This is a genomic window from Paraburkholderia sp. GAS199 (assembly GCF_050436585.1).
GTDB lineage: Bacteria > Pseudomonadota > Gammaproteobacteria > Burkholderiales > Burkholderiaceae > Paraburkholderia.
In genome coordinates this window covers 112,468-164,326 of sequence record NZ_JBNDMM010000013.1, presented here as the reverse complement: position 1 = coordinate 164,326, position 51,859 = coordinate 112,468, and the positions used below count along the sequence as shown (strand labels likewise).

General features: G+C 58.9%; 58 protein-coding genes and 4 tRNA genes (1 of these 62 cut by a window edge). 56 read left to right on the top strand and 6 right to left on the bottom strand.

The window, feature by feature from the left end; genetic code table 11:
* Nucleotides 1-223 precede the first annotated feature (223 nt).
* From P3T18_RS35310 to rplL, 11 genes are all read left to right on the top strand, one after another.
* Nucleotides 224-309, top strand: a tRNA-Tyr gene (locus P3T18_RS35310).
* Between the two features lie 40 nt (nt 310-349).
* A tRNA-Gly gene (locus P3T18_RS35305) sits at nt 350-423 on the top strand.
* Between the two features lie 16 nt (nt 424-439).
* Nucleotides 440-514 (top strand) — tRNA-Thr (locus tag P3T18_RS35300).
* 63 nt (nt 515-577) lie between these two features.
* Complete coding sequence (tuf, locus tag P3T18_RS35295; RefSeq protein WP_429304579.1) at nt 578-1,768, top strand: elongation factor Tu; 1,191 nt, start codon at nt 578-580, stop codon at nt 1,766-1,768.
* A 64-nt stretch (nt 1,769-1,832) separates the two neighbouring features.
* Nucleotides 1,833-1,908: transfer RNA gene (locus P3T18_RS35290), tRNA-Trp, on the top strand.
* Between the two features lie 36 nt (nt 1,909-1,944).
* Nucleotides 1,945-2,325: a preprotein translocase subunit SecE gene (gene secE, locus P3T18_RS35285; RefSeq protein WP_429304585.1), complete on the top strand. Its 381-nt coding sequence runs from the start codon at nt 1,945-1,947 to the stop codon at nt 2,323-2,325.
* A gap of 1 nt (nt 2,326) precedes the next feature.
* The gene (gene nusG / locus P3T18_RS35280; RefSeq protein WP_007180147.1) at nt 2,327-2,884 is read left to right on the top strand and encodes a transcription termination/antitermination protein NusG; all 558 of its coding nucleotides are present in this window, start codon (nt 2,327-2,329) and stop codon (nt 2,882-2,884) included.
* Nucleotides 2,885-3,046: 162 nt separating this feature from the next.
* Nucleotides 3,047-3,478, top strand: a complete 432-nt coding sequence (gene rplK, locus P3T18_RS35275) for a 50S ribosomal protein L11 (protein WP_012402205.1) — start codon at nt 3,047-3,049, stop codon at nt 3,476-3,478.
* On the top strand, nt 3,479-4,177 hold the full coding sequence (gene rplA, locus P3T18_RS35270) for a 50S ribosomal protein L1 (protein WP_011490061.1): 699 nt from the start codon (nt 3,479-3,481) through the stop codon (nt 4,175-4,177).
* A gap of 302 nt (nt 4,178-4,479) precedes the next feature.
* Nucleotides 4,480-4,983, top strand: coding sequence for a 50S ribosomal protein L10 (rplJ, locus tag P3T18_RS35265; protein WP_007180144.1), 504 nt, complete (start codon nt 4,480-4,482; stop codon nt 4,981-4,983).
* 63 nt (nt 4,984-5,046) lie between these two features.
* Nucleotides 5,047-5,421 carry a 50S ribosomal protein L7/L12 gene (gene rplL, locus P3T18_RS35260; protein ID WP_054043372.1) on the top strand — a complete coding sequence of 125 codons (375 nt, stop codon included), beginning with the start codon at nt 5,047-5,049 and terminating at the stop codon, nt 5,419-5,421.
* 33 nt (nt 5,422-5,454) lie between these two features.
* Here the strand turns inward: rplL and P3T18_RS35255 are convergent, their stop codons facing one another.
* On the bottom strand, nt 5,455-5,667 hold the full coding sequence (locus tag P3T18_RS35255; protein WP_429304584.1) for a hypothetical protein: 213 nt from the start codon (nt 5,665-5,667) through the stop codon (nt 5,455-5,457).
* A gap of 124 nt (nt 5,668-5,791) precedes the next feature.
* On the opposite strand from P3T18_RS35255, the gene rpoB reads away from it, so the two are divergent.
* From rpoB to dsbD, 38 genes are all read left to right on the top strand, one after another.
* Nucleotides 5,792-9,898, top strand: a complete 4,107-nt coding sequence (rpoB, locus tag P3T18_RS35250; RefSeq protein WP_429304583.1) for a DNA-directed RNA polymerase subunit beta — start codon at nt 5,792-5,794, stop codon at nt 9,896-9,898.
* 21 nt (nt 9,899-9,919) lie between these two features.
* Nucleotides 9,920-14,158 carry a DNA-directed RNA polymerase subunit beta' gene (gene rpoC / locus P3T18_RS35245; RefSeq protein ID WP_429304582.1) on the top strand — a complete coding sequence of 1,413 codons (4,239 nt, stop codon included), beginning with the start codon at nt 9,920-9,922 and terminating at the stop codon, nt 14,156-14,158.
* Nucleotides 14,159-14,360: 202 nt separating this feature from the next.
* On the top strand, nt 14,361-16,208 hold the full coding sequence (gene recQ / locus P3T18_RS35240; protein WP_429304581.1) for a DNA helicase RecQ: 1,848 nt from the start codon (nt 14,361-14,363) through the stop codon (nt 16,206-16,208).
* A 210-nt stretch (nt 16,209-16,418) separates the two neighbouring features.
* The gene (gene rpsL / locus P3T18_RS35235; protein WP_012434574.1) at nt 16,419-16,799 is read left to right on the top strand and encodes a 30S ribosomal protein S12; all 381 of its coding nucleotides are present in this window, start codon (nt 16,419-16,421) and stop codon (nt 16,797-16,799) included.
* Nucleotides 16,800-16,980: 181 nt separating this feature from the next.
* Entirely contained in the window at nt 16,981-17,451 is a 471-nt protein-coding gene (rpsG, locus tag P3T18_RS35230; RefSeq protein ID WP_006053291.1) for a 30S ribosomal protein S7, read from the top strand.
* A 134-nt stretch (nt 17,452-17,585) separates the two neighbouring features.
* The gene (fusA, locus tag P3T18_RS35225) at nt 17,586-19,688 is read left to right on the top strand and encodes an elongation factor G (protein ID WP_429304580.1); all 2,103 of its coding nucleotides are present in this window, start codon (nt 17,586-17,588) and stop codon (nt 19,686-19,688) included.
* A 48-nt stretch (nt 19,689-19,736) separates the two neighbouring features.
* Nucleotides 19,737-20,927 (top strand): elongation factor Tu, encoded by a 1,191-nt coding sequence (gene tuf, locus P3T18_RS35220; protein WP_429304579.1) that lies wholly within the window; start codon nt 19,737-19,739, stop codon nt 20,925-20,927.
* 126 nt (nt 20,928-21,053) lie between these two features.
* Entirely contained in the window at nt 21,054-21,365 is a 312-nt protein-coding gene (gene rpsJ / locus P3T18_RS35215; RefSeq protein ID WP_006998489.1) for a 30S ribosomal protein S10, read from the top strand.
* Between the two features lie 200 nt (nt 21,366-21,565).
* Nucleotides 21,566-22,225 carry a 50S ribosomal protein L3 gene (gene rplC, locus P3T18_RS35210; RefSeq protein ID WP_027800367.1) on the top strand — a complete coding sequence of 220 codons (660 nt, stop codon included), beginning with the start codon at nt 21,566-21,568 and terminating at the stop codon, nt 22,223-22,225.
* A complete protein-coding gene (gene rplD, locus P3T18_RS35205) occupies nt 22,225-22,845 on the top strand; it encodes a 50S ribosomal protein L4 (RefSeq protein ID WP_007180136.1) in 621 nt (206 codons plus the stop codon). The genes rplC and rplD overlap by 1 nt, the downstream gene beginning before the upstream one ends.
* Nucleotides 22,842-23,156 carry a 50S ribosomal protein L23 gene (gene rplW / locus P3T18_RS35200; protein WP_007180135.1) on the top strand — a complete coding sequence of 105 codons (315 nt, stop codon included), beginning with the start codon at nt 22,842-22,844 and terminating at the stop codon, nt 23,154-23,156. Before rplD ends, rplW begins: the two co-directional genes overlap by 4 nt.
* A gap of 2 nt (nt 23,157-23,158) precedes the next feature.
* On the top strand, nt 23,159-23,986 hold the full coding sequence (gene rplB, locus P3T18_RS35195) for a 50S ribosomal protein L2 (protein WP_429304578.1): 828 nt from the start codon (nt 23,159-23,161) through the stop codon (nt 23,984-23,986).
* Nucleotides 23,987-23,996: 10 nt separating this feature from the next.
* Entirely contained in the window at nt 23,997-24,272 is a 276-nt protein-coding gene (gene rpsS / locus P3T18_RS35190) for a 30S ribosomal protein S19 (RefSeq protein WP_035554748.1), read from the top strand.
* Between the two features lie 7 nt (nt 24,273-24,279).
* Nucleotides 24,280-24,612: a 50S ribosomal protein L22 gene (gene rplV / locus P3T18_RS35185; RefSeq protein ID WP_007180133.1), complete on the top strand. Its 333-nt coding sequence runs from the start codon at nt 24,280-24,282 to the stop codon at nt 24,610-24,612.
* An 11-nt stretch (nt 24,613-24,623) separates the two neighbouring features.
* Nucleotides 24,624-25,421 (top strand): 30S ribosomal protein S3, encoded by a 798-nt coding sequence (rpsC, locus tag P3T18_RS35180; RefSeq protein ID WP_429304577.1) that lies wholly within the window; start codon nt 24,624-24,626, stop codon nt 25,419-25,421.
* A 2-nt stretch (nt 25,422-25,423) separates the two neighbouring features.
* A complete protein-coding gene (rplP, locus tag P3T18_RS35175) occupies nt 25,424-25,840 on the top strand; it encodes a 50S ribosomal protein L16 (RefSeq protein ID WP_042329259.1) in 417 nt (138 codons plus the stop codon).
* A 10-nt stretch (nt 25,841-25,850) separates the two neighbouring features.
* On the top strand, nt 25,851-26,045 hold the full coding sequence (gene rpmC, locus P3T18_RS35170; RefSeq protein WP_007180130.1) for a 50S ribosomal protein L29: 195 nt from the start codon (nt 25,851-25,853) through the stop codon (nt 26,043-26,045).
* Nucleotides 26,042-26,314 carry a 30S ribosomal protein S17 gene (gene rpsQ / locus P3T18_RS35165; protein ID WP_007180129.1) on the top strand — a complete coding sequence of 91 codons (273 nt, stop codon included), beginning with the start codon at nt 26,042-26,044 and terminating at the stop codon, nt 26,312-26,314. Before rpmC ends, rpsQ begins: the two co-directional genes overlap by 4 nt.
* A 290-nt stretch (nt 26,315-26,604) precedes the next feature.
* A complete protein-coding gene (rplN, locus tag P3T18_RS35160) occupies nt 26,605-26,973 on the top strand; it encodes a 50S ribosomal protein L14 (protein WP_006052212.1) in 369 nt (122 codons plus the stop codon).
* 9 nt (nt 26,974-26,982) lie between these two features.
* Nucleotides 26,983-27,291 carry a 50S ribosomal protein L24 gene (rplX, locus tag P3T18_RS35155; RefSeq protein WP_006052213.1) on the top strand — a complete coding sequence of 103 codons (309 nt, stop codon included), beginning with the start codon at nt 26,983-26,985 and terminating at the stop codon, nt 27,289-27,291.
* A gap of 17 nt (nt 27,292-27,308) precedes the next feature.
* A complete protein-coding gene (gene rplE, locus P3T18_RS35150) occupies nt 27,309-27,848 on the top strand; it encodes a 50S ribosomal protein L5 (RefSeq protein ID WP_006052214.1) in 540 nt (179 codons plus the stop codon).
* Between the two features lie 7 nt (nt 27,849-27,855).
* Nucleotides 27,856-28,161 (top strand): 30S ribosomal protein S14, encoded by a 306-nt coding sequence (rpsN, locus tag P3T18_RS35145; protein ID WP_094778389.1) that lies wholly within the window; start codon nt 27,856-27,858, stop codon nt 28,159-28,161.
* 14 nt (nt 28,162-28,175) lie between these two features.
* The gene (rpsH, locus tag P3T18_RS35140; protein ID WP_006052216.1) at nt 28,176-28,571 is read left to right on the top strand and encodes a 30S ribosomal protein S8; all 396 of its coding nucleotides are present in this window, start codon (nt 28,176-28,178) and stop codon (nt 28,569-28,571) included.
* An 18-nt stretch (nt 28,572-28,589) separates the two neighbouring features.
* Nucleotides 28,590-29,120: a 50S ribosomal protein L6 gene (gene rplF / locus P3T18_RS35135; RefSeq protein WP_028199570.1), complete on the top strand. Its 531-nt coding sequence runs from the start codon at nt 28,590-28,592 to the stop codon at nt 29,118-29,120.
* Between the two features lie 12 nt (nt 29,121-29,132).
* On the top strand, nt 29,133-29,498 hold the full coding sequence (rplR, locus tag P3T18_RS35130; RefSeq protein WP_006052218.1) for a 50S ribosomal protein L18: 366 nt from the start codon (nt 29,133-29,135) through the stop codon (nt 29,496-29,498).
* Nucleotides 29,499-29,512: 14 nt separating this feature from the next.
* Nucleotides 29,513-30,031 carry a 30S ribosomal protein S5 gene (gene rpsE, locus P3T18_RS35125; protein WP_006052219.1) on the top strand — a complete coding sequence of 173 codons (519 nt, stop codon included), beginning with the start codon at nt 29,513-29,515 and terminating at the stop codon, nt 30,029-30,031.
* Between the two features lie 10 nt (nt 30,032-30,041).
* Nucleotides 30,042-30,224 (top strand): 50S ribosomal protein L30, encoded by a 183-nt coding sequence (gene rpmD / locus P3T18_RS35120; RefSeq protein ID WP_028199571.1) that lies wholly within the window; start codon nt 30,042-30,044, stop codon nt 30,222-30,224.
* 29 nt (nt 30,225-30,253) lie between these two features.
* On the top strand, nt 30,254-30,688 hold the full coding sequence (gene rplO / locus P3T18_RS35115) for a 50S ribosomal protein L15 (RefSeq protein WP_429304576.1): 435 nt from the start codon (nt 30,254-30,256) through the stop codon (nt 30,686-30,688).
* Nucleotides 30,689-30,734: 46 nt separating this feature from the next.
* The gene (secY, locus tag P3T18_RS35110; RefSeq protein ID WP_042329256.1) at nt 30,735-32,081 is read left to right on the top strand and encodes a preprotein translocase subunit SecY; all 1,347 of its coding nucleotides are present in this window, start codon (nt 30,735-30,737) and stop codon (nt 32,079-32,081) included.
* A gap of 8 nt (nt 32,082-32,089) precedes the next feature.
* Nucleotides 32,090-32,308, top strand: coding sequence for a translation initiation factor IF-1 (gene infA / locus P3T18_RS35105; RefSeq protein ID WP_004521905.1), 219 nt, complete (start codon nt 32,090-32,092; stop codon nt 32,306-32,308).
* A 20-nt stretch (nt 32,309-32,328) separates the two neighbouring features.
* On the top strand, nt 32,329-32,445 hold the full coding sequence (rpmJ, locus tag P3T18_RS35100; RefSeq protein WP_004199844.1) for a 50S ribosomal protein L36: 117 nt from the start codon (nt 32,329-32,331) through the stop codon (nt 32,443-32,445).
* A gap of 41 nt (nt 32,446-32,486) precedes the next feature.
* Nucleotides 32,487-32,852 carry a 30S ribosomal protein S13 gene (gene rpsM, locus P3T18_RS35095; RefSeq protein WP_006052223.1) on the top strand — a complete coding sequence of 122 codons (366 nt, stop codon included), beginning with the start codon at nt 32,487-32,489 and terminating at the stop codon, nt 32,850-32,852.
* Nucleotides 32,853-32,880: 28 nt separating this feature from the next.
* Complete coding sequence (gene rpsK / locus P3T18_RS35090; protein WP_006052224.1) at nt 32,881-33,285, top strand: 30S ribosomal protein S11; 405 nt, start codon at nt 32,881-32,883, stop codon at nt 33,283-33,285.
* A 156-nt stretch (nt 33,286-33,441) separates the two neighbouring features.
* Nucleotides 33,442-34,065, top strand: coding sequence for a 30S ribosomal protein S4 (gene rpsD / locus P3T18_RS35085; protein ID WP_429304575.1), 624 nt, complete (start codon nt 33,442-33,444; stop codon nt 34,063-34,065).
* A 124-nt stretch (nt 34,066-34,189) separates the two neighbouring features.
* Nucleotides 34,190-35,167, top strand: coding sequence for a DNA-directed RNA polymerase subunit alpha (locus tag P3T18_RS35080; protein WP_007730697.1), 978 nt, complete (start codon nt 34,190-34,192; stop codon nt 35,165-35,167).
* A gap of 170 nt (nt 35,168-35,337) precedes the next feature.
* Nucleotides 35,338-35,730, top strand: coding sequence for a 50S ribosomal protein L17 (rplQ, locus tag P3T18_RS35075; RefSeq protein ID WP_008923330.1), 393 nt, complete (start codon nt 35,338-35,340; stop codon nt 35,728-35,730).
* A gap of 212 nt (nt 35,731-35,942) precedes the next feature.
* On the top strand, nt 35,943-36,254 hold the full coding sequence (cutA, locus tag P3T18_RS35070; RefSeq protein WP_429304591.1) for a divalent-cation tolerance protein CutA: 312 nt from the start codon (nt 35,943-35,945) through the stop codon (nt 36,252-36,254).
* Complete coding sequence (gene dsbD / locus P3T18_RS35065) at nt 36,247-38,124, top strand: protein-disulfide reductase DsbD (RefSeq protein WP_429304574.1); 1,878 nt, start codon at nt 36,247-36,249, stop codon at nt 38,122-38,124. Before cutA ends, dsbD begins: the two co-directional genes overlap by 8 nt.
* Nucleotides 38,125-38,240: 116 nt before the next feature.
* Here the strand turns inward: dsbD and hemB are convergent, their stop codons facing one another.
* Entirely contained in the window at nt 38,241-39,239 is a 999-nt protein-coding gene (hemB, locus tag P3T18_RS35060; protein ID WP_429304590.1) for a porphobilinogen synthase, read from the bottom strand.
* Nucleotides 39,240-39,486: 247 nt separating this feature from the next.
* Nucleotides 39,487-40,140 (bottom strand): ribosome biogenesis GTP-binding protein YihA/YsxC, encoded by a 654-nt coding sequence (gene yihA, locus P3T18_RS35055; RefSeq protein ID WP_429304573.1) that lies wholly within the window; start codon nt 40,138-40,140, stop codon nt 39,487-39,489.
* A 217-nt stretch (nt 40,141-40,357) separates the two neighbouring features.
* On the opposite strand from yihA, the gene P3T18_RS35050 reads away from it, so the two are divergent.
* The 5 genes from P3T18_RS35050 to msrQ all read left to right on the top strand — a co-directional run bounded on the left by P3T18_RS35050 (nt 40,358) and on the right by msrQ (nt 46,540).
* The gene (locus P3T18_RS35050; protein ID WP_429304589.1) at nt 40,358-41,011 is read left to right on the top strand and encodes a c-type cytochrome; all 654 of its coding nucleotides are present in this window, start codon (nt 40,358-40,360) and stop codon (nt 41,009-41,011) included.
* Between the two features lie 199 nt (nt 41,012-41,210).
* Entirely contained in the window at nt 41,211-43,433 is a 2,223-nt protein-coding gene (locus tag P3T18_RS35045; protein ID WP_429304572.1) for a cytochrome c biogenesis protein ResB, read from the top strand.
* A 4-nt stretch (nt 43,434-43,437) separates the two neighbouring features.
* Nucleotides 43,438-44,643, top strand: coding sequence for a c-type cytochrome biogenesis protein CcsB (ccsB, locus tag P3T18_RS35040; RefSeq protein WP_429304571.1), 1,206 nt, complete (start codon nt 43,438-43,440; stop codon nt 44,641-44,643).
* 197 nt (nt 44,644-44,840) lie between these two features.
* A complete protein-coding gene (gene msrP, locus P3T18_RS35035; RefSeq protein WP_429304570.1) occupies nt 44,841-45,836 on the top strand; it encodes a protein-methionine-sulfoxide reductase catalytic subunit MsrP in 996 nt (331 codons plus the stop codon).
* A gap of 17 nt (nt 45,837-45,853) precedes the next feature.
* Nucleotides 45,854-46,540 carry a protein-methionine-sulfoxide reductase heme-binding subunit MsrQ gene (gene msrQ, locus P3T18_RS35030; RefSeq protein ID WP_429304569.1) on the top strand — a complete coding sequence of 229 codons (687 nt, stop codon included), beginning with the start codon at nt 45,854-45,856 and terminating at the stop codon, nt 46,538-46,540.
* An 80-nt stretch (nt 46,541-46,620) separates the two neighbouring features.
* Here msrQ and lysA read toward each other — a convergent pair whose 3' ends face one another.
* Together lysA and lptM are read right to left on the bottom strand one after the other, a co-directional pair.
* Nucleotides 46,621-47,883, bottom strand: coding sequence for a diaminopimelate decarboxylase (lysA, locus tag P3T18_RS35025; protein ID WP_429304568.1), 1,263 nt, complete (start codon nt 47,881-47,883; stop codon nt 46,621-46,623).
* A gap of 9 nt (nt 47,884-47,892) precedes the next feature.
* A complete protein-coding gene (gene lptM, locus P3T18_RS35020) occupies nt 47,893-48,231 on the bottom strand; it encodes an LPS translocon maturation chaperone LptM (protein ID WP_429304567.1) in 339 nt (112 codons plus the stop codon).
* A gap of 35 nt (nt 48,232-48,266) precedes the next feature.
* Between lptM and cyaY the strand changes: the two genes are divergently transcribed.
* Entirely contained in the window at nt 48,267-48,584 is a 318-nt protein-coding gene (gene cyaY, locus P3T18_RS35015; protein ID WP_429304566.1) for an iron donor protein CyaY, read from the top strand.
* A gap of 129 nt (nt 48,585-48,713) precedes the next feature.
* On the opposite strand, the gene P3T18_RS35010 is transcribed toward cyaY, so the two are convergent.
* Nucleotides 48,714-51,113 (bottom strand): penicillin-binding protein 1A, encoded by a 2,400-nt coding sequence (locus tag P3T18_RS35010; RefSeq protein WP_429304565.1) that lies wholly within the window; start codon nt 51,111-51,113, stop codon nt 48,714-48,716.
* A gap of 253 nt (nt 51,114-51,366) precedes the next feature.
* Between P3T18_RS35010 and pilM the strand changes: the two genes are divergently transcribed.
* Nucleotides 51,367-51,859, top strand: partial view of a type IV pilus biogenesis protein PilM gene (gene pilM / locus P3T18_RS35005; protein WP_429304564.1) — the 5' end (the start) only. The gene runs 500 nt beyond the window's last position; only the first 493 of its 993 coding nucleotides appear in the window; it begins with the start codon at nt 51,367-51,369; the stop codon falls past the right edge of the window.

Genomic DNA, 51,859 nt, shown 5'->3' with positions numbered 1-51,859 from the left:
GGACCGTGAAACGACTCCACGCCGATGATAGTGCGGATTCCCGTGTGAAAGTAGGTAATCGTCAGGCTCCCTAGCAGCAAACAGAAACCCCGCCCCAAAAGGCGGGGTTTTTGCGTTTGGAATAGCGAAAAATTCGCTATATAAGTGAGAGGCTGTGAGTTTGGAACGGTCAAGCAAGTCTTGACAGAAAGCGGTTGTTCCCTCATAATCATCAGTTCTCTGCGGAGGGGTGCCCGAGTGGCTAAAGGGGGCAGACTGTAAATCTGTTGGCTTACGCCTACGTTGGTTCGAATCCAACCTCCTCCACCAGAATTAAGTTGTAGCGGTAGTTTGGAATCCATGGATCCTTGCGGGTGTAGCTCAATGGTAGAGCAGAAGCCTTCCAAGCTTACGACGAGGGTTCGATTCCCTTCACCCGCTCCAGCGACAAAGAAGTAGCGCCCATGTGGCTCAGTGGTAGAGCACTCCCTTGGTAAGGGAGAGGTCGGCAGTTCGATCCTGCCCATGGGCACCAGAAGTACTCGGTGATTGTTTGCGCGCGGCGCAACGTACGGAAAAATCCTCTTAGGAGTCGAAAATGGCCAAGGGTAAGTTTGAGCGGACCAAGCCGCACGTGAACGTCGGCACGATCGGTCACGTTGACCACGGCAAGACCACGCTGACGGCAGCGATCACGACGGTGCTGACCAAGAAGTTTGGCGGCGAAGCGAAGGCATACGACCAGATCGATGCGGCGCCGGAAGAAAAGGCACGTGGTATCACGATCAACACGGCGCACGTCGAGTACGAAACGGCTAACCGCCACTACGCACACGTCGACTGCCCGGGCCACGCTGACTATGTGAAGAACATGATCACGGGCGCAGCGCAGATGGACGGCGCGATCCTGGTGTGCTCGGCTGCAGACGGCCCGATGCCGCAAACGCGTGAGCACATCCTGCTGGCGCGTCAGGTTGGCGTTCCGTACATCATCGTGTTCCTGAACAAGTGCGACATGGTGGACGACGCTGAACTGCTGGAACTCGTCGAGATGGAAGTTCGCGAACTTCTGTCGAAGTACGATTTCCCGGGCGACGACACGCCGATCATCAAGGGTTCGGCCAAGCTGGCGCTGGAAGGCGACGCAGGCGAGCTGGGCGAAGTGGCGATCATGAATCTGGCCGACGCGCTGGACACGTACATCCCGACGCCGGAGCGCGCAGTTGACGGCTCGTTCCTGATGCCGGTGGAAGACGTGTTCTCGATCTCGGGTCGCGGCACGGTGGTGACGGGTCGCGTCGAGCGCGGCATCGTGAAGGTCGGCGAAGAAATCGAAATCGTCGGTATCAAGCCGACGGTGAAGACGACCTGCACGGGCGTGGAAATGTTCCGCAAGCTGCTGGACCAGGGTCAGGCGGGCGACAACGTCGGTATCCTGCTGCGCGGCACGAAGCGTGAAGACGTGGAGCGTGGCCAGGTTCTGGCGAAGCCGGGTTCGATCAACCCGCACACGCACTTCACGGCTGAAGTGTACGTGCTGAGCAAGGACGAAGGTGGCCGTCACACGCCGTTCTTCAACAACTATCGTCCGCAGTTCTACTTCCGTACGACGGACGTGACGGGCTCGATCGAGTTGCCGAAGGACAAGGAAATGGTCATGCCGGGCGACAACGTGTCGATCACGGTGAAGCTGATCAACCCGATCGCAATGGAAGAAGGTCTGCGCTTCGCTATCCGCGAAGGCGGCCGTACGGTCGGCGCAGGTGTGGTTGCCAAGATTCTCGAGTAACGCCAGATAGTTCTCGTTAATCGGTAGTTTCGGGGTTGGCGGTGTCGTCAACCCCAAATGGTTTAGGGGTATAGCTCAACTGGCAGAGCGTCGGTCTCCAAAACCGAAGGTTGGGGGTTCGATTCCCTCTGCCCCTGCCAACTCTCGCACCATCCGTGGTGCTTCGTTAAGGTGTTATGGCGAATCCTTCCGTCGAAACTGTAAATACATCAGGCGATAAGCTGATGCTCATCGCGGGCGTATTGTTGGTCTTGGCCGGGTTCGTGGGGTTCTTCTGGCTAAGTGGTCAGGAATGGTACGTCCGCGGAGCTGCCTTGGCTGTTGGCGCAATCGCTGGTGTTGCAGTGGGTCTCCTCTCCGCGCCTGGCAAGGGTTTCATCGCTTTCGCCAAAGACTCTTACAAGGAAGTCCGCAAGGTTGTCTGGCCAACCCGTAAAGAGGCTACGCAGACGACACTTGTTGTGTTCGCCTTTGTTTTTGTCATGGCAGTTCTTCTTTGGGTTAGCGATAAATCCATCGAATGGGCGATTTTCTCGGTGATTCTGGGTTGGAAATAATATGAGCGATACTCCGGCATCCCCGAGCGGCAAACGTTGGTACGTCGTGCACGCCTACTCCGGTATGGAGAAAAGCGTGCAACGTGCGCTTCAAGAGCGCATTGAGCGGGCAGGCATGCAGGACCAGTTTGGGCAGATTTTGGTCCCAACTGAAGAGGTGGTCGAAGTAAAAGGTGGTCACAAGTCGGTAACAGAGCGTCGCTTCTTTCCTGGGTATGTTCTAGTTGAAATGGAGATGACGGACGAGACTTGGCACTTGGTAAAAAACACCGCAAAAGTAACTGGGTTCGTGGGTGGTGCGCGTAATCGGCCGAGCCCGATTTCCCCGCGGGAAGTCGAAAAGATTATGTCGCAGATGCAGGAAGGCGTTGAGAAGCCGCGCCCGAAAACCCTATTTGAAGTCGGCGAGATGGTGCGTGTGAAAGATGGCCCATTCACAGACTTCAACGGTAGCGTAGAAGAAGTGAACTACGAAAAGTCACGTGTCCGTGTCTCAGTTACGATTTTTGGCCGGGCGACGCCAGTCGAGCTTGAGTTCGGTCAAGTCGAAAAGCTTTAACGCAAAATTTCGCGGGGTGCGCCAATCGGTTCACCCCGAATTTCGCGCTTACGGTCCGCGTAATGGCCGTTGAGGAGCGCCAGTAGCTCGTTTATCGCGAACGCGCGCTATTACTCACTGAACGTTAGCCGGTTTTTGGTGGCGTTCCATAGAGGTTTAATCATGGCAAAGAAAATCATTGGCTTTATCAAGCTGCAGATACCTGCAGGTAAAGCTAACCCGTCGCCGCCGGTCGGTCCGGCACTGGGCCAGCGCGGTCTGAACATCATGGAGTTCTGCAAGGCGTTCAACGCGCAGACTCAAGCTCTGGAACCGGGTCTGCCGATTCCTGTCGTGATCACCGCATTCGCGGATAAGAGCTTCACGTTCGTTCTGAAGACGCCGCCGGCTACGGTTCTGATCAAGAAGGCAGCGAAGATCGACAAGGGTTCGAGCAAGCCGCATACCGACAAGGTGGGCAAGATCACTCGCGCTCAAGCTGAAGAAATCGCCAAGACCAAGATGCCTGATTTGACGGCAGCTGATCTGGATGCGGCGGTTCGCACGATCGCCGGCAGCGCCCGCTCGATGGGCATCACCGTGGAGGGCGTGTAAATGGCTAAGCTTTCGAAGCGTCTGCAAGCATTTGCAGCAAAGGTTGACCGTCAAAAATTGTACGCAATCGACGAAGCACTGTCGCTCGTAAAAGAGTGTGCAAGCGCGAAGTTCGATGAGTCGATCGACGTTGCAGTCCAACTCGGCATCGATGCCAAGAAGTCGGATCAAGTGGTTCGTGGCTCGGTCGTGTTGCCCGCCGGTACCGGAAAGTCAGTTCGCGTCGCTGTGTTTGCACAGGGCGAAAAGGCCGAGCAAGCTCGCGCAGCCGGCGCTGAAGTGGTCGGTATGGAAGATTTGGCTGAACAAGTCAAAGCGGGCAAGCTTGACTTCGACATCGTGATTGCCTCGCCGGATACGATGCGCGTTGTGGGTACTCTGGGTCAGATTCTCGGCCCGCGCGGCCTGATGCCGAATCCGAAGGTTGGTACGGTGACGCCGGACGTCGCGACCGCTGTCAAGAACGCCAAGGCTGGTCAGGTGCAATTCCGTGTCGACAAGGCCGGTATCATTCACGCTACCATCGGCCGCGCTTCGTTCGAACCGACGGCTCTGCGTAGTAACCTGAACGCTCTCGTCGACGCGCTGCAAAAAGCAAAGCCGGCAACGAGCAAGGGCGTTTACCTGCGCAAGGTGGCTCTTTCGAGCACGATGGGTGTCGGCGTTCGCGTCGACCAGGCATCGCTTGCTGCGCAGTAAATAATTTCGTCGCCTCAGCGAAAGCTGAGGCGATTCTATGGGCTTTGGGCGGTTGCGTGGTGGCGGTTTGCATCGCGTAGCCGGTTGTCAAAGACCGTTGGCGGGCACGCATCAGGTAGGCGAGTCCTTAATGTAAAGCCAACGCAGATGGCGAACCCGAAAAGGTTTTGTAGTGATGAAGCCGCCGGACGCGCACAGCGATGTGAGCGTTTGGTGGTCGAAATACTCCTGACTGGTCGGACGCCGTTATTGAACGCGGTACACAATGCGCACGCTGCGTGTATCGAATCTGGAGGTTAACCGTGCCACTTAACAAAGAAAGCAAGCAGGCCGTCGTCGCTGAGGTTGCCGCGCAAGTCGCGAAAGCCCAGACCGTGGTTCTGGCTGAGTATCGTGGAATCGCGGTTGGCGATCTGACCAAGCTGCGCGCGAAAGCGCGTGAGCAACAGGTTTACCTTCGTGTGTTGAAAAACACGCTGGCGCGCCGCGCTGTCGAAGGTACCCCGTTTGCTCCGCTGGCAGAGCAGATGACTGGTCCGTTGATCTACGGCATCTCGGAAGATGCAATTGCTGCTGCTAAGGTCGTCAACGACTTCGGCAAAACCAATGACAAGTTGATCATCAAGGCTGGTTCCTACGAAGGCAAGGTGATGGACAAGGCTGGCGTGCAAGCGCTGGCAAACATCCCGAGCCGCGAAGAACTGCTCTCCAAGCTGTTGTACGTTATGCAAGCACCTGTTTCTGGCTTCGCGCGCGCTCTGGCCGCGCTGGCAGAAAAGAAACAAGGCGAAGAAACCGCTGCTTAACGCACATCGGTCGAGCGTGATTGATCGCTGGCTGTATCCGAATTCAATTTAGGAGTATTTCAAATGGCAATCGCAAAAGATGACATCCTCGAGGCAGTAAGCTCGATGTCGGTTCTGGAACTGAACGAGCTGGTTAAGGCGTTCGAAGAAAAGTTTGGCGTGTCGGCAGCTGCTGTTGCAGTGGCAGGCCCGGCAGGCGGCGGCGCTGCTGCTGCTGCTGAAGAGCAAACCGAATTCACGGTCAACCTGACGGAAGTCGGCGCGAACAAGGTTTCGGTCATTAAGGCTGTTCGTGAACTGACGGGTCTCGGCCTGAAGGAAGCGAAGGACCTGGTCGACGGTGCACCGAAGCCTGTTAAGGAATCGGTACCGAAGGCTGCTGCTGAAGAAGCCAAGAAGAAGCTGGAAGAAGCCGGCGCGAAGGCTGAAATCAAGTAAGTTTCAGCGCGTTGTGCGAAGGCTGGCGGTATTTCACCGCCGGCCTTTTTGTGCTTTGTGGGGGATACGTTTTTGCCAAGATATTTCGGCAAAAAGGAACCCTACAGAAGCCAAAGAAAATCGCCTATCGGCAACATTGACCGGCGTTTCTCTTTGTCTTCTGAAGCGACTGCAGAAGGCAAGTTTGGTCGGGTAGCGGGCAACATAGGCATCCGCTGCCGTCAGCCAGCGGTTGGTAGCGGCCAACCACCAAGCTTCTAGGCTCGTTCAAGCCATCGGACGGCCATCGGGTCTCAGTCGGTGAACACTCGGGTTGTCTCATCAAGGTATCCTGCCTCGACAACAATGCCCGCCGTGATTCGGAGATCGTATGCAATATTCCTTCACCGAGAAGAAGCGTATTCGCAAGAGTTTTGCGAAGCGCCCCATCGTTCACCAAGTACCTTTCCTGCTGGCTACCCAGCTTGAATCATTCAGCACTTTTCTGCAAGCCGACACGTCTTCGACGCAACGCAAGCCGGAAGGTCTGCAAGCAGCATTTACCTCTGTTTTTCCGATCGTTTCGCACAACGGTTTCGCTCGTCTCGAGTTCGTCAGCTACATGCTGTCGCCGCCGGCATTCAACATCAAGGAATGTCAGCAGCGCGGTTTGACGTATTGCTCGGCCCTTCGCGCCAAGGTGCGTCTGGTGCTGCTCGACAAGGAATCGCCGAGCAAACCGGTCGTCAAGGAAGTGAAGGAACAGGAAGTGTACATGGGCGAAATTCCGCTCATGACGCCGACTGGTTCGTTCGTGATTAACGGCACGGAACGTGTGATCGTTTCCCAGTTGCACCGCTCGCCGGGCGTGTTCTTCGAGCACGACAAGGGCAAGACGCACAGCTCGGGCAAGCTCCTGTTCTCGGCTCGTATCATTCCTTACCGCGGTTCATGGCTCGACTTCGAATTTGATCCGAAGGACGTGCTGTATTTCCGCGTCGACCGTCGCCGCAAGATGCCGGTCACGATCCTGCTGAAGGCGATCGGCCTGACGCCGGAACAGATCCTCGCAAACTTCTTCGTGTTCGATAATTTCACGCTGATGCCGGAAGGCGCGCAGATGGAATTCGTGCCCGAGCGTCTGCGTGGTGAAGTCGCGCGCTTCGACATCACGGACCGTGACGGTAACGTGATCGTCCAGAAGGACAAGCGGATCAACGCGAAGCACATTCGCGATCTCGACAACGCGAAGACCAAGTTCATCTCGGTCCCGGAAGACTATTTGCTCGGCCGCGTGCTGGCAAAGAATGTCGTCGATGGCGACACTGGTGAAGTCATCGCCAACGCGAACGACGAAATCACCGAAACCGTCCTTGAAAAGCTTCGCGAAGCGAAGATCAAAGATATCCAGACGCTCTACACGAACGATCTGGACCAGGGTCCGTACATCTCGTCGACGCTGCGTATCGACGAAACCGCGGACAAGATGGCCGCGCGCATCGCGATCTACCGCATGATGCGTCCGGGTGAACCGCCGACCGAAGAAGCGGTCGAGGCGTTGTTCAACCGTTTGTTCTACAGCGAAGACGCTTACGACCTCTCCAAGGTGGGTCGTATGAAGTTCAATCGTCGCGTGGGTCGCGACGAAATCATCGGACCGATGACGCTGCAAGACGACGACATCCTCGCAACGATCAAGATCCTGGTCGAACTGCGTAACGGCAAGGGCGAAGTGGACGACATCGACCACTTGGGCAATCGCCGTGTGCGTTGTGTTGGCGAACTCGCGGAAAACCAGTTCCGCGCAGGTCTCGTGCGTGTCGAACGTGCAGTGAAGGAACGCCTCGGCCAGGCTGAAAGCGAAAACCTGATGCCGCACGACCTGATCAACTCGAAGCCGATTTCGTCGGCGATTCGCGAGTTCTTCGGTTCGTCGCAGCTGTCGCAGTTCATGGACCAAACGAACCCGCTGTCGGAAATCACCCACAAGCGCCGTGTTTCGGCACTTGGCCCGGGCGGTTTGACGCGTGAGCGCGCTGGCTTTGAAGTCCGCGACGTGCACCCGACTCACTATGGTCGCGTGTGCCCGATTGAAACGCCGGAAGGTCCGAACATCGGCCTGATCAACTCGCTCGCTCTGTATGCGCACCTGAACGAATACGGCTTCCTCGAAACGCCGTATCGCAAGGTCGTCGACAGCAAGGTGACGGATCAGATCGACTATCTGTCGGCGATCGAAGAAGGCCGTTACGTGATCGCTCAGGCGAACGCGGCGGTTGCTGAAGACGGCTCGCTGACCGACGAACTGGTGTCGTCGCGTGAAGCGGGCGAAACGCTGATGGTCACGCCGGACCGCATCCAGTACATGGATGTGGCGCCGTCGCAGATCGTTTCGGTGGCAGCATCGCTGATCCCGTTCCTCGAGCACGATGACGCGAACCGCGCATTGATGGGCTCGAACATGCAGCGTCAGGCTGTGCCGTGTCTGCGTCCTGAAAAGGCCGTGGTCGGTACGGGTATCGAACGCACGGTGGCAGTCGACTCGGGTACGACGGTTCAGGCATTCCGCGGTGGTGTGGTCGATTACGTCGACGCAGGCCGTATGGTGATCCGAGTGAACGACGATGAAGCCGTTGCTGGCGACGTCGGCGTGGACATCTACAACCTGATCAAGTACACGCGTTCGAACCAGAACACGAACATCAACCAGCGCCCGATCGTGAAGGTCGGCGACATCGTGTCGCGTGGCGACGTGCTGGCTGACGGTGCATCGACCGACCTCGGCGAACTGGCTCTCGGCCAGAACATGCTGGTCGCGTTCATGCCGTGGAACGGCTACAACTTCGAAGACTCGATTTTGATCTCGGAGAAGGTGGTTGCCGACGACCGTTACACGTCGATCCACATCGAAGAACTGAACGTCGTTGCTCGCGATACGAAGCTCGGACCGGAAGAAATCACGCGCGACATCTCGAACCTGGCTGAAGTGCAACTCGGCCGTCTCGACGAGTCGGGCATCGTCTACATCGGCGCTGAAGTCGAAGCAGGCGACGTGCTGGTCGGTAAGGTGACGCCGAAGGGCGAAACCCAACTGACGCCGGAAGAAAAGCTGCTGCGCGCAATTTTCGGCGAGAAGGCTTCGGACGTGAAAGACACGTCGCTGCGTGTGCCGTCGGGCATGAGCGGCACGGTCATCGACGTGCAAGTGTTCACGCGTGAAGGCATTCAGCGCGACAAGCGTGCGCAACAGATCATCGACGATGAACTGAAGCGTTATCGCCTCGACCTGAACGACCAGCTGCGCATCGTGGAAGGCGACGCGTTCCAGCGTCTCGCACGTATGCTCGACGGCAAGGTCGCGAACGGCGGTCCGAAGAAGCTGGCGAAGGGCACGAAGATCGAACAGGCTTACCTGCAAGATCTGGATCACTACCACTGGTTCGACATCCGCCTCGCGGACGAAGAAGCAGCGGCTCAGCTCGAAGCTATCAAGGACTCGATCGAACAGAAGCGTCACCAGTTCGATCTGGCGTTCGAAGAGAAGCGCAAGAAGCTCACGCAAGGCGACGAACTGCCGCCGGGCGTGTTGAAGATGGTCAAGGTGTATCTGGCAGTCAAGCGCCGCCTACAGCCTGGCGACAAGATGGCCGGCCGTCACGGTAACAAGGGTGTCGTGTCGAAGATCGTTCCGATCGAAGACATGCCGTACATGGCCGACGGCCGTCCGGCTGACGTCGTTCTGAACCCGCTCGGCGTGCCGTCGCGGATGAACGTGGGTCAGGTTCTCGAAGTGCATCTGGGTTGGGCTGCGAAGGGTCTCGGCTGGCGTATCGGCGAAATGCTGCAGCGTCAGGCGAAGATTGCTGAACTGCGCGAATTCCTGACCAAGATCTACAACGAGTCGGGCCGTGCCGAAGAGCTGGACAGCTTCACCGACGAAGAAATCATCGAACTGGCGAAGAACCTGCGCGAAGGCGTGCCGTTCGCTACGCCGGTGTTCGACGGTGCGACGGAAGAAGAAATGTCGCGCGCGCTGGATCTGGCATTCCCGGACGACATCGCGAAGAACCTCGGCATGACGCCGTCGAAGAATCAGGTTCGTCTGTACGACGGCCGCACGGGCGAGATGTTCGAACGGACGGTGACGGTCGGCTACATGCACTACCTGAAACTGCACCACTTGGTCGACGACAAGATGCACGCGCGTTCCACGGGCCCGTACTCGCTCGTGACGCAGCAGCCGTTGGGCGGTAAGGCGCAGTTCGGTGGCCAGCGTTTCGGTGAAATGGAAGTGTGGGCGCTCGAAGCGTACGGCGCATCGTACGTGCTGCAGGAAATGCTGACGGTGAAGTCGGACGATGTGACCGGCCGTACCAAGGTTTACGAGAACCTGGTGAAGGGCGATCACGTTATCGATGCTGGTATGCCGGAATCCTTCAACGTGTTGGTGAAGGAAATCCGCTCGCTCGGTATCGACATCGACCTCGACCGCAACTAATCGGACTACTGGAGAGAAGCGATGAAAGCTTTGCTCGATCTATTCAAGCAAGTCCAACAACCTGAAGTTTTTGACGCGATCAAGATCGGTCTGGCTTCGCCAGACAAGATCCGTTCGTGGTCGTTCGGTGAAGTCAAGAAGCCGGAAACCATCAACTACCGGACGTTCAAGCCGGAACGCGATGGTCTGTTCTGCGCGAAGATTTTCGGGCCGATCAAGGACTACGAATGCCTTTGCGGCAAGTACAAGCGCCTGAAGCATCGTGGCGTGATCTGCGAGAAGTGCGGCGTTGAAGTTACGCTGGCTAAGGTGCGTCGCGAACGGATGGGCCACATCGAACTGGCCTCGCCGGTTGCGCACATCTGGTTCCTGAAGTCGCTGCCGTCGCGTCTGGGCATGGTGCTCGACATGACGCTGCGCGACATCGAACGCGTGCTGTACTTCGAAGCCTACGTGGTGATCGATCCGGGCATGACGCCGCTAAAAGCGCGGCAGATCATGACCGAAGAGGATTACTACAACAAGGTCGAAGAATACGGCGACGAATTCCGTGCCGAGATGGGCGCGGAAGGCGTTCGCGAACTGCTGCGCGCGATCAACATCGACGAACAGGTCGAGATGCTCCGTACCGAACTCAAGAACACGGGTTCGGAAGCGAAGATCAAGAAGTACGCGAAGCGCCTGAAGGTGCTCGAGGCTTTCCAGCGTTCGGGCATCAAGCCTGACTGGATGGTGCTCGAAGTGCTGCCGGTGCTGCCGCCGGAACTGCGTCCGCTGGTGCCGCTGGACGGCGGCCGTTTCGCGACGTCGGACCTGAACGACCTGTATCGCCGCGTGATCAACCGTAACAACCGGTTGAAGCGTCTGCTCGAATTGAAGGCGCCTGAAATCATCGTTCGCAACGAAAAGCGGATGCTGCAGGAAGCCGTCGATTCGCTGCTCGACAACGGTCGTCGTGGTAAGGCAATGACCGGCGCGAACAAGCGTCCGCTGAAGTCGCTCGCTGACATGATCAAGGGTAAGGGCGGTCGTTTCCGTCAGAACTTGCTCGGTAAGCGTGTTGACTACTCGGGCCGTTCGGTGATCGTGGTCGGCCCGACGCTCAAGCTGCATCAGTGCGGCCTGCCGAAGCTGATGGCGCTCGAACTGTTCAAGCCGTTCATCTTCAACAAGCTGGAAGTGATGGGTGTGGCTACCACCATCAAGGCTGCGAAGAAGGAAGTCGAGAACCAGACGCCGGTGGTGTGGGACATCTTGGAAGAGGTGATCCGCGAACATCCGGTCATGCTGAACCGTGCGCCGACGCTGCACCGTCTTGGCATTCAGGCTTTCGAGCCGGTGCTGATCGAAGGTAAGGCAATCCAGCTGCATCCGCTCGTTTGCGCGGCGTTCAACGCCGACTTCGACGGTGACCAGATGGCTGTTCACGTGCCGCTGTCGCTGGAAGCGCAGATGGAAGCGCGCACGCTGATGCTGGCGTCGAACAACGTCCTGTTCCCGGCCAACGGCGATCCGTCGATCGTGCCGTCGCAGGATATCGTGCTCGGTTTGTACTACGCGACTCGTGAAGCAGTGAACGGCAAGGGCGAAGGCCTGACGTTCACGGGCGTCTCGGAAGCGCTGCGTGCCTACGAGAACAAGGAAGTCGAGCTGGCCTCCCGCGTCAACGTTCGGATCACCGAAATGGTCCACAACGAAGACAAGTCGGAAGGTGCGCCGGCGTTCGTGCCGAAGATCACGCTGTACCCGACCACCGTGGGTCGCGCAATCCTGTCGGAAATCCTTCCGCCGGGCCTGCCGTTCTCGGTGCTTAACAAGCCGCTGAAGAAGAAGGAAATCTCGCGTCTGATCAACACCGCATTCCGCAAGTGCGGTCTGCGTGAAACGGTGATTTTTGCCGACCAGTTGATGCAGTCGGGTTTCCGTCTGGCAACGCGCGCTGGTATCTCCATCTGCGTCGACGACATGCTCGTGCCGCCGCAGAAGGAAACCATCGTCGGCGACGCCGCGAAGAAGGTGAAGGAATACGATCGTCAGTACATGTCGGGTCTCGTCACGTCGCAAGAGCGCTACAACAACGTGGTCGACATCTGGTCGGCAACGTCGGAAGCGGTCGGCAAGGCGATGATGGAGCAGCTGTCGACGGAACCGGTGGTGGATCGCGACGGCAACGAAACGCGTCAGGAATCGTTCAACTCGATTTACATGATGGCGGACTCGGGTGCTCGTGGTTCGGCAGTTCAGATTCGTCAGCTGGCCGGTATGCGTGGCCTGATGGCGAAGCCGGACGGCTCGATCATCGAGACGCCGATTACGGCGAACTTCCGTGAAGGCCTGAACGTGTTGCAGTACTTCATCTCGACCCACGGTGCACGTAAGGGTCTGGCTGATACGGCACTGAAGACGGCAAACTCGGGTTACCTGACGCGTCGTCTGGTCGACGTGACGCAGGATCTGGTGGTGGTTGAGGACGATTGCGGTACGTCCAACGGCGTCGCCATGAAGGCGTTGGTCGAAGGCGGTGAAGTCGTCGAAGCGCTGCGTGACCGTATTCTGGGTCGCGTGACGGTGGCTGACGTCGTCAATCCGGAATCGCAGGAAACGCTGTACGAAACGGGCACGTTGCTCGATGAAGACGCGGTCGAAGAAATCGAACGCCTCGGTATCGACGAAGTGCGCGTGCGTACGCCGCTGACTTGCGAAACGCGTTACGGCTTGTGCGCGGCCTGCTATGGCCGTGACCTGGGTCGTGGCTCGTCGGTCAACGTGGGCGAAGCAGTCGGCGTGATCGCTGCTCAGTCGATCGGTGAACCGGGCACGCAGCTCACGATGCGTACGTTCCACATCGGTGGTGCGGCGTCGCGTGCGGCAGTGGCTTCGTCGGTTGAAGCGAAGTCGAACGGTACGGTGCGTTTCACGGCAACGATGCGTTACGTCACAAACGCAAAGGGCGAGCAGATCGTCATCTCGCGTTCGGGCGAAGCGATGATCACCGACGACCACGGTCGCGAGCGCGAACGTCACAAGGTGCCGTACGGCGCGACGCTGTTGCAACTCGACGGCGCGCAGATCAAGGCCGGCACGCAACTGGCAACGTGGGATCCGATGACGCGTCCGATCATCACCGAGTGGGGCGGTACGGTGAAGTTCGAAAACGTCGAGGAAGGCGTCACCGTTGCGAAGCAGATCGACGATGTGACGGGTCTGTCCACGCTGGTCGTGATCGACGTGAAGCGTCGTGGTTCGCAAGCTTCGAAGACGGTGCGTCCGCAGGTCAAGCTGCTCGACGCGAACGGCGAAGAAGTCAAGATCCCGAACACCGAGCATTCGGTGCAGATCGGCTTCCAGGTCGGCGCTCTGATCACCGTGAAGGACGGTCAGCAAGTGCAGGTCGGTGAAGTGCTGGCACGTATCCCGGTTGAATCGCAGAAAACGCGTGACATTACCGGCGGTCTGCCGCGTGTGGCCGAACTGTTCGAAGCACGTTCGCCGAAGGACGCAGGTATCCTGGCGGAAGTCACGGGCACGACGTCGTTCGGTAAGGACACGAAGGGCAAGCAGCGTCTCGTTATCACGGACCTCGAAGGCAATCAGCACGAGTTCCTGATCGCGAAGGAAAAGCAGGTTCTGGTGCACGATGGTCAGGTCGTCAACAAGGGCGAAATGATTGTCGACGGTCCGGCCGATCCGCACGACATCTTGCGTCTGCAAGGTATCGAAGCGCTGTCGCGTTACATCGTGGACGAAGTGCAGGACGTGTACCGTCTGCAAGGCGTGAAGATCAACGACAAGCACATCGAAGTGATTGTTCGTCAGATGCTGCGTCGCGTGCAGATTACGGACAACGGCGATACGCGTTTCATCCCGGGCGAACAGGTCGAGCGGTCGGATATGCTCGACGAAAACGACCGTATGATCGCGGAAGACAAGCGTCCGGCAACGTACGAAAACGTGCTGCTCGGTATCACGAAGGCCTCGTTGTCGACCGATTCGTTCATCTCGGCGGCGTCGTTCCAGGAAACGACCCGCGTGCTGACCGAAGCGGCGATCATGGGCAAGCGCGATGACCTGCGCGGTCTGAAGGAAAACGTGATCGTCGGCCGTCTGATTCCGGCCGGTACGGGTCTCGCGTTCCACAAGGCACGCAAGAGCAAGGAACTGTCTGACCGCGAGCGTTTCGATCAGATCGCAGCGGAAGAGTCGTTCGAATTCGGTACGCCGGAAACCCCGGCTGCCGAACAGCAGCACTCAGGCGAATAAGTGCGAGCGGCGAAAGCCGCTTTCACCTGACGCCAGTAGAGCCGCCCGGTTTCGACCGGGCGGTTTTTTTTTGCCCTGACCGAGCTCATAAACAAGCGCTGTTCAACTGTCCGAACGGCCAACGCGCACAATCCGTTCAGGTGGATGGCGCCCGGGTTGCTAAAATCCGTGTCACCGGCCTCACGCTGCTTCTCTCAAATCCATGTCCCGTGCTCTAGAAATCCTCAACGAAGTCTTCGGTTACCCCGCGTTCAGAGGACAGCAAGGCGAAATTGTCGAGCACGTTTCCGGCGGCGGAGATTGTCTCGTGCTCATGCCGACGGGCGGCGGCAAGTCGTTGTGCTACCAGATCCCGTCGCTCGTGCGGCGCGAGGGAGGCTTTGGCACGGGCATCGTGGTGTCGCCGTTGATCGCATTGATGCAGGATCAGGTCGCCGCGCTCACCGAGGTTGGCGTACGCGCGGCGTATCTGAATTCCACCTTGTCGAGTGCGGAGGCGATGGCCACCGAACGCGCGCTTCGCGATGGCGAGATCGATCTGCTGTATGTAGCGCCTGAGCGTTTGATGACGCCGCGTTTCCAGGATTTGCTCGAACGGACGCGCATTGGTCTGTTCGCTATCGACGAAGCACATTGCGTGTCGCAATGGGGCCATGATTTCCGCCCCGAGTACATTCAACTGTCGGTATTGCACGAACGTTTTCCGAACGTCCCGCGCATCGCGCTGACTGCCACCGCTGACGCAATCACGCGGGACGAAATCATCCACCGTCTGGCACTGGATGACGCGCGCATCTTCGTCTCCAGCTTCGACCGACCGAACATCCGCTATCGCATCGTCGAAAAAGACAATGCTCGGGCGCAATTGCTCGATTTCATTCGTGCAGAGCACTCGAGACCGGATGGCACGACGGACGCCGGCGTGGTGTATTGCCTGTCACGCCGCAAGGTCGAGGAGACCGCGGAGTGGCTGAAGGAAAAGGGCATGCGCGCGCTGCCTTATCACGCGGGCATGGAATTCGAGATTCGTCAGAAGCACCAGGAAATGTTCCAGCGCGAAGAGGGCATCGTGATGTGCGCCACGATCGCGTTCGGTATGGGGATCGACAAACCGGACGTCCGCTTCGTTGCTCACCTCGATCTGCCGAAAAGCGTCGAAGGCTACTACCAGGAAACCGGTCGCGCGGGCCGGGACGGGATGCCTGCTAACGCCTGGATGGCTTACGGTCTGGGCGACGTGGTGCAGCAGCGCAAGATGATCGACGAATCCGATGCAGACGATGCCCACAAGCGCGTGCAGACCGGCAAACTCGACGCGCTGCTCGGCCTGTGCGAAGCCGCGACCTGCAGACGGGTTCGGCTCCTCGCGTACTTCGGCGAGTCGAGCAAACCGTGCGGAAATTGCGATAACTGTATCGAGCCACCCGACACGTGGGACGCAACGCGTGAGGCGCAGATGGCGCTGTCCTGCGTTTTTCGCGCACAACGAGCGAGCGGTTTCCATTTTGGCGCCGGCCATCTCATCGATATTCTGCGCGGGAACCGAAGCGAGAAAATTTTGCAGCGCGGTCACGAGAGCCTGACGACGTTTGGAATTGGCGCGTCGTTGGGTGAGCCCGAGTGGCGCGCCATATTTCGACAGCTTGTCGCTTTTGGTTATCTCACCGTCGACCATGAAGGTTTTGGGTCGCTCGTTTTGACGGAAGCTGCCAAAGCCGTCCTGAAGAGCGAGCAGAGCGTCACGATGCGCCGCTACGTCAAGCCGACACGGACGCGCCAATCGTCCGGGAGAACGAGCGAGCGAGCCGATCCGACGATTGGCATGGGTCCGCGTGAGCGGGCCCGCTGGGACAGGCTGCGCGCTTGGCGAACGGAAACCGCGAAGAGTGATGGCGTGCCAGCGTACGTCATCTTCCACGACGCCACGCTGGCGGAAATTGCACGCAACGGCCCCGATTCGATCGAGGATTTGCGAGGTATCCCCGGCATGGGCGCACGAAAACTCGATCGTTTCGGCGACGAACTGCTGGAAGTCGTCGCCGCCGATTAGCAGGTGGTGCCGCGCGTAGGTATGCGAAACATCGCAACCTGTTGACTCCCTTAGCCTTTTCGGAATATTATGCTAGGTTCCGGTTCTTGGAATGCCTGCGCGCGCAGTTAACTCGCGTGTGAGCGGACCGAACTGGAAGTTCGATGCGCAGTCGTTTCTGCTTTGCCCGGAAACAGATGCGTCGATTTTGTTCAATTTCAGGAATAAACAATGCCAACCATCAATCAACTGGTTCGCAAAGGCCGCCAGTCGGAAACGACTAAGAGCAAGAGCCCGGCCTTGCAGGACTGCCCCCAGCGTCGCGGCGTGTGCACCCGTGTGTACACCACGACGCCTAAGAAGCCTAACTCGGCACTGCGTAAAGTTGCCAAGGTTCGTCTGACGAACGGCTTCGAAGTTATTTCGTACATCGGTGGTGAAGGCCACAACCTGCAGGAACACTCGGTCGTGCTGATTCGCGGCGGTCGTGTTAAGGACTTGCCGGGTGTGCGTTACCACATGGTTCGCGGCTCGCTGGATACCCAGGGCGTCAAGGATCGTAAGCAGGCTCGCTCGAAGTACGGTGCAAAGCGTGCCAAGGCTGGCAAGTAATTAGCCGGTCTGTGTAGTTTTCGGTCGCCTGCAAAGGCGGTAATAGCGGTGGTGCCGGATCGCCGGTGCTGTCGAGTAAGTGGTCACCCGACCAGGCTGGTAAGTCGTTAGAGATGAATCGGGTTAGTTGGTGGCCGCGGGGCTAAAAAATAGCTCCAACTGAAAAAGTAAAGGAAGAAACATGCCGCGTCGTCGCGAAGTCCCCAAGCGGGAAGTGTTGCCGGATCCGAAATTCGGCAACGTAGATGTAGCTAAGTTCATGAACGTGCTGATGCTCTCCGGCAAGAAGTCTGTTGCCGAGCGTATCGTGTACGGCGCTTTCGAACAGATCCAGACCAAGGGTGGCAAGGACCCGCTGGAAGTGTTCACGGTGGCGCTCAACAACGTCAAGCCGGTGGTCGAAGTGAAGAGCCGCCGCGTTGGTGGTGCGAACTATCAGGTTCCGGTCGAAGTGCGTCCGTCGCGTCGTATGGCATTGGCGATGCGTTGGTTGCGTGAAGCCGCGAAGAAGCGCAGCGAAAAGTCGATGGCTCTGCGCCTGGCAGGTGAACTCTCCGAAGCGGCTGAAGGCCGTGGCGGCGCGATGAAGAAGCGCGACGAAGTTCACCGGATGGCAGAAGCCAACAAGGCGTTCTCGCACTTCCGTTTCTAAGCTTCCCGAACCCGGGTCTAGCAGAAAAAGCGGAAAGAAATTCCGGGCGGGTGCGCTTACAAAGCGCCTCGCCCGTTTGTGTTACAGCGCGATGGGTATTTTCTCGCATCGCGTCATCCCAATAGAGGATCAAAGTGGCTCGCAAGACACCTATCGAGCGCTACCGTAACATCGGTATTAGCGCTCACATCGACGCCGGCAAAACGACGACGACCGAGCGCATCCTGTTCTACACCGGCGTGAACCACAAGATTGGTGAAGTGCACGACGGCGCTGCAACCATGGACTGGATGGAGCAGGAGCAGGAACGCGGTATCACGATCACGTCCGCTGCTACCACGGCTTTCTGGAAAGGCATGGCCGGCGACCGCGCTGAGCACCGCATCAACATCATCGACACCCCGGGCCACGTCGACTTCACGATTGAAGTCGAGCGCTCGATGCGCGTGCTCGACGGTGCGTGCATGGTCTACTGCGCTGTGGGTGGCGTTCAGCCGCAGTCGGAAACCGTTTGGCGTCAGGCGAACAAGTACAAGGTTCCCCGTCTCGCGTTCATCAACAAGATGGACCGTACCGGCGCGAACTTCTTCAAGGTCTACGATCAACTCAAGCTGCGTTTGAAGGCAAATCCGGTTCCGGTCGTGGTGCCTATCGGTGCTGAAGAAAACTTCACGGGCGTCGTCGATCTGCTGAAGATGAAGGCGATCATTTGGGACGAAGCATCCCAAGGCACGAAGTTCTCGTACGAAGAAATTCCGGCAGAACTGGCTGACTCGTGTACGGAATGGCGCGAGAAGATGGTCGAAGCTGCTGCCGAGTCGAGCGAAGAATTGATGAACAAGTACCTGGAAGAGGGCGAGCTCTCCGAAGCGGAAATCATCAAGGGCCTGCGCGACCGTACGATCGCTTGCGAAATCCAGCCGATGCTGTGTGGCACCGCGTTCAAGAACAAGGGCGTGCAACGCATGCTGGACGCAGTGCTCGACTTCCTGCCGTCGCCGATCGACATCCCGCCGGTTACTGGCGAGCTGGAAAACGGTGAAAAGGGCGAGCGTCGTGCGTCGGATGACGAAAAGTTCTCGTCGCTGGCATTCAAGATCATGACCGACCCGTTCGTCGGCCAGTTGATCTTCTTCCGTGTGTACTCGGGCGTGGTCAATTCTGGCGATACCGTGCTGAACGCGACGAAGGACAAGAAGGAACGTCTGGGTCGTATTCTGCAGATGCACGCAAACCAGCGCGAAGAAATCAAGGAAGTTCGCGCCGGCGACATCGCTGCTGCTGTTGGCCTGAAAGAGGCCACCACGGGCGACACGCTGTGCGATCCGCAGCACCCGATCGTGCTCGAACGCATGATTTTCCCGGAGCCGGTGATTTCGCAGGCTGTTGAGCCGAAGACGAAGCCTGACCAGGAAAAGATGGGTCTGGCGCTGAATCGTCTGGCACAGGAAGATCCGTCGTTCCGCGTTCAAACTGACGAAGAGTCGGGTCAAACGATTATTTCGGGCATGGGCGAGCTCCACCTCGAAATTCTGGTCGACCGGATGAAGCGAGAGTTCGGCGTTGAAGCAACGGTCGGCAAGCCGCAAGTTGCTTATCGCGAAACGATTCGCGGCAAGGCGGAAGATGTCGACGGCAAGTTCGTCAAGCAGTCGGGTGGTCGCGGCCAGTACGGTCACGCGGTCATTACGCTCGAGCCGAATGAGCAGGGCAAGGGCTACGAGTTCCTGGACGAAATCAAGGGCGGCGTGATTCCGCGTGAATACATTCCGGCAGTCGACAAGGGTATCCAGGAAACGCTGAAGGCCGGCGTGTTGGCTGGCTTCCCGGTCGTTGACGTGAAGGTTCACCTGACGTTCGGTTCGTATCACGACGTTGACTCGAACGAAAATGCGTTCCGCATGGCCGGTTCGATGGCGTTCAAGGAAGCAATGCGCAAGGCTCAACCGGTCATCCTTGAACCGATGATGGCTGTGGAAGTCGAAACGCCTGAAGATTACATGGGCAACGTGATGGGCGACCTGTCGGGTCGTCGCGGCATCGTTCAGGGCATGGATGACATGGTTGGTGGCGGCAAGATCGTTCGCGCCGAAGTACCGCTGTCGGAAATGTTCGGCTATTCGACGTCGCTGCGTTCGCTGACCCAAGGTCGTGCAACGTACACGATGGAGTTCAAGCACTACTCCGAAGCACCGCGCAACGTGTCTGAAGCAATCATCAACGCCAAGTCGAAGTAAGCGCGCGGCAAACCCATTCAACGATTAACTTTTTGAAAGAAGAGAAACATGGCTAAAGGTAAATTCGAACGGACCAAGCCGCACGTGAACGTCGGCACGATCGGTCACGTTGACCACGGCAAGACCACGCTGACGGCAGCGATCACGACGGTGCTGACCAAGAAGTTTGGCGGCGAAGCGAAGGCATACGACCAGATCGATGCGGCGCCGGAAGAAAAGGCACGTGGTATCACGATCAACACGGCGCACGTCGAGTACGAAACGGCTAACCGCCACTACGCACACGTCGACTGCCCGGGCCACGCTGACTATGTGAAGAACATGATCACGGGCGCAGCGCAGATGGACGGCGCGATCCTGGTGTGCTCGGCTGCAGACGGCCCGATGCCGCAAACGCGTGAGCACATCCTGCTGGCGCGTCAGGTTGGCGTTCCGTACATCATCGTGTTCCTGAACAAGTGCGACATGGTGGACGACGCTGAACTGCTGGAACTCGTCGAGATGGAAGTTCGCGAACTTCTGTCGAAGTACGATTTCCCGGGCGACGACACGCCGATCATCAAGGGTTCGGCCAAGCTGGCGCTGGAAGGCGACGCAGGCGAGCTGGGCGAAGTGGCGATCATGAATCTGGCCGACGCGCTGGACACGTACATCCCGACGCCGGAGCGCGCAGTTGACGGCTCGTTCCTGATGCCGGTGGAAGACGTGTTCTCGATCTCGGGTCGCGGCACGGTGGTGACGGGTCGCGTCGAGCGCGGCATCGTGAAGGTCGGCGAAGAAATCGAAATCGTCGGTATCAAGCCGACGGTGAAGACGACCTGCACGGGCGTGGAAATGTTCCGCAAGCTGCTGGACCAGGGTCAGGCGGGCGACAACGTCGGTATCCTGCTGCGCGGCACGAAGCGTGAAGACGTGGAGCGTGGCCAGGTTCTGGCGAAGCCGGGTTCGATCAACCCGCACACGCACTTCACGGCTGAAGTGTACGTGCTGAGCAAGGACGAAGGTGGCCGTCACACGCCGTTCTTCAACAACTATCGTCCGCAGTTCTACTTCCGTACGACGGACGTGACGGGCTCGATCGAGTTGCCGAAGGACAAGGAAATGGTCATGCCGGGCGACAACGTGTCGATCACGGTGAAGCTGATCAACCCGATCGCAATGGAAGAAGGTCTGCGCTTCGCTATCCGCGAAGGCGGCCGTACGGTCGGCGCAGGTGTGGTTGCCAAGATTCTCGAGTAAAATCGCGAGTTGAATTTGCAGTAAGTGGTGCCCGGGGTCGGGCGCCAGCTCCCAGCGAGTGCCCGGCCCTACGTTCTTTTACTATCTGGCGATGCAATATCGCCTCGCTCTTTCCAAGGAACTGTCATGCAAAACCAGAAAATCCGCATTCGCCTGAAGGCTTTCGACTATCGCCTGATCGATCAATCGGCAGCTGAAATCGTCGACACGGCAAAGCGGACTGGCGCAATCGTTCGTGGTCCGGTGCCGCTGCCGACCCGCATCCAACGTTTCGACATCCTGCGTTCGCCGCACGTCAACAAGACGTCGCGTGATCAGCTCGAAATCCGTACGCACCAGCGTCTGATGGACATCGTCGATCCGACGGACAAGACCGTTGACGCACTGATGAAGCTGGATCTGCCGGCTGGCGTGGACGTGGAAATCAAGCTGCAATAAGCGTCGCAAAGCCCGTTCGGCCCGCCGGACAGTGCTAAGTCTTTGATTGCTTGCGGAAAACGAAAAGCCTTGCTATAATGGTGGGCTTTTCGCGCATTTGCGCAAAAAAGTCGGTGTGCTGCAGCATGCGTTCATGCCCGAAACGGCACCGGCATTTGTAAATTAGCCCCGACCAATCGCAGTCGGGAATGGAGAAAACGATGAGCCTTGGACTCGTAGGTCGCAAGGTTGGCATGACCCGTATCTTCACGGCAGAAGGGGATTCGATTCCCGTTACCGTGTTGGACGTGTCCGACAACCGCGTGACGCAGATCAAGACTGTTGAAACCGACGGCTACACGGCCGTGCAGGTTGCGTTCGGTACGCGCCGTGCATCGCGCGTGACGAAGCCTTTGGCCGGTCATCTCGCCAAAGCCGGCGTTCAAGCCGGTGAAATCCTCAAAGAATTCCAGATCGATGCCGCCAAGGCTGCCGAGTTGTCGAGCGGCACTGTGGTCGGTCCTGATTTGTTCGAAGTGGGCCAGAAAGTCGACGTGCAAGGCGTGTCGATCGGTAAGGGCTACGCCGGTACCATCAAGCGTTACAACTTCGCATCTGGCCGTGCATCGCACGGTAACTCGCGCTCGCACAACGTGCCGGGTTCGATCGGTATGGCGCAGGATCCGGGTCGTGTTTTCCCGGGTAAGCGCATGACCGGTCACATGGGTGACGACACGGTAACGGTACAAAACCTCGAAATCGCTCGTATCGACGCTGACCGCAAGTTGTTGCTGGTCAAGGGCGCCGTTCCGGGTGCGAAGGGTGGCAAGGTATTCGTTACGCCGGCCGTGAAGACGCGTGCTGTGAAAGGAGCGAAATAATGGAACTTAAGCTCCTGAATGCCAATGGTCAGGAAGGTGCGGGCGTTAGCGCGTCGGACGTAGTGTTCGGCCGTGATTACAACGAAGCCCTGATTCACCAGGTCGTGGTGGCGTATCAAGCGAATGCCCGTAGCGGCAACCGCGCGCAGAAGGATCGTGAGCAAGTCAAGCACACGACCAAAAAGCCGTGGCGTCAAAAGGGTACGGGCCGCGCTCGTGCCGGTATGTCGTCGAGCCCGTTGTGGCGCGGCGGTGGCCGGATCTTCCCGAATTCGCCGGAAGAAAACTTTTCGCACAAGGTCAACAAGAAGATGCATCGCGCAGGCCTCTGCTCGATCTTCTCGCAGCTGGCCCGCGAAGGCCGTATCTCGGTGGTCGACGAGTTGACGCTCGAAGCGCCGAAGACGAAGCTGTTGGCCGAAAAATTCAAGGCGATGGGTCTCGACTCCGTGCTGGTGATTACCGACACGGTTGACGAAAACCTGTACCTCGCGTCGCGCAACCTCGCCCATGTGGCAGTTGTCGAGCCGCGTTACGCCGACCCGCTGTCGCTGATCTACTTCAAGAAGATCCTGATCACGAAGGCTGCGGTCGCCCAGATCGAGGAGTTGCTGTCATGAGCGAGATTCGCAAAAACGATCATCGTTTGATGCAGGTCCTGCTCGCGCCGGTGATCTCCGAAAAGGCGACGCTGGTGGCCGACAAGAACGAGCAAGTTGTGTTCGAAGTCGCGCCCGATGCCACGAAGCAGGAAGTGAAGGCTGCAGTCGAGCTGCTGTTCAAGGTGGAAGTCAATTCCGTCAACGTGCTGGTCTCGAAGGGCAAAGCCAAGCGCTTTGGTCGCTTCATGGGCAAGCGCAAGGACGTGAAGAAGGCGTACGTCTGCCTGAAGCCCGGCCAGGAAATCAACTTTGAAGCGGAGGCCAAGTAATCATGGCAATCGTTAAAGTTAAGCCGACTTCGCCGGGTCGCCGCGCGATGGTCAAGGTGGTCAATAAGGATCTGTACAAGGGCAAGCCGTTCGCACCGCTGCTCGATTCGCAATCCACGACCGCCGGCCGTAACAACAACGGTCATATCACCACTCGCCATAAGGGCGGTGGTCATAAGCACCACTACCGTGTCGTCGATTTCCGTCGCAACAAAGACGGTATCCCGGCAAAGGTCGAGCGTCTTGAGTACGATCCGAACCGTAGCGCGAACATCGCGCTGGTTCTGTACGCAGACGGCGAGCGTAAGTACATCATCGCGCCGAAGGGTGTGACGGTTGGTCAGCAATTGATGTCCGGTTCGGAAGCTCCGATCCGCGCAGGCAACACGCTGCCGATCCGCAACATTCCGGTTGGTACGACGATTCACTGCATCGAAATGCTGCCGGGCAAGGGCGCGCAAATGGCGCGTTCGGCTGGTACGTCGGCGATGTTGCTGGCTCGTGAAGGCATCTACGCACAGGTCCGCCTGCGCTCTGGTGAAATCCGCCGCGTTCACGTTGAATGCCGCGCGACGATTGGTGAAGTTGGCAACGAAGAGCATAGCCTCCGTCAAATCGGTAAGGCTGGCGCAAACCGCTGGCGTGGTATCCGCCCGACGGTGCGTGGCGTTGCAATGAACCCGGTCGATCACCCGCACGGTGGTGGTGAAGGCAAGACGGCTGCAGGTCGCGATCCGGTGAGCCCGTGGGGCACGCCTGCTAAGGGTTATCGCACCCGCAGCAACAAGCGCACGACGAGCATGATCGTCCAGCGCCGTCACAAGCGTTAAGGAGTAGGCAATGGCACGTTCTGTAAAAAAAGGTCCGTTCTGTGACGCCCATTTGCTGAAGAAAGTTGAGGCGGCTGCAGCTTCGCGGGATAAGAAGCCGATCAAAACCTGGTCGCGTCGTTCGACGATTCTGCCGGACTTCATCGGTCTGACGATTGCTGTGCATAACGGCCGTCAACACGTTCCGGTGTATGTCTCGGAAAACATGGTCGGCCACAAGCTTGGCGAGTTTGCATTGACCCGGACGTTCAAGGGTCACGCAGCCGACAAGAAGGCTAAGAAATAAGGGGCTCATGATGGAAGTGAAAGCAATTCATCGCGGTGCCCGCATCTCGGCGCAGAAAACGCGCCTTGTGGCTGACCAGATCCGCGGTTTGCCGGTCGACAAGGCGCTGAACGTTCTGACGTTCTCGCCGAAGAAGGCTGCGGGAATCGTGAAAAAGGTCGTGCTGTCGGCGATCGCGAATGCGGAGCATAACGAAGGCGCCGATATCGATGAGCTCAAAATCACGAGCATTTACATCGACAAGGCTGCGTCGCTCAAGCGTTTCACCGCGCGCGCTAAAGGCCGCGGTAACCGCATCGAGAAGCAATCCTGTCACATCACTGTGACGGTCGGGAATTAAGGGGTCATACGATGGGACAGAAAATTCATCCGACTGGCTTCCGTTTGGCCGTCAGCCGCAATTGGGCTTCGCGTTGGTACGCGAACAACAACAATTTCGCGGCGATGTTGCAGGAAGACATCGGTGTTCGTGAATACCTGAAGAAGAAGCTGAAGAACGCGTCCGTCGGTCGCGTTGTGATCGAGCGTCCTGCAAAGAACGCGCGTATCACGATTTTCAGCTCGCGTCCGGGTGTCGTGATCGGCAAGAAGGGTGAAGACATTGAACTGCTGAAGTCCGAGCTGCAAAAGCGTATGGGCGTTCCGGTTCATGTCAACATCGAAGAAATCCGCAAGCCGGAAACCGATGCGCAACTGATCGCCGATTCGATCACGCAACAGCTCGAGCGCCGGATTATGTTCCGCCGCGCGATGAAGCGTGCAATGCAAAACGCGATGCGTCTGGGTGCTCAAGGCATCAAGATCATGAGCGCAGGCCGTTTGAACGGTATCGAAATCGCTCGTACGGAATGGTATCGCGAAGGTCGCGTTCCTCTCCATACGCTCCGCGCTGATATCGACTACGCAACGTCTGAAGCTAAGACGACGTACGGCATCATTGGCGTGAAGGTGTGGGTCTACAAGGGCGACACGCTCGGCCGTAATGACGCACCGGTGGTTGAAGAAGTCGCCGAAGAAAAGCGTCCGCGCCGTAACGCACGTCCGGGTGGTGATCGTCGTCCGCGTCGCGATGGTGAAGGTGCTGGCCCGGCAGGTGCACGCCGTGGCGCTCCTCGTCGTGCTGGCGGTGACGGGAAGACTGGAGAATAACGATGCTGCAACCGAAACGCAGAAAGTATCGCAAAGAGCAGAAGGGTCGTAACACCGGTATCGCCACTCGCGGCAACGCAGTGTCGTTCGGTGAATTCGGTCTGAAGGCTGTCGGTCGTGGTCGCTTGACCGCGCGCCAGATTGAAGCGGCACGTCGTGCAATGACGCGTCACATCAAACGTGGCGGCCGCATCTGGATTCGTATTTTCCCGGACAAGCCGATCTCGCATAAGCCGGCTGAAGTGCGTATGGGTAACGGTAAAGGTAACCCTGAGTACTACGTCGCAGAGATTCAACCGGGCAAGATGCTGTACGAAATGGACGGCGTAACCGAAGAGCTGGCACGCGAAGCGTTCCGTCTGGCTGCAGCTAAGCTGCCGCTGAAGACGACGTTTATCGTGCGTCAGCTCGGCGCCTAAGGAGCAAATGATGAAGGCTTCCGAACTTCACCAGAAAGATCAGGCCGCGCTCAACAAGGAGCTGTCGGACCTGTTGAAGGCGCAATTCGGCCTGCGCATGCAACTCGCGACCCAGCAGCTCACGAATACGAGCCAGCTGAAGAAGGTTCGTCGCGACATCGCACGTGTGCGGACCGTCCTGACTGAGAAGGCGAACCAGAAATGAACGATAGCGTAAAAACCTCGCTCAAGCGGACGCTGGTCGGCAAGGTCGTCAGCAACAAGATGGACAAGACGGTCACCGTGCTGGTTGAGCACCGCGTGAAGCACCCGATCTACGGCAAGTACGTTGTGCGTTCGAAGAAGTATCACGCGCACGACGATGCGAACACGTACAACGAGGGTGACCTCGTTGAAATCCAAGAAACACGTCCGATTTCGAAGACGAAAGCTTGGGTTGTGGCTCGCTTGGTCGAGGCTGCTCGCGTCATCTGACGCCGCAAAGTTGTAGAAGTAATTGAAATCGCAGTAAGTTTCGCTTGCAAGACCGAGATTATTTGTTATAATCTCGGTCTTCCCTCTTTTATGGGAGCCCCGTCGCGGGCGAAGTTGGTGGGGGAAGCGGTTCGGGCGCCAGCCTGTTCCGAAGGATTCACCGGATTGCGATGGCGGGTTTCGTTTGCCGTCGCTGCTGTTCTAACCCAAGCAGCCGATTGGCTGACGGGACCAAGACTGACCGGGTACGCCATGGTGGTGTGACCGGATTAAGTTGGGAAAGATAAACCATGATCCAGACCGAAACTCGGCTTGAAGTGGCCGACAACACCGGTGCGCGTGAAGTCATGTGCATCAAGGTTCTCGGCGGCTCGAAGCGTCGTTATGCCAGCATTGGCGACATCATCAAGGTGACCGTCAAAGAAGCAACGCCGCGCGGGCGCGTGAAGAAAGGCGAAATTTACAATGCCGTGGTGGTTCGCACCGCCAAGGGCGTGCGCCGTCAGGACGGCTCGCTGATCAAGTTCGATGGCAACGCTGCAGTGCTGTTGAATGCCAAGCTCGAACCTATTGGCACCCGTATTTTCGGGCCTGTTACGCGCGAGTTGCGCAGCGAACGATTCATGAAAATCGTTTCGTTGGCACCTGAAGTGCTGTAAGGAGTCGCGATGAACAAGATTCGCAAAGGTGACGAAGTAATCGTCATCACCGGCAAAGACAAAGGCAAGCGCGGCGTCGTGCTGTCCGTTGGCGAAGGCAAAGTGATTGTCGAGGGCATCAATCTCGTCAAGAAACACGTCAAGCCGAACCCGATGAAGGGTACGACGGGTGGTGTTGAAGCCAAGACGATGCCGCTGCAAATTTCGAACGTCGCATTGGTCGACGCGAATGGCAAGGCGTCGCGAGTAGGCATCAAGGTCGAAGGAGACAAGAAGGTTCGTTTCCTTAAGACGACCGGTGCTGAGCTGAGCGCCTGACGCTGCGGAGTAAAAAAATGGCTCGTTTGCAAGAGTTTTACAAAGAAAAGGTTGTACCCGGCCTCATCGAGAAGTTCGGTTACAAGTCTGTGATGGAAGTGCCGCGCATTACCAAGATCACCCTGAACATGGGTCTTGGTGAGGCGGTTGCTGACAAGAAAATCATCGAAAACGCCGTCGGCGACCTTACAAAGATTGCTGGCCAGAAGCCGGTTATCACGAAGGCACGCAAGGCGATCGCTGGTTTCAAGATCCGTCAAGGCTATCCGATCGGTGCAATGGTCACGTTGCGTGGTCAAGCAATGTACGAATTTCTGGACCGTTTCGTGACGGTTGCGCTCCCGCGTGTGCGTGACTTCCGTGGCGTTTCGGGTCGTGCGTTCGATGGTCGCGGCAACTACAACATCGGTGTGAAAGAGCAGATCATTTTCCCCGAAATCGACTACGACAAGATCGACGCACTGCGTGGGCTGAACATCAGCATCACGACGACTGCGAAGACCGACGACGAAGCAAAGGCTCTGCTCGCCAGCTTCAAGTTCCCGTTCAGAAACTGAGGTTACCGTGGCTAAACTGGCACTGATCGAACGTGAAAAGAAGCGTGCTCGCCTGGCCGCTAAGTACGCTCCCAAGCGTGCTGCGCTGAAAGCGATTATCGGCGATATGAGCAAGTCGGACGAAGAGCACTACGCAGCACGTCTGGAACTGCAACAACTGCCGCGCAACTCTAACCCGACCCGTAAGCGCAATCGTTGCGCAATTACCGGTCGCCCGCGTGGCACGTTCCGTAAATTCGGGCTGGCGCGTAACAAGATTCGCGAAATCGCGTTCCGCGGCGAGATCCCTGGCCTGACCAAGGCGAGCTGGTAATAGGAGAAACGTAAATGAGCATGAGTGATCCTATCGCCGATATGCTGACTCGCATCCGCAATGCGCAGATGGTTGAGAAAGTCTCGGTGACTATGCCCTCGTCGAAAGTCAAGGTTGCGATTGCGCAGGTCCTGAAGGACGAAGGCTATATCGATGATTTCGCAGTGAAGTCTGAAGGTGCGAAGTCTGAATTGAACATCGTGTTGAAGTACTACGCTGGCCGTCCGGTGATCGAGCGCATTGAGCGCGTCTCGAAGCCTGGTCTGCGTGTGTACCGCGGCCGTAACGACATCCCCGTGGTCATGAATGGCCTCGGCGTGGCAATCGTGTCGACGCCGAAGGGCGTGATGACGGACCGCAAGGCGCGCGCTACGGGCGTTGGCGGCGAAGTCATCTGCTACGTCGCTTAAGGCCGAAAGGAGAGAAACATGTCTCGAGTAGGTAAAAGCCCGATCGCGCTGCAAGGCGCAGAAGTGGCCCTGAGCGACGAACGCATTACCGTCAAGGGTCCGCTGGGCACGATTTCTCAGGCTGCCAACAGCTTGGTGAAGGTGGTAAACGACAACGGCACGCTTAAGTTCGAGCCGGTTGACGAGAGCCGCGAAGCGAATGCGATGTCGGGCACGATGCGCGCACTAGTTGCGAACATGGTGAACGGCGTGACGAAGGGTTTCGAGCGCAAGCTGACGCTGGTTGGCGTCGGTTACCGCGCACAAGCGCAAGGCGACAAGCTGAACCTGTCGCTGGGTTTCTCGCACCCTGTGGTGCACCAGATGCCGGAAGGCGTTAAGGCTGAAACCCCGACGCAAACCGAAATCGTGATCAAGGGGATCAACAAGCAACAAGTTGGCCAAGTCGCTGCAGAAGTGCGCGGCTATCGCCCGCCGGAGCCCTATAAGGGCAAGGGTGTGCGTTACGCCAACGAGGTTGTGATCCTCAAAGAAACGAAGAAGAAGTAAGGGTGCGCAATCATGGATAAGACTCAATCTCGCCTGCGCCGCGCTCGTCAGACGCGTATCAAGATCGCTGAGCTGCAGGTCGCGCGTCTCGCCGTGCATCGCACGAACACGCACATCTATGCGCAAGTGTTCTCGCCGTGCGGTACGAAAGTGCTCGCCAGCGCGTCGACGCTCGAAGCCGAAGTGCGTGCGCAATTGGCTGATCAGACGGGCAAGGGCGGTAACGTCGCTGCCGCTACCCTGATCGGTAAGCGCATTGCAGAAAAGGCTAAGGCTGCCGGCATCGAATCCGTCGCCTTCGACCGTTCTGGTTTCCGTTACCACGGCCGCGTGAAAGCGCTGGCTGATGCGGCGCGCGAAGCCGGACTCAAGTTCTAAGGGAAGAATTCGTCATGGCAAAGATGCAAGCGAAAGTTCAGGCTGACGAACGCGACGACGGCCTGCGCGAAAAGATGATTTCGGTCAACCGCGTGACCAAGGTTGTGAAGGGCGGCCGGATTCTCGGTTTTGCCGCACTGACCGTGGTTGGCGACGGTGATGGCCGCGTCGGTATGGGCAAGGGCAAGGCAAAGGAAGTGCCGGTCGCTGTTCAGAAGGCGATGGAACAGGCTCGCCGCAACATGTTCAAGGTGCCGTTGAAGAACGGTACTCTGCAACACGAAGTGCACGGTAAGCACGGCGCATCGATGGTCCTCCTCGCTCCGGCGAAGGATGGTACCGGTGTGATCGCTGGTGGCCCGATGCGCGCAGTGTTCGACGTGATGGGCGTGCAGAACGTTGTGGCCAAGAGCCACGGCTCGACGAACCCGTATAACCTCGTTCGTGCAACGCTCGACGGTCTGCGTAAGCAGTCGACTCCGGGTGATATCGCGGCGAAGCGCGGCAAGTCCGTCGAAGATATTCTGGGCTAAGGTGGACACCATGTCTGATAAAACTGTCAAGGTCCAGCTCGTCAAGAGCCTGATCGGCACCCGTGAAACGCATCGTGCTACGGTGCGTGGCCTCGGTCTGCGCCGACTCAATTCGGTTAGCGAGTTGCAGGACACGCCGGCTGTGCGCGGCATGATCAACAAGGTTTCGTACCTCGTTAAGGTCATCGGCTAAGCGGCTGACCAGGACTCAAGGAGTTGATAATGGAATTGAATAACCTGAAGCCGGCTGAAGGCTCGAAGCACGCTAAGCGTCGCGTCGGCCGCGGTATCGGCTCCGGTCTGGGCAAGACTGCTGGCCGTGGTCACAAAGGTCAGAAGTCGCGTTCGGGCGGCTTTCATAAGGTTGGCTTCGAAGGCGGTCAAATGCCGCTGCAACGTCGCCTGCCGAAGCGTGGCTTCACTTCGCTGACGAAGGAATTCATCGGTGAAGTGCGTCTCTCGGATCTGGAAAAGCTGCCGGTCGACGAGATCGATTTGCTCGCGCTGAAGCAAGCCGGTCTGATCGGTGAGCTGATCAAGAGCGCCAAGATCATCGCGACGGGCGAGTTGAAGCGCAAAGTCGTTGTGAAGGGTCTGAGTGCGACGAAGTGTGCGCGCGCTGCTATCGAAGCAGCCGGCGGCTCTTTTGCCGAGTAACGCGCAAGTTATTTGCCGTCACTAGCATTTGCATCGGAGAAGGTACTTGGCTAACAGCCCGAGTCTCGCAAAACCCGGTCGCAGCGCGGCGAAGTTTGGCGATCTACGTCGGCGTGCAGTGTTTCTGCTGCTGGCGTTGATCGTCTACCGTATCGGCGCGCATATTCCGGTGCCGGGTATCGACCCGGACCAGCTGGCAAAACTGTTTCAAAGCCAGTCGGGCGGCATCCTTGGCATGTTCAACATGTTCTCGGGTGGCGCACTTTCACGGTTCACGATTTTTGCGCTAGGGATCATGCCGTATATTTCGGCGTCGATCATTATGCAGTTGCTGGCGATCGTATCGCCGCAGCTCGAAGCGCTGAAGAAAGAAGGTCAGGCAGGTCAGAGAAAGATTACGCAGTACACGCGAATCTTTACTGTGCTGCTGGCGACGTTCCAAGCTTTCGGCATTGCCGTGGCACTGGAAAATCAGCCGGGCCTGGTGATTGATCCGGGAATGGTATTTCGTTTGACGACGGTCGTGACGCTGGTGACCGGCACGATGTTCCTGATGTGGCTGGGTGAGCAGATCACGGAACGTGGGCTTGGTAACGGTATTTCGATCATCATTTTCGGCGGTATTGCTGCGGGCTTCCCCAACGCAATTGGTGGTCTTTTTGAATTGGTGCGAACCGGTTCGATGAGCATCATCTCGGCGATCATCGTGGTTGCGCTGATTGCGGCGGTGACGTATCTGGTTGTGTTTATTGAACGCGGCCAGCGCAAGATTCTTGTGAATTACGCCAAACGCCAAGTCGGTAACAAGATTTACGGCGGCCAGTCTTCACATTTGCCGCTAAAGCTGAATATGTCGGGCGTGATTCCGCCGATCTTCGCATCGTCGATCATTCTCTTCCCGGCAACTATCCTGAACTGGTTTAGTTCGGGGTCGCGTACCAGCTGGTTCGCAGACACTCTGCACAATGTGGCTGAGGCTCTCAAGCCTGGCCAACCTGTGTATGTGTTGCTGTATGCGTTGGCGATCGTTTTCTTCTGCTTCTTTTACACCGCACTGGTGTTCAACAGCCGAGAGACGGCCGACAACCTGAAAAAGAGTGGCGCTTTCGTTCCGGGCATCCGCCCGGGCGACCAGACGGCTCGATACATTGACCGCATCCTTACGCGTTTGACGCTGGCTGGTGCGATCTACATCGTGTTTGTTTGTCTGCTGCCTGAATTTTTGGTACTGCGCTGGAACGTGCCGTTTTATTTTGGTGGAACGTCGCTGCTGATCATTGTCGTCGTCACAATGGATTTCATGGCGCAGGTGCAGTCGTACGTTATGTCGCAACAGTATGAATCGCTGCTGAAGAAAGCTAACTTCAAAGGCGGCGGCGTCCCGATGCGTTGAAAGGACTTATGGCCAAAGACGATGTTATCCAGATGCAGGGTGAAGTCATCGAAAACCTGCCTAACGCTACCTTTAGGGTGAAGCTGGAAAACGGCCATGTCGTATTGGGACACATATCCGGCAAGATGCGGATGCACTACATCCGAATCCTGCCGGGCGACAAGGTGACGGTTGAATTGACGCCTTACGATCTGTCGCGTGCGCGGATCGTGTTCCGGGCGAAGTGATTTGAAAAAAGGGTAATATCATGAAAGTGATGGCATCGGTTAAGCGCATTTGCCGCAATTGCAAGATCATCAAGCGCAAAGGCGTTGTGCGCGTGATTTGCAGCTCTGATCCGCGCCACAAACAGCGTCAAGGCTGAACGCCGCGCTTTTTGCTGCGCTTTTTGTTTGAGGAAAAACAATGGCTCGTATCGCAGGGGTTAACATCCCGAATCACCAGCATACCGAAATCGGCCTGACGGCAATTTACGGTATCGGCCGCACGCGCTCGCGCGACATTTGCGTCGCTGCTGGTGTGGCATTTTCGAAGAAGGTCAAGGACCTGAACGACGCAGACCTCGAAAAGCTGCGTGAAGAAGTCGGCAAGTTCATCGTTGAAGGCGATCTGCGCCGTGAAACGACGATGAACATTAAGCGCCTGATGGATCTCGGCTGCTACCGTGGCGTGCGTCATCGCAAGGGCCTGCCCCTGCGTGGCCAACGCACGCGTACGAATGCCCGTACGCGCAAGGGTCCGCGTCGTGCAGCGCAATCGCTGAAGAAGTAAGCGGAACTGACAGTTACAGGAAAACGTAATGGCTAAGGCTTCGAACAACTCCGCGGCGCAACGCGTTCGCAAGAAGGTCAAGAAGAACGTCGCCGAGGGCGTGGTTCACGTTCACGCGTCGTTCAACAACACCATCATCACGATCACCGATCGTCAAGGCAATGCACTTGCTTGGGCAACGTCGGGTGGTCAGGGCTTCAAGGGTTCGCGTAAATCGACCCCGTTTGCAGCCCAGGTGGCAGCCGAATCGGCTGGCCGCGTGGCGATGGAATACGGCGTGAAGAACCTCGAAGTGCGTATCAAGGGCCCCGGTCCTGGTCGCGAGTCGGCGGTGCGCGCGCTGCATGGTCTTGGCATCAAGATCACCGCGATCTCCGACGTGACTCCCGTCCCGCACAACGGCTGCCGTCCGCCGAAGCGTCGTCGTATCTAAGACGCTGTTTTCGTGAGCGCCTGTTGACGCCGGATTAATGCCGGCGACGACAGGCTGCTTGCGCTATTGAATTGACTAAGCCCACCGTTCGGCCCAAAGGGTTCGGACTAGCACGAGTGCGCAGCATTTGTGTGATCAATCAACGAAGGAATTAACGTGGCACGTTATATCGGCCCTAAGGCCAAGCTGTCCCGCCGTGAAGGCACTGACCTCTTCCTGAAGAGCGCCCGTCGCTCGCTCGCTGACAAGTGCAAACTTGATAGCAAGCCCGGTCAACACGGCCGCACCTCGGGCGCGCGTACGTCCGATTACGGCACGCAGTTGCGCGAAAAGCAAAAAGTTAAGCGCATCTATGGTGTCCTCGAGCGTCAATTCCGCCGCTACTTCGCTGAAGCCGACCGCCTGAAGGGCAACACGGGTGAAAACCTGCTGCAACTGCTCGAATCGCGTCTCGACAACGTTGTGTATCGCATGGGCTTTGGTTCGACGCGCGCAGAAGCACGTCAACTGGTCAGCCACAAGGCGATCACGGTGAATGGCGTTGTGTCGAACATCCCGTCGATGCAAGTGAAGGCAGGCGACGTTGTCGCAGTTCGCGAACAGTCGAAGAAGCAAGCGCGTATCGTTGAGGCGCTGTCCTTGGCTGAGCAAGGCGGTATGCCGAGCTGGGTTGCTGTCGATTCGAAGAAATTCGAAGGCACGTTCAAGTCGAAGCCGGAACGCAGCGACATCGCTGGCGATATCAACGAAAGCCTGATCGTCGAATTGTATTCGCGGTAATCGGATTAACGGCCGGGGCACCCCGATTGCGTTATGCAAGGGGGCGTCTCGGCTGTTTATTTTCAGGTTGTTACCGGTCAGCCTTATCGGTGTAACGAGCCGAGGGTATTGAAAAGGAAAACCTATGCAAACCAGTTTGTTGAAGCCCAAGATCATCGCTGTTGAATCGCTTGGTGAGAGCCATGCGAAAGTGGTCATGGAACCGTTTGAACGCGGTTACGGCCACACCTTGGGTAACGCGCTTCGGCGCGTGCTGCTGTCGTCAATGGTTGGCTATGCGCCGACCGAAGTGACGATTGCGGGCGTCGTACATGAATATTCGACGCTGGACGGTGTGCAAGAGGACGTAGTCAACCTGTTGTTGAACCTGAAGGGTGTCGTATTCAAGCTGCATAACCGTGACGAAGTGACGGTTACGCTGCGCAAGGAAGGCGAAGGCGTTGTCACTGCTGGCGACATCGAACTCGCGCACGATTGCGAAGTGATCAATCCGGATCACGTGATTGCGCATCTGTCGAAGGGCGGCAAGCTCGACGTACAAATCAAGGTCGAAAAGGGCCGTGGTTATGTACCGGGCAACGTGCGCCGTTATGGCGAAGAGTCGGCCAAAATCATCGGCCGTATTGTTCTGGACGCATCGTTCTCGCCGGTTCGCCGCGTGAGCTACGCTGTTGAAAGCGCTCGCGTCGAACAGCGTACCGACCTCGACAAGCTCGTGATGAACATCGAGACCAACGGCGTGATCTCGCCGGAAGAAGCGATCCGTCAATCGGCTCGCATTCTGGTTGATCAGTTGTCGGTGTTTGCTGCTCTGGAAGGCACGGAAGCAGCGGCAGAAGCACCGTCGCGTGCGCCGCAGATCGACCCGATCCTGTTGCGTCCGGTCGATGATCTCGAACTGACGGTTCGTTCCGCGAACTGCCTGAAGGCCGAGAACATTTACTACATCGGTGATCTCATCCAGCGCACGGAAAATGAGTTGCTCAAGACCCCGAATCTGGGTCGCAAGTCGCTGAACGAAATCAAGGAAGTGTTGGCGTCGCGCGGTTTGACGCTCGGCATGAAGCTCGAAAACTGGCCGCCTGCAGGTCTGGACAAGTAATCGAGTCGTCACGTCGGGATTGAACCCGTCCGCTGTACTGGCAAAGACGCGGATTTTCCTTTAAAATCCGCGTCTTGTCTTTTTTAACTACCGGCCCGTGCACTCTTTTTCGGTTAGGAATTGAGCGCGATAGAAGAGCTGGACCAAAACTTTGAATCAAAGGAATTAACATGCGTCACCGTCATGGTCTGCGGAAACTGAACCGCACGAGCAGCCACCGTCTGGCAATGCTCCGTAACATGTCCAACTCGCTGATCGAGCACGAAGTCATCAAGACCACGCTGCCGAAGGCAAAAGAACTCCGCAAGGTTGTCGAGCCGCTGATCACGCTCGGCAAGAAGCCGTCGCTGGCAAATCGTCGTCTGGCGTTCAATCGCCTGCGCGATCGTGACTCGGTCACGAAGCTGTTTGAAGTGCTGGGCCCGCGTTACGCTACCCGTCCGGGCGGCTACCTGCGCGTCCTGAAGTTCGGCTTCCGCGTTGGTGATAATGCACCGATGGCACTGGTCGAACTGCTCGACCGTCCGGAAGTTGAAGAAACCGAAGTTCAAGAAGCTGAATAAGCTTTCTGTATCGGAAAAAAGCCAGGCATTGCGCCTGGCTTTTTTTTTGGGGGGCCGGTCTTATGCCGCTGCGACTGGCAATGCACGTAGCCCTCTTGCAGGGAGAAAAGCGCCGGTAGTGCGACGTCCGCGCCAGCAGCGGCATGGTCCCAGGTGATACGATAACGGCACCCGAATCGTGCATGTCCGGAGCTTTTTTGAACGTGATCTTGATGCTGACGACAACGCCGGACGCCGCAACGGCCAAGAAGCTCGCTGACGACGCGTTGGCGGCCCGGTTATGCGCCTGCGTGACGCAACTGGGCGCCGTCCAGTCGAGCTATCACTGGCAGGGAGCAGTCGAGACGGCGCAGGAGTTTCAGCTCCTTTTCAAGACCAGCGAAGCGCGTGCGCTCGAACTCGAGCAGTACATTCAGTCGCATCATCCCTACGACACCCCGGAAATACTCTTCTGGCAAGCGACGGCGTCAGCTGCGTTCGGCCAATGGGTCATTGCTGAAACACAACGTCCTATCCATGTTTAACCGTCTTGAGCGACGTACGCATGACGCGTTACGTGCACTTCTCCTTCTGATTGTTTGCCTGGTCGGCGTGCAATTCAGCTTGCCCGCTCGTGCTGCCGACGACTTCCTCGATCCCGCTGCGGCCTTCAAGTTCAGTGCGAGCGAGAAGCCGGGCGAAGTCGACGTGACCTACAAGATTGCCGACGGCTACTACATGTACCGCGAGCGTTTTGCGTTCGCGACGCGCAACGGTTCGGGCACGATCGGCGAAGCGCAACTGCCGGCCGGCCACGTCAAGTTCGACCAGACTTTCAACAAGAACGTCGAAACGTACCGCAACGAGTTGACCATCCGTATCCCGGTCAAGCAGGCGCAGGGGCCGTTCGATCTGGCCGTTACCTCACAGGGTTGTGCTGACGCCGGTATCTGCTATCCGCCGATGGAGCGCGTGTACCACGTGAGCGGCGCCGCTCTGCAACCGGCGGGCACAGCCGCTGCCGTGACGCAGCAGATGCAACAAGCCCAAGCCGCCGACGCGCCGTGGTACGAGCGCGCCACGAGCGCAGACTACGCGCAATCGCTACTTCAGGGCGGTGGGTTTTTCGCGGTCATCGGACTGTACTTCGTCGCCGGCGCGGTGCTGAGCCTGCTGCCTTGTTCGTATCCGATGATTCCGATCTTGTCCGCAATCATCATCGGCGAGGGCGCTCGCGTGACGCGTGCCCGAGGTTTCACGCTGTCGCTCGCGTACGTCATTGGCATGGCGCTCGTTTATACGGCGCTCGGCATCGCCGCTGCGCTCGTGGGGCAAAGTCTCGGCGCCTGGTTGCAAAATCCGTGGGTCCTCGGCGTTTTCGGCGTGCTTCTTACGCTTTTCGCGCTGACGCTCATCGCGGGCTTCGACATCGCTTTGCCGCAACGCTGGCAGGACGGCGTGTCGCGTGCGTCGAACGGACGCTCGGGTGGCAAGTACGCCGCCGTGGCGGTGATGGGGGCGCTCTCGGCGCTGGTCGTCGGTGCCTGCATGACTGCGCCGCTGTTTGCCGTGCTCGCATTCATCGCGCATACCGGTAACGCGTTTCTGGGTGGCGCGGCGCTTTTCGCCATGGGCTTGGGTCTGGGCGTGCCGCTTCTGATCATCGGCTTGGGCGCCGGAACGCTATTGCCGCGCGCCGGCAGTTGGATGGACGGCGTGAAGGTCTTTTTCGGTGTGGTGTTGCTCGCCGCCGCGCTCTGGATCGTCTGGCCGGTGCTCGGCGCGTCCGCCACGATGTTGCTGAGCGCGTTGTGGCTGCTCATCGCCGCCGCCGCGCTGGGTCTTTTTTCTGCGTCGTCGACCGGCGCCTCGGTGTGGCGACGGCTCGGCCGTGGTGTCGGGGCCGCGCTGGCAATCTGGGCCGCTACGCTGCTGGTCGGACTTGCCGCGGGCTCATCGGATCCTTTGCGGCCGCTGGCCGTGCTGGCCGCTCGCGGCGTCGAATCGGGCGCTGCAAACGTTGCCTCGAACAAGCCAAATGCGAGCCCTCAGAGCGATTTGACGTTCGGTGCCGTCCGTTCATCGACCGAACTCGACCAGGCCGTCAAAACCGCCGCACAGCCCGCCATGCTCGATTTTTACGCGGACTGGTGCGTGAGCTGCAAGGAGATGGAGAAATTCACGTTCAGCGACACGCGCGTTCAGGCAAAACTCAAGCAGATGAACCTGCTGCGCGCCGACGTCACCGCCAATAATGCCGACGATCAGGTCCTGCTCAAACGCTTCAGCCTGTTCGGGCCGCCCGGCATCATCTTCTTCGATCAAAGCGGCAAAGAAGTGCTGCGAGTGGTCGGATACGAATCCGCGGACAAATTTTTGCGTACGCTCGATCGCGCTGGCGCTCCCGGGGCCTGACAGGCGGCATCAAACACCCAGGAAGGACGGCAAAAAAATGGAGGCAGGACCCAGCGGTCCGCCTCCATTTTTTTTACCGTCAAATAAAGCGGCGCTGAGCAAAGCGCCGCAGCATTTCACTTTTGCGACCGCAGGATGCGCGCAGCATCGAGTGCAAAGTAGGTCAGCACGCCGTCTGCACCGGCCCGCTTGAACGCCAGCAGCGATTCCATCATCGCTTTGTCGTGATCGAGCCAGCCGTTCTGCGCCGCCGCTTTCAGCATCGCGTATTCGCCGCTCACCTGGTACACGTAAGTCGGGAAGCGGAACTCGTCTTTCACGCGCCGAACGATGTCGAGATACGGCATGCCCGGTTTGACCATGACCATGTCCGCGCCTTCGTCGATGTCCGCTTTGACTTCGCGCAGCGCTTCGTCCGAGTTGGCCGGGTCCATCTGATAGGTCATCTTGTTGCTTTTGCCGAGGTTCGTCGCGGAACCGACGGCGTCGCGGAACGGGCCGTAGAACGCCGACGCGAACTTGGCCGCATAAGCCATGATTCGCGTGTGAATATGGTTTTCGCTCTCGAGCATTTCGCGGATCGCGCCGATACGGCCGTCCATCATGTCCGACGGCGCCACGATGTCGACGCCAGCCTCGGCTTGCGCGCGAGCCTGTTCGAGCAGGATCTCGACGGTTTCATCGTTGATCACGTAGCCTGATTCGTCCAGCACTCCGTCCTGGCCGTGGCTCGTGTACGGATCGAGCGCGACGTCGGTCAGCACGCCGAGATCGGGGAAGCGCTTTTTCAGCTCGCGGACGGCGCGCGGAATCAAACCGGCGGGGTTGGTCGCCTCGCGGCCATCCGGTGTTTTCAGCGACGGCTCGATCGCCGGGAACAGCGACAGCACCGGCACGCCGAGTTCGACGCATTGCTCGGCGACGCCCATCAGCAGATCGACGGACACGCGCTCGACGCCCGGCATCGACGGGACGGCTTGCCGTACGCCGGTGCCTTCGACGACGAACACGGGGTAGATCAGATCGTTGGTGGTGAGGATGTTTTCTCGCATCAGGCGACGCGAGAAGTCGTCGCGGCGCATACGGCGCGGACGGTAGTGCGGGTAGAAGCTCATATCGAATCGAAGATCGTGGATGTGTGGAGTGGACAAGTAACGCCTGCCTCCGCTCCCGGAAACTTTTCGAGACAATGGTATATCATACCGATCGAGCAAGGCGCCTTGCGCTGACCTCCCCGCTTCTCCTCCCTGAGCGGGTGCCTGTCGTTTTTCGATTAGGCTGTTTGACCCGCCGTTAAAGCGGCGGGTTTTTTTATGGGCGGTCGAAATGGCGCTTTTTCACTAAGCGCCCATGTCGAGTGGCTTACGGCGTTGCCGCCGCTTCGCCCTTGGCGTCGGGGATCAGCCAGCTTTCGATGAGTTCGTGTGCCTCGTCGATACCGACGCGCTTGAGCGCCGAGAACAGCTGCGCGGTGAGTTCGCCCTGATAGCCGGCGCTCTTGTATTCCGCCAAACCTTTCTGCGTCGCGCGCAGCGCATTGACGCTCTCCTGCCGTGTCAATTTGTCGCACTTTGTCAGCAGCGTATGGATTGGCTTGCCCGTGGGTGCGAACCACTCGATCATCCGGCGGTCCAGATCGGTCAGCGGGCGACGCGAGTCCATCATGAGAATCATGCCGCGCAGTTGCGAGCGCGTTTGCAGATAGGTGGAAAGCAGCGCTTCCCAGTGCGCCTTGGCCGCGCCCGGCACTTCCGCATAGCCGTAACCAGGCAGATCGACCAGGTGCGCGGTCGGTTCGTCCGCCTTGCCAACCGAAAAATAGTTGATGTGCTGCGTGCGGCCAGGCGTCTTACTGGCGAACGCAAGACGCTTCTGATTGCACAGGATATTGATGGCCGTGGATTTGCCCGCATTCGAGCGACCAGCGAAAGCGATCTCGGGCTGTGCGGTGGCCGGGAGATCACGCAAGTGATTGACGGTCGTGAAAAAGCGGGATTGGTGGAGCAGGAAGGACATGATCGGGCCAGGATTCGAGACGCCGGGGAACCCGGAGTGGGGACGGGTCAAGCCCGACTGGCGTCTTAGCGATTAGCGAGTTATTGTACAATACGATGGTTTACTGAAAACCTGAGAGGGGCCAGCCCGCGTGCCTTGGCGGCTCCTGGCGGTCACTCAGTCGCCGTCGTATTTTGCAGAACCTCTAAAATCCCACAAGACGAGACAGGGTGTGCGAATGAATCGACTGAGCAAGACTCTGATGGTGCTTCATGTAGCGGCAGGTCTTTCAGGTTTGGCAATTCAGGCACGAGCAGCAGATCCGGCAAAGCCGGACGTCAATCGGGGGCAAGCAATCGCGGTGCAGGTGTGCGCGTCTTGTCACGGCGCAGACGGCAACAGTGCTGGCGGTGCCTATCCGAAGCTGGCGGGCCAGCATCCCGAATATCTCGTCAAACAGCTCAAAGATTTCAAAACGCAGCCGGGCGCCAAGCAGCCCGCGCGCAACAATGCGATCATGGCGGGTATGGCTGCGGCGTTGTCCGACCAGGACATGGTCAACGTCGCCGCGTATTTCTCGACGCAGACGCCCAAGCCAGGCTATGCGCATAACAAAGACACCGTTGCGTTAGGCCAGAAGATTTATCGCGGGGGGATTGCCGACAAGGGCGTGCCGGCGTGCGCAAGCTGTCACGGTCCGACCGGCCAGGGCATTCCGTCCCAGTATCCGCGCCTGTCTGGGCAGTGGTCCGAGTACACGGTGGCGCAGCTGCTGGCATTCACGCAAGGTCCGGGCGCGCGCAACAACAACGAGGCGATGCATGCCATCGCAACGCGTCTGTCGGATTCGGAAATCAAGGCGGTGGCCGATTACATCGCGGGCTTGCATTAAGATGGAGCGCCCCTCGAACTGGCGTCGTGCGTTACGCGGTTTGAGGGAAACGAGAAGAGTTGGGGGAGCCCAGTGTTTTCTCACCACTTAGCACGTTAGTGCAACCAGCCCGACGAGGCTGGTACAAAACAAGAAAAGGGTGAGGGCGTCGTGCCTACGACAGCCCTGCACCCTTTTTTGCTGTTCAGTCGGAGTATGAATGAGCGTCACCACGTCGGGTTTGCAGTCGAAGTCGGGCAATCGCATCACGCGCAGCATCATCGAAGTGTTGAGTTCGATGCGCTTTGCGATCGCCTTGCTCGTGATTCTGTCGATCGCCAGCATCATCGGGACCGTTCTCACGCAGGACGATCCGTATCCCAACTACGTCAATCAGTTCGGTCCGTTCTGGGCGGACATCTTCCGCTCGCTGAGTCTGTACACGGTGTACAGCTCGTGGTGGTTCATGCTGATCCTCGGTTTCCTGATGGTGTCGGTGTCGCTATGCGTGATCCGCAATGCGCCGAAAATGCTCGCCGATGCAAAAAGCTGGAAGGACAAGGTTCGCGAAGGCAGCCTGCGCGCTTTCCATCACAAGGGTGAATTCGCCGTGCACGACACGCGCGCGCAAACCTCGGCAATCCTCGCGAAACTCTCCGCGCGGCTCGGCTACAAATTCGTTACGCGCGAATCCGAAGGCGCAACGCTGATCGCCGCCAAGCGCGGTGCCCTGACCAAGTTCGGGTATATCTCGGCTCACCTTGCCATCGTCGTGATCTGCTTGGGCGGCCTGCTCGACAGCAATCTGCCCATCAAGCTGCAAATGTGGCTGTTCGACAAGTCGCCGATCCGCGCCAACACGGTTATCAACGACATTCCGCCGGAACATCGTCTGGCGGAATCGAACCCGACGTTCCGTGGCTATGCATGGGTGCCGGAAGGGCAGCACGTGTCGACGGCGATTCTGAACCAGCCGGACGGCTCGCTCATCCAGGACCTGCCGTTCAGCATCGAACTGGAAAAATTCATCGTCGACTATTACTCGACGGGCATGCCGAAGCTGTTCGCCAGCGACATCGTCGTGGTCGATCACAAGACCGGCGCACGGGTTCCGGCGCGTGTCGAAGTCAACAAGCCGTTCACCTACGACGGCGTCTCGATCTATCAATCGAGCTTCCAGGACGGCGGCTCGCAGATGCAGATGACCGCGTTCCCGATGTCCGGCGCGAGCGCAAAAACCGCGCCGTTCGGCGGCACGATCGGCGGCAACGCGCCCTTGAGTTCCGCAACGCCGCTGGCAGACGGCCAGACCGTCGAGTTCACCGATTTCCGCGCCATCAACGTCGAAAACGTCTCGAATGGCAGCGGCCAGAACGACGCACGCGGCGTAGCCCAGCACCGCACGCTGAAGGAAGCATTCGACGAGCGTCTCGGCTCCGGCGCCAAAACTTCGAATCCACTCGATCTGCATAACGTCGGGCCGTCGGTGCAGTACAAGGTTCGTGGCAAGGACGGTCAGGCGCGCGAATACAACAACTACATGCTGCCGGTCGACGTATCCGGCGAAAAGATGTTCCTCGCCGGCATGCGCGTGAATCCGGACGACCCGTTCCGCTACCTGCGCATTCCCGCCGACACCGGCGGCACGGTCAAGGAATGGATGAACCTGCGCGCCACACTGGAAGATCCGGCCGCGCGCGCCGATGCCGCGCATCGTTTCGCGCTGCGCTCGGTACCGGGTTCGAATGCCGAACTGCAACAGCATCTGGAAGAAAGCGCGCTGCGCGTCCTGACCCTGTTTGCCGGCGCCGATCCGAGCATCAAGGCACCGGACGGCCAGACCGTGGGCGGGTTCCAGGCGATTGCCGGCTTCATCGACCATTCGGTGCCGAAGGGCGAGCAGGAGAAGGCGGCCGGCCTGTTGCTGCGCATGCTGGAAGGCTCGACTTGGGACCTCTGGCAACTGTCGCGTGAAAAACTGGGCGAGCCCGCCGCGCAAGCCAATGCCGAGGGCAGCCGTTTCATTCAAAGCTCGATCAACGCAATTTCTGACAGCTTTTTGTACGGTTCGCCGGTCTATTTACAACTCGACTCATTCAAGCAGGTGCAAGCTTCGGTATTTCAGTTGACGCGCGCGCCGGGCAAAAAAGTCGTGTATCTTGGCAGCCTGCTCCTCGTGTTGGGCATCTTTTCGATGTTCTACGTTCGCGAACGGCGCCTCTGGTTCTGGCTCAAGGATACGGATCACGGCACGAACGTCGTGATGGCGATGTCGAGCGCACGCAAAACGCTAGACTTCGAGAAAGAGTTCGTCCAGACGCGCGACGCTGTCGGCGCCGCGCTGGGCGCGCAAGTTACCGATGCATCCGACGCCGCCGGCGCTTCCGACCAGGCCGGCCATGCCGGCGCGCCGTCCGCACGCTCACAAGATACGACCCGGTAAGATCATGGACTTGACTCAGGTTTCCCAATCTCCCTCTTCCCGCCGTCCCAAGGCGCTGACTGGCGAGTCGCTCAATGTCGCGCAGTACGACGAACGGCCGTTCCTGAAACGGCTCGGCATCGTCGACTGGCTATTCGCGCTCGCGATGGTCGCGGGCGCCGGGTTCGCGCTGTCGCGCTATCACCCGTTCATGAACTACTACGACAAGCTGGTGCTCTGCTGCGCCGTGCCGGTTTTCGTGGTGCTCGGCTGGCGCTGGAAGCCGGTGCGTCCGCTGATGGTGGGCATTGCCGCGCTGTCGCTGCTGGCCATCCAGATCTACCACGGCGACCTGACGCGCGCCGACAACGCTTTCTTCCTCAAATACTTCCTGTCGAGCCAGTCCGCCATCCTGTGGATGAGCGCGCTCTTCGTCTTCGCCACCGTGTTCTACTGGATCGGCCTGCTGTCGCGCTCGCCCACGGGCGCCGCGATCGGATCGAAGATGACCTGGGCGGCGGTGTTGATGGGTTTCGTCGGTCTGATGGTGCGCTGGTACGAGTCGTACCTGATCGGCGCGGACGTCGGCCATATCCCCATCTCGAACCTGTATGAAGTGTTCGTGCTGTTCAGCCTGATTACCGCGCTGTTCTACCTGTATTACGAGCAGCACTACAACACGCGCGCGCTGGGTGCGTTCGTCCTGCTGGTGATCAGCGCGGCGGTCGGTTTCCTGATGTGGTATTCGGTTGCGCGCGACGCGCAGCAGATCCAGCCGCTGGTTCCCGCGCTGCAAAGCTGGTGGATGAAGATCCACGTACCGGCAAACTTCATCGGTTATGGCAGCTTTGCGTTGTCGGCGATGGTCGGCGTGGCTTACCTCGCCAAAGAGCGCGGCATTCTCGCCGATCGCCTGCCGCCGCTGGAAGTGCTCGACGACGTGATGTACAAGTCGATAGCCGTCGGTTTCGCTTTCTTCACGATCGCGACCATTCTCGGCGCGTTGTGGGCCGCGGAAGCGTGGGGCGGCTACTGGAGCTGGGACCCGAAGGAAACGTGGGCGCTGATCGTCTGGCTGAACTATGCGGCGTGGCTGCATATGCGTCTGATGAAGGGGCTGCGCGGCGCCGTCGCCGCATGGTGGGCGCTGACCGGTCTGCTGGTCACCACGTTCGCCTTCCTCGGCGTGAACATGTTCCTGTCGGGCCTGCACAGTTACGGCAAGTTGTAAGAACTGGCTTCCCAGACTGACTAAATACCGCCGTGTGCTCGCACCGGCGGTTTTTTTATGGCTGATCGGAATATTGACTGCATCCACTGTGTTCACTAAACGAGTATCTATGGATGACGCGCCGACTAGCCGGACGAGCGAAACCCAAATTGGCCCCGTAACATAGTCGGAACGGTGAGCCTGCAAGGAACAGTACGATGTGGATCAAGCGAAACGACAGAATTCAGCTTTTCGGTGACGACATTGCGCGCAGCGAAATCACGCCGCAACACGTTTTCCACGGCCGGCGGCGCGTATTGCAGGCGGCCGGCGCGCTGGCGCTCGGCAGTCTGATCGGCGCAAACGGTGAGGCGCTGGCCGCCTATCCGCCGGCTGATCCGAAAGCGCAAAAGTTGCTGGCGAAAACCAATCCGAAATTCGTGGCGCTCGACAAGGTCACGCCTTACAAAGACATCTCGACCTACAACAACTATTACGAGTTCGGCACCGACAAGGCCGATCCCGCGCACAACGCCGGCACCTTGCGGCCGCATCCGTGGAAGGTGAGCGTCGAAGGCGAGATCAAGAATCCGAAGGTGTACGACATCGACGAATTGCTGAAACTCGCTCCGCTGGAGGAACGCGTGTACCGGCTGCGCTGTGTCGAAGGATGGTCGATGGTGATTCCTTGGATCGGCGTGCCGCTCGCGGAGCTGATCAAGCGCGTGCAGCCGACGTCCAATGCCAAATACGTGCAGTTCATCACCCTGGCCGATCCGTCGCAGATGCCCGGCTTGTCCGAACCGGTGTTGGACTGGCCGTACACGGAAGGCCTGCGAATGGACGAAGCGATGAACCCGCTGACGTTCCTGACGATGGGCCTTTACGGCCAGGTTTTGCCGAACCAGAACGGCGCGCCGGTCCGGGTCGTCGTGCCGTGGAAGTACGGCTTCAAGAGTGCGAAGTCGCTGGTGAAGATTCGCTTCATCGAGAAGCAACCGCCTACGAGCTGGAACACCTACGCATCCAACGAGTACGGTTTCTATTCGAACGTGAACCCGAACGTCGACCATCCGCGCTGGAGCCAGGCAACCGAGCGGCGGATCGGCGAAGACGGCTTTTTCACGCCCAAACGCAAGACGTTGATGTTCAACGGCTACGGGGATCAGGTGGCATCGCTCTATCAGGGCATGGACCTGAAGAAGAACTTCTGAGCGGCGGCGCGACGATCATGCCTTCGAATTCCCAAACTGCCGCTTCCACCGAGCGCACGGCAACCGCGGCGCGACGCACACCGGGCGGCGCGCGCTGGGTCGTGCCGGCGAAGATCGCGGTATTCATCGCGTCGTGGTATCCGCTTGCGCGCATCGTATTGTTCGGGTTGACCGATCGCCTCGGCGCCAATCCGATCGAATTCATCACGCGTTCGACCGGCCTCTGGACGTTGGTGTTTCTCTGCATCACGCTGGCCGTGACGCCGCTGCGCCGGCTGACCGGCATCGCCGCGTTCGTGCGCTTTCGGCGCATGCTCGGGCTCTACGCGTTCTTCTACGCCACGCTGCATTTCACCACCTACCTCTGGTTCGACAAGTGGTTCGATGTCGCCGCCATTCTCAAAGACATCGGCAAGCGCCCGTTCATCACCGTCGGCTTTGCTGCGTTCGTGTTGTTGATCGCGCTGGCCGTCACGTCGCCGCGCGCGATGGTGCGCAAACTCGGGCGGCGTTGGCAAACATTGCATCGTGCGATCTATCCGATCGGCGCACTGGCGATCCTGCACTTCTGGTGGATGAAAGCGGGCAAGCACGACCTGGTGTTGCCGAAGATCTACGGCGCAATCATGGTGGTGTTGCTGGGTTGGCGGTTGATCGCATGGCTGCGTGAGCGCGGCGCGGGCGGCGTGCGCCGGAAGCAGTAAGTCTGCCGTGATTGGCCGCGGCAAAAGAAAAAAGGCGATGCCGCAGTGGCATCGCCTTTTTTGTCGATGTATCGGGACGTTTACGCCGGCAGGATGCTTTCACCCGCAAATAGCTGCTTGACCTCTTCACGCTCGCGGACGACATGCGCCTGTGTACCATCCACCATCACTTCGGCGGCGCGCGGACGCGTGTTGTAGTTCGAGCTCATCACGAAGCCGTATGCGCCCGCGGAACGGATGGCCAGCAGATCGCCGGGTTCGACGGCAAGCAGACGCTCACGACCCAGCCAGTCGCCGCTTTCGCAAACCGGACCGACTACGTCATAGACATGGGCCGGCACGTCGCGCTTCAGCACGGCGTCGATAGCGTGATAGGCCTCGTACATGGCGGGACGCGCGAGGTCTGTCATGGCTGCGTCGACGATGGCGAAGTTCTTTTCCGCGCCCGGCTTCAGAAACTCGAGACGCGTGAGCAGCACGCCGGCATTGCCGACCAGCGAACGGCCCGGCTCGAAATACACTTCGCGGTGACCATGACCGCGCGCTTCGATGCGATCGAGCACGGTGCGCACGAAATCGCCGATGTCCGGCGGCGTTTCGTCGTCGTACGTGATGCCTAGACCGCCGCCCACGTCGATGTGACGAATCTTCACGCCGTCCTGCTCGATCTGCTCGACGAGTTCGAGCACTTTGTCCACCGCGTCGAGATAGGGCGACACTTCCGTGATCTGCGAACCGATGTGGCAGTCGATGCCGACCACGTCGAGGTTGCTCATGGCCGCTGCCGTGCGATACGTTGCGCGCGCGTCGTCGAAAGCGACGCCGAACTTGTTCGACTTCAGACCGGTGGAAATGTACGGATGCGTTTTCGCGTCGACGTCGGGGTTCACGCGAAGCGAAACCGGCGCCTTCTTGCCCATCTCTGCGGCCACGGCATTCAGGCGGTCGAGTTCGGGAATCGATTCGACGTTGAAGCATTTGACGCCTGCGGCCAGTGCTTCGCGCATCTCGTCCGCGCTCTTGCCGACGCCGGAAAATACGGTGTTTTCCGCTTTGCCGCCCGCGGCCAGCACACGCGCCAGTTCGCCGCCCGACACGATGTCGAAACCGGCGCCAAGGCGAGCGAAAACGTTCAGTACCGCGAGATTGCTGTTGGCTTTGACGGCCACGTGCACGGTTGCGCGACGACCGGCGCACGCGCCGGCATAGGCGTTCCAGGCGGCGGTGAGCGCGGCGCGCGAGTACACGTATAGCGGCGTGCCGAACTGCTCGGCGAGTGTGACGGCGGATACGTCTTCGACGTGCAGAACGCCGTCGACGTAATCAAATGCGGATCGAGTCATGCGAAAGTCTTATTGAACGGGTGTGGCTGCGGAAGCAGGCTGCGGAGCCGAAGTACCGGATGCCGAAGCGGGCGGCGCGGCGAGTTCGGTTTCGGGCGCCAACGAAAGCGGCGTGCCGGAGGTGTCCGGAACCGTGCCGGTTTCGGTGGCCGTCTCGGCGCCGGGTTTCACTTCATCCGGCGAGGGCTGCGTGCGATCGATCGGTTTGGCCGGTAGCGGCGGTACGGTGGGCAGATAGAGCGAACCGCGTTGCCCGCAGCCGCCGAGCGCACAACCTGCGAGAATGGCTAAAACCGCTACAATCGCGCGGCCGGGCGCCGCCGCGCGCATCCGAGTGACGACTCGCATGACTGTCCCTGAATAAATAATCGATGGAGTTTAGCATGTCCGATAGTGATTACCTGACCCGCGCGGAAGCCGCACTAGCCGCCATCGAGCGCGCACTGGACGACACCGACGTCGACATCGAACTGGAGCGTAGCGGCAACGTCCTGACGCTCGAATTCGAGAACCGCTCGAAGATCATCGTCAACCTGCAGCCGCCCATGAGCGAGATCTGGATCGCGGCAAAAGCAGGCGGTTTCCATTTCCGTTTCGTGGACGGCGAGTGGCGCGACACGCGCAGCGGCACCGAATTTTTCGCCGCGCTGTCCGAGTACGCGACGCAACAGGCGGGCGAACCGGTTCACTTCGAAGCGTAAAAAGCGCGTCGTATCGAACCGCAAACGAAGCCTCGAAACGAAGCCTGAAAACGAAACCGCCGCGCATCGAGCGCGGCGGTTTTTGTTTTTCAGCGGCTTGCTGGACGCCCGTGCCGGCGCGTCCGGGCTTCAGTGTCCGCGGAAAAGATTCATGATGTCCTGCTTTTCCTGCTCGCCGACCTGCTCGGGCGCCACCGCCGACGCACCGCTCGCCGCGGCGTCCAGTGACGCCTGACTGACGCCGACCGTCGACACGAAGCCGTTACCCGGTGTGAAGTCTTCGAAATACAGCTCTGCGCCGATATCGACCACGTCCTGCGGTTTCGGCATCTTGTACTCGGGCACGCCTTTGAGCGCGCGCGCCATGTATTCGACCCACACCGGCAGCGCCAGACCGCCGCCCGTTTCCTTGTCGCCGAGCGTGCGCGGGTTGTCGTAGCCGATCCAGGCGATCGCCGTGAGCGTGTGCTGATATCCAGCGAACCATGCATCGCGCGAGTCGTTCGTCGTGCCGGTTTTGCCGCCGAGATCGGTGCGCTTCAATACATTGGTCTTTGCGCCCGTGCCGCGTTGCGCGACGCTCTGAAGCAGACTGTTCATCACGTACGCATTGCGCGGTTCGATGGCGTGCGGCGCGCTCTGTTCGGCGACGAGCGGTTGCGCGTGCGCGACCACGATGCCGCGTTGATCCGTGACCTCGGCGATCAGATAAGGATTGATGCGGTAGCCACCGTTGGCGAACACCGAATACGCGCCCGCCATCTGCAAGGGCGTGACGAGTCCCGCGCCGAGCGCCATCGGCAGATAGGCCGGATGACGATCGGCGTCGAAGCCGAAACGCGTGATGTATTGCTGCGCGTACTTCGTGCCGATCTGGTTCAGGATACGAATCGACACCAGGTTCTTCGATCTTTGCAGCGCCGTGCGCATGGTCATCGGACCGTCGAAACCGCCGCCGTAGTTTTTCGGCTCCCACGCCTGGCCGCCCGTTTCCGCAGCACTGAAAAAGAGCGGTGCGTCGTTAATCACGGTAGCCGGCCCGAGGCCTTTTTCGAGCGACGCCGAGTAGATGAACGGCTTGAAGCTCGAACCCGGCTGACGCCACGCCTGCGTGACGTGATTGAACTTGTTCTTGTTGAAGTCGAAGCCGCCGACCAGTGCACGGATCGCGCCATCTTGCGGCACGACGGAAACGAACGCACCTTCCACCTGCGGCAATTGCGTAATCGACCAGTTGCCTTCGTCGTTCTTCACGAGACGGATGACGGCGCCAGGCCGCACGCGCTGATTCGGTTGCGCGCGCGTGCCGAGCGCGAATTGCGCGTAGCGCAGGCCGTCGCCCTGAATGGTCGCAACGTTGCCGTCGATGAACGTGGCTTGCACCTGCTTCGGACTCGCCGCCGTCACGACGGCCGCGATGATCTCACCGTTGTCCGGATGTTCGAGCAGTGCGTCGTCGATGGCCTGCTCGCGCTCTTCGGCGTCCGAGGGAAGGTCGATGAACGCTTCGGGGCCGCGATAGCCGTGGCGTCGTTCGTAGTCCATCAGACCTTTGCGCAGCGCCCGATAAGCGACGTCCTGATCGGCGGAGTCGATCGTCGTCACCACGTTCAGACCGCGCGTATAGGCTTCTTCACGATACTGCGCGTACATCATCTGGCGCACCATTTCCGCAACATACTCGGCATGTACGCTGAATTCCCTGCCCGCACCTTTCACGACCAGACGCTGCTGGCTGGCTTCGTCGTACTGCGCCTGCGAGATGTAGTTCAACTCCAGCATGCGTTGCAGGATGTACTCCTGGCGAATCTTTGCGCGCTTCGGATTGACCACCGGGTTATAGGCCGAAGGCGCCTTCGGCAGACCTGCGAGCATGGCGGATTCAGCCAGCGTCAGGTCTTTCATGTCTTTACCGAAGTACACCCGCGCCGCGCTCGCGAAGCCGTACGCGCGCTGTCCGAGATAGATCTGATTCATGTACACCTCGAGAATCTGATCTTTCGACAGCTTCGATTCGATCTTGTACGCGAGCAGCATCTCGTAGATCTTGCGCGTATAGGTTTTCTCGCTCGACAGAAAGAAATTGCGCGCCACCTGCATGGTGATCGTACTGGCGCCCTGCGTGGCGTGACCGTTGGTCAGGGCCACGAAACCGGCGCGTGCAATACCCGTGAGATCGACGCCGCCGTGGTCGTAAAAGCGCGCATCTTCGATGGCGAGCACGGCTTTCTTCAGGCTGTCGGGCACGTCCTGAATGTGCACGATGTCGCGCCGCTCTTCACCGAATTCGCCGATCAATACGTGGTCCGCCGTATAGATGCGCAACGGCACTTTCGGGCGATAGTCGGTGAGTGCTTCGAGCGACGGTAGATTCGGCGTTGCCACCACCAGCGCGTAACCGAGCACCAGCAATACGCAAACGACGCCGGCAGCGATCAGGCCGAAAAACCCGATGATGAGCTTCAGCCAAAGCGGACGTTTGCGCTTGGGAGGCGCGGGCGGTGGAGACGTAGGAGACGTGGATTGCATATGTGCACCAAAAAACAGTCCCGCGATTATAGCCGTCCCGCTTTCCAGCTTTCGACATGCTTACTGACACTTCTTCACAAGACAGCCCGCTGCGCAGGAATGACTTCACTGTAGTCGTTTTGATCGCTCGCGGGGCGTGCTGTACATCACGTTAGCCATCTGGCTGAGTGTCGCGCGGCGTCACGGCTCAGCACAATTCCTCCTCATCAATCGCGTTCGAATCGTTCGTCGCGTGAGTCTGAAGGAGGACGTGATGACGTTCAGAAGTTCATGGCTGGAGGGCATGCAATTCGGCACGCAGCGTTTTGCCGCGGGAATCGACGTGGGTTCGCAGGCCGTTCGACTCGTCGTAATCAGTCAGCGTGCGCGCGCCACTGCGCCGCTGCGAATCGAATATGTCAGCACCGTGCCGCTTCCAGGTGGCGCCGTGGCCGGCACGGAGATCGTCGATCGGTATGCCGTTGCACGCGGCTTGCGCGACGCGTTCGCCGGTCTGCCGCGCGCGTGTGCGGCGAGCGCATTGCGCTGCGCGATGGCCTTGCCCGCGTCGGCCACGCTGACCACCACCGTGCCGCTCACGCGCCTCGCCGCCATGTGCGGTTGCTGCGACAGCGGCGGTCATCAACTGGCCGAACTCGAACCGGCGGTGATGAGCGAGGTCGAGCGTATTGCGGGACTCGAACGGCATGCGCTGGCCGTCGACTGGTTCGTCGACGAAACGCCTCCCGCAGCACGCATGGTGACGA

Bases quoted from the DNA above. Each gene is read 5' to 3' on its own strand.
- tuf (WP_429304579.1), top strand. From the start codon at position 578: ATGGCCAAGGGTAAGTTTGAGCGGACCAAGCCGCACGTGAACGTCGGC.
- secE (WP_429304585.1), top strand. From the start codon at position 1,945: ATGGCGAATCCTTCCGTCGAAACTGTAAATACATCAGGCGATAAGCTG.
- nusG (WP_007180147.1), top strand. From the start codon at position 2,327: ATGAGCGATACTCCGGCATCCCCGAGCGGCAAACGTTGGTACGTCGTG.
- rplK (WP_012402205.1), top strand. From the start codon at position 3,047: ATGGCAAAGAAAATCATTGGCTTTATCAAGCTGCAGATACCTGCAGGT.
- rplA (WP_011490061.1), top strand. From the start codon at position 3,479: ATGGCTAAGCTTTCGAAGCGTCTGCAAGCATTTGCAGCAAAGGTTGAC.
- rplL (WP_054043372.1), top strand. From the start codon at position 5,047: ATGGCAATCGCAAAAGATGACATCCTCGAGGCAGTAAGCTCGATGTCG.
- rpoB (WP_429304583.1), top strand. From the start codon at position 5,792: ATGCAATATTCCTTCACCGAGAAGAAGCGTATTCGCAAGAGTTTTGCG.
- rpoC (WP_429304582.1), top strand. From the start codon at position 9,920: ATGAAAGCTTTGCTCGATCTATTCAAGCAAGTCCAACAACCTGAAGTT.
- recQ (WP_429304581.1), top strand. From the start codon at position 14,361: ATGTCCCGTGCTCTAGAAATCCTCAACGAAGTCTTCGGTTACCCCGCG.
- rpsL (WP_012434574.1), top strand. From the start codon at position 16,419: ATGCCAACCATCAATCAACTGGTTCGCAAAGGCCGCCAGTCGGAAACG.
- rpsG (WP_006053291.1), top strand. From the start codon at position 16,981: ATGCCGCGTCGTCGCGAAGTCCCCAAGCGGGAAGTGTTGCCGGATCCG.
- tuf (WP_429304579.1), top strand. From the start codon at position 19,737: ATGGCTAAAGGTAAATTCGAACGGACCAAGCCGCACGTGAACGTCGGC.
- rpsJ (WP_006998489.1), top strand. From the start codon at position 21,054: ATGCAAAACCAGAAAATCCGCATTCGCCTGAAGGCTTTCGACTATCGC.
- rplC (WP_027800367.1), top strand. From the start codon at position 21,566: ATGAGCCTTGGACTCGTAGGTCGCAAGGTTGGCATGACCCGTATCTTC.
- rplD (WP_007180136.1), top strand. From the start codon at position 22,225: ATGGAACTTAAGCTCCTGAATGCCAATGGTCAGGAAGGTGCGGGCGTT.
- rplW (WP_007180135.1), top strand. From the start codon at position 22,842: ATGAGCGAGATTCGCAAAAACGATCATCGTTTGATGCAGGTCCTGCTC.
- rplB (WP_429304578.1), top strand. From the start codon at position 23,159: ATGGCAATCGTTAAAGTTAAGCCGACTTCGCCGGGTCGCCGCGCGATG.
- rpsS (WP_035554748.1), top strand. From the start codon at position 23,997: ATGGCACGTTCTGTAAAAAAAGGTCCGTTCTGTGACGCCCATTTGCTG.
- rplV (WP_007180133.1), top strand. From the start codon at position 24,280: ATGATGGAAGTGAAAGCAATTCATCGCGGTGCCCGCATCTCGGCGCAG.
- rpsC (WP_429304577.1), top strand. From the start codon at position 24,624: ATGGGACAGAAAATTCATCCGACTGGCTTCCGTTTGGCCGTCAGCCGC.
- rplP (WP_042329259.1), top strand. From the start codon at position 25,424: ATGCTGCAACCGAAACGCAGAAAGTATCGCAAAGAGCAGAAGGGTCGT.
- rpmC (WP_007180130.1), top strand. From the start codon at position 25,851: ATGAAGGCTTCCGAACTTCACCAGAAAGATCAGGCCGCGCTCAACAAG.
- rpsQ (WP_007180129.1), top strand. From the start codon at position 26,042: ATGAACGATAGCGTAAAAACCTCGCTCAAGCGGACGCTGGTCGGCAAG.
- rplN (WP_006052212.1), top strand. From the start codon at position 26,605: ATGATCCAGACCGAAACTCGGCTTGAAGTGGCCGACAACACCGGTGCG.
- rplX (WP_006052213.1), top strand. From the start codon at position 26,983: ATGAACAAGATTCGCAAAGGTGACGAAGTAATCGTCATCACCGGCAAA.
- rplE (WP_006052214.1), top strand. From the start codon at position 27,309: ATGGCTCGTTTGCAAGAGTTTTACAAAGAAAAGGTTGTACCCGGCCTC.
- rpsH (WP_006052216.1), top strand. From the start codon at position 28,176: ATGAGCATGAGTGATCCTATCGCCGATATGCTGACTCGCATCCGCAAT.
- rplF (WP_028199570.1), top strand. From the start codon at position 28,590: ATGTCTCGAGTAGGTAAAAGCCCGATCGCGCTGCAAGGCGCAGAAGTG.
- rplR (WP_006052218.1), top strand. From the start codon at position 29,133: ATGGATAAGACTCAATCTCGCCTGCGCCGCGCTCGTCAGACGCGTATC.
- rpsE (WP_006052219.1), top strand. From the start codon at position 29,513: ATGGCAAAGATGCAAGCGAAAGTTCAGGCTGACGAACGCGACGACGGC.
- rpmD (WP_028199571.1), top strand. From the start codon at position 30,042: ATGTCTGATAAAACTGTCAAGGTCCAGCTCGTCAAGAGCCTGATCGGC.
- rplO (WP_429304576.1), top strand. From the start codon at position 30,254: ATGGAATTGAATAACCTGAAGCCGGCTGAAGGCTCGAAGCACGCTAAG.
- infA (WP_004521905.1), top strand. From the start codon at position 32,090: ATGGCCAAAGACGATGTTATCCAGATGCAGGGTGAAGTCATCGAAAAC.
- rpmJ (WP_004199844.1), top strand. From the start codon at position 32,329: ATGAAAGTGATGGCATCGGTTAAGCGCATTTGCCGCAATTGCAAGATC.
- rpsM (WP_006052223.1), top strand. From the start codon at position 32,487: ATGGCTCGTATCGCAGGGGTTAACATCCCGAATCACCAGCATACCGAA.
- rpsK (WP_006052224.1), top strand. From the start codon at position 32,881: ATGGCTAAGGCTTCGAACAACTCCGCGGCGCAACGCGTTCGCAAGAAG.
- P3T18_RS35080 (WP_007730697.1), top strand. From the start codon at position 34,190: ATGCAAACCAGTTTGTTGAAGCCCAAGATCATCGCTGTTGAATCGCTT.
- rplQ (WP_008923330.1), top strand. From the start codon at position 35,338: ATGCGTCACCGTCATGGTCTGCGGAAACTGAACCGCACGAGCAGCCAC.
- cutA (WP_429304591.1), top strand. From the start codon at position 35,943: ATGCTGACGACAACGCCGGACGCCGCAACGGCCAAGAAGCTCGCTGAC.
- dsbD (WP_429304574.1), top strand. From the start codon at position 36,247: ATGTTTAACCGTCTTGAGCGACGTACGCATGACGCGTTACGTGCACTT.
- hemB (WP_429304590.1), bottom strand. From the start codon at position 39,239: ATGAGCTTCTACCCGCACTACCGTCCGCGCCGTATGCGCCGCGACGAC.
- yihA (WP_429304573.1), bottom strand. From the start codon at position 40,140: ATGTCCTTCCTGCTCCACCAATCCCGCTTTTTCACGACCGTCAATCAC.
- P3T18_RS35050 (WP_429304589.1), top strand. From the start codon at position 40,358: ATGAATCGACTGAGCAAGACTCTGATGGTGCTTCATGTAGCGGCAGGT.
- P3T18_RS35045 (WP_429304572.1), top strand. From the start codon at position 41,211: ATGAGCGTCACCACGTCGGGTTTGCAGTCGAAGTCGGGCAATCGCATC.
- ccsB (WP_429304571.1), top strand. From the start codon at position 43,438: ATGGACTTGACTCAGGTTTCCCAATCTCCCTCTTCCCGCCGTCCCAAG.
- msrP (WP_429304570.1), top strand. From the start codon at position 44,841: ATGTGGATCAAGCGAAACGACAGAATTCAGCTTTTCGGTGACGACATT.
- msrQ (WP_429304569.1), top strand. From the start codon at position 45,854: ATGCCTTCGAATTCCCAAACTGCCGCTTCCACCGAGCGCACGGCAACC.
- lysA (WP_429304568.1), bottom strand. From the start codon at position 47,883: ATGACTCGATCCGCATTTGATTACGTCGACGGCGTTCTGCACGTCGAA.
- lptM (WP_429304567.1), bottom strand. From the start codon at position 48,231: ATGCGAGTCGTCACTCGGATGCGCGCGGCGGCGCCCGGCCGCGCGATT.
- cyaY (WP_429304566.1), top strand. From the start codon at position 48,267: ATGTCCGATAGTGATTACCTGACCCGCGCGGAAGCCGCACTAGCCGCC.
- P3T18_RS35010 (WP_429304565.1), bottom strand. From the start codon at position 51,113: ATGCAATCCACGTCTCCTACGTCTCCACCGCCCGCGCCTCCCAAGCGC.